Here is a 57075-nt window from a genome sequence, read left to right as displayed (position 1 = left end):
CGATGTTACCCATCTGGCCAGGGCTGACGAACTGAGGTTTCTTAACGTTAATCACCGCGCCGGTTTTCGCCATCGCTTCCACCAGATCGGTCTGACGGGCGAGGAACGCAGGCAGCTGGATCACATCCACCACGTCGGCCACGGTCTGCGCCTGACTGGCCTCGTGCACGTCGGTGATCACTTTGACGCCGAAAGTCTGCTTAAGCTCCTGGAAAATCTTCATCCCCTCTTCCAGGCCCGGGCCACGGTAAGAGCGGATTGAGGAGCGGTTGGCCTTGTCAAAAGAGGCTTTAAACACGTAAGGGATACCCAGCTTCTGGGTCACGGTGACGTAGTGCTCACAGATTCGCATCGCCAGATCGCGGGATTCCAGCACGTTCATGCCGCCAAACAGCACGAACGGCAGGTCGTTTGCTACCTTGATGTCACCAATGCTAACCACTTTTTGTTTCATGTCATCGCCTTATATTTAGTGCAGGGTGATCTGTTTCTGTTCAATCGAATGAATTTGCAGCTTAATCATTTCGCTGACCGGGTCTTCCGGACACTGCTCAACGAAATAGGTCAGGTCGCTCAGCGCAACGTGCTCGCAGTCCAGCTGGGCGAAGATCAGACCACGGTCGCGGATCTCGTACGGATCTTCCGGATCCATATTCACCAGCACCTGGCTGACCTGCAGCGCCAGCTCCATCTGCTTCTCTTCCATCAGTGCAGACTTCAGCGTATCGAGCATTTTGTTCAGAACCAGCTGCGGTTCCGCTTCCTGCAAATCGTCGTCATACAGTTCGGCAACCGGGCCGATGTTGCCTTTCAGCCACACTTCCAGCGTGTGTTCATCCAGCGTGTCGCCGTTGAAAGGATTGATCAGCCACATCTCCTCATCAACCCAGTCGGCTCTCAGTATCAGCTGCGTCGGAAATATCACCGGCATCAGCGGTAGCGACAGCTGCCCGGCAATGTGCAGGAAAATGATGCCGAGCGACACGGCGGTACCCTGCCGCGTTTTCAGTACGTTATCCAGCCACAGGGTATCAGAGAGGCGGTAAACGCCGCTTGCGCCGCCAAAGCCCCACTGCTTCCAGAACAGCTCTATCAGTTTTTCGAGCTGCAGATCCTGTGCCAGCTGCTGCGGAATTGTGGCGCGGGCTTCAGCCACCAGCGCCTCCAGCTGCTTCTTCACGTCTTCAGCAGGGAAATCGGGGCGGATGGTTTGTGTCGCTGCCATCACCGCCTCGCACAGTGGCGTCACTGTGAGATCTACATTTGCTATCGACGTCATACATTCCCCAACAATGGCATTTTGGTGGTAGCCAGATGATAAATCACCCCCAGCACGGCGACCGCCACAATAAAGGCAATCCACCGGATTTTTTGGGCCCGTGGCCTGCGCCCCAGTGCGATAAACCCAAGCGCAATATAGATAATAACGCCAAACAACTTCTCAGTCAGCCATGCTCCCTGCGGGGAGAACGGATAAAAATGGGTTATTGCCACCAACAGGATACCGGAAAGTAACAGCAACGTGTCATTGAGATGCGGCACAATGCGCACCCAGCGACGCTGAAGCATCACCGAACCAGTCTGCAACCAGTAGAAGCGCAGCACAAACATCAGCGCGGTTACGGTGACGGTCAGCAGATGAAGCATTTTAACGGGGCTGTACCAGTCAGCCATGGGTGTTCTCCCGGTTATGGTTTCTGAGCATAAGTTACGCGGTCATTGCCGCCATAATCCTGACAGGTTGCCACAGAGGAAAACCTGTTCTCGCGCAAAATAGTGCGCACTTGTTCCGCCTGCTGCCAGCCATGTTCCAGCAGCAGCCAGCCGCCGGGCAGCAGAAACTGTCCGGCCATTGCGGCGATAATTTTGATATCTGCCAGGCCGTGATCGGCCGCCACCAGCGCGCTTTCAGGTTCGAAACGGACGTCACCCTGGCTCAGGTGCTCATCGGCCTGGTCGATATAGGGCGGGTTGCTGACGATCAGCGCAAACTGCTCACCGGCCAGCGCGCTGAACCAGTTGCTCAGGCGAAACGAGGCATTGGTTATCGCCAGATTCTGTGCATTGCGCTGCGCCAGCTCAACCGCCGCCGGAATGCGATCCACGCCGGTCACCCGGCAGTCAGGACGCTCGCTGGCCAGTGCCAGCGCAATTGCCCCGGTACCGGTGCCCAGATCAAGCACGTGTGCAGCGGCAGGTAAACGCATCAGCGCCTGCGCCACCAGCAGCTCGGTATCAGGACGTGGGATCAGCGTGTCGGGGGAAACGGCGAGAGGCAAAGACCAGAATTCGCGCTCACCGGTAAGGTAAGCAACCGGCTCGCCACTGGCGCGGCGAGCCAACAGAGGATCCAGCTGTTGCAGTTGCTCCTCACTGAGGAGGGTATCGTCAAAGGCTATCAGCCAGCTGCGGGATTTTCCGGTGACAAACTCCAGCAAAATTTCCGCATCACGCTTCGGACTATCACTGCCTGCCAGCTGGAGGATAGCGGCCCGCAGCCACTGACGGATCTCCATTACTCCTGCTCGGACAGAGCAGCCAGCTGATCCGCCTGATATTCCTGTACCACTGGCTCAATCAGCATATCCAGCTTGCCCTGCATTGCCTCTTCCAGACGGTATACGGTCAGGTTAATACGGTGGTCAGTGATACGCCCCTGCGGATAGTTGTAGGTGCGGTTACGGTCGGAACGGTCACCGGAGCCGAGCAGATTGCGGCGCGTTGACGCTTCTTCCTGCTGACGACGGGCCATTTCGGCCGCACGGATGCGCGAACCCAGCACGGCCAGCGCTTTAGCTTTGTTTTTATGCTGTGAACGCTCGTCCTGGCACTCCACCACGATACCGGTTGGCAGGTGAGTAATACGGATTGCCGAATCGGTGGTGTTAACGTGCTGACCACCCGCCCCGGAGGAGCGGAAGGTATCAATTTTCAGATCGCCCGGATTGATGTCCGGCAGTTCGGCTTCCGGTACTTCAGGCATCACCGCCACGGTACAGGCGGAAGTATGGATACGGCCCTGCGATTCGGTTTCCGGCACGCGCTGCACGCGATGACCGCCGGATTCGAATTTCAGGCGGCCATAAGCGCCATCGCCGATCACCCTGGCGATCACTTCTTTATAGCCACCGTGCTCACCTTCGTTGGCGCTCATCACTTCCACTTTCCAGCGGCGTGATTCGGCGTAGCGGCTGTACATGCGGAACAGATCGCCGGCAAAAATAGCCGCTTCATCGCCACCGGTTCCGGCACGCACTTCCAGATAGCAGTTGCGCTCATCATCCGGATCTTTCGGCAGCAGCAGCACCTGTAACTCCTGCTCCAGCAGTTCACCGGCTTCACGGGCTTGTTTTAACTCCTCCTGCGCCATATCACGCATTTCAGGGTCGTCGAGCATCTCCAGCGCAGTGTCAATATCATCCTGAGTCTGCTGCCAACGGCGGAAGCACTGGCTGACGTCGGTCAGCTGAGCATATTCGCGTGACAGCGCACGAAAACGCTCCTGATCGGCAATCACGCCAGCGTCACCCAGCATCGCCTCAACTTCTTCGTGGCGTTCCTGCAAGGCTTCCAGTTTGGCAACAATAGAAGGCTTCATTGATGGTGTTTTACCTTAGTTGTTCAGAGAGGCGAATAAAACGCTAATCCAGCCCGAGGCTGTCGCGTAAAATCTGCAGGCGTTCAGTATCCCCATCGCGGGCAGCCTGCTGAAGAGATTTGGTTGGTGCATGGATCAAACGGTTGGTCAGTTTGTGGGCCATATCGCGGATCACATCCTGCGGATCGGCACCCTGTTGCAGGGCAGCCATGGCACGGGCTTCCAGTTCAGCGCGAACCCGATCGGCCTGAGAGCGGTAGTCGCGGATCGTTTCCACCGCGCTCTGCGCGCGCAGCCACGACATAAACTCTCCGCTTTCCTGGACGACGATGCTTTCGGCCTGCACGGCGGCGGCTTTGCGCTGCGCCATGTTGCTTTCGATAATCGCCTGCAGGTCATCAACGCTGTAGAGATAGGCGTTGGCCAGCTTGCCCACTTCCGGCTCCACATCACGGGGAACCGCGATATCCACCATCAGCATTGGCTGATTGCGGCGTTTTTTCAGCGCGCGCTCCACCATCCCCTTGCCAATGATCGGCAGCGGACTGGCGGTGGAACTGATAATTATGTCGGCTTCGGCCAGCCGCTCATCAATGTCGGCCAGGCCAATCACTTCCGCGCCAACCTCATCGGCCAGCAGCTGCGCGCGTTCACGGGTACGGTTAGCGATGATCAACTTCTGCACGCTGTGCTCACGCAGGTGACGGGCCGCCAGCTCGATCGTTTCACCAGCGCCGACCAGCAGCACGGTAACGGTCGATAAGGATTCGAAGATTTGCCGGGCAAGCGTACAAGCGGCAAAAGCGACCGACACCGCACTGGCACCGATATCGGTTTCCGTGCGTACCCGTTTGGCAACCGAGAAGGACTTCTGGAACATCCTTTCCAGTTCGCTGGTAATGGGCTGGCCACGATGCGAATCGGCAAAGGCTTTTTTCACCTGACCGAGGATCTGTGGCTCCCCTAACACCAGAGAATCCAGCCCGCTGGCCACGCGCATCAGATGGCTGACCGCCTGATCGCCGTGATGCCAGTAGAGGCTCTTACGCACCTCTTCAGGGCTGAGCTGGTGATAATCACACAGCCACTTCACCAACTGCTCCTGCAGGTTTTCCTGCTGCTCAACGCTGAGGTATAACTCGGTCCGGTTACAGGTAGACAGCACCACGCCGCCCTGCACCAGCGGTTGGGCCAGCAGGCTGTTCAGGGCCTGATCCAGCGTCTCCGGCCCGAACGTAACACGTTCGCGCAGAGCAACAGGAGCCGTTTTGTGATTAATTCCGAGAGCCAGCAACGTCATGGTGAGTAGTTTAGGGATATCCCACTGTTGATAGGGTTTTGTGAGGCGCATTCTACAAGATGCGCGAGATCAAGAAAAGCCATGCTTCAACGATCGCTGTAACAAGATATAGCCGTCAGCCATCAAATAAGACAAATTCAGCATTGACGCCGCCCCCACGGGCCGATAATTTGAACGGTTAATTTTGGGCATGTACGCCCGACCGGAGTCTGAGGAGCTGACCCCTATGTTATTGCAGAATCGCCGCCTGATGCGGCTTCTCCCGCTTACCAGCGTGTTACTGGCCGCCTGTGGCCTCCATCAGCAACCCCAGGGCCCGGGACAGAGCGTCACCTCTCCGCAATGGCAGCAGCATCAGCACGAAGTGCAACAAATTACTCAGTATCAGACCCGAGGAGCTTTTGCCTATCTTTCCGATAGCCAGAAGGTCTATGCGCGTTTTAACTGGCAGCAAACCTCACCAGACCGCTACCGTCTGCTGCTGACAAACCCGCTGGGCAGCACCGAACTGCAGCTGGATGCGCAGGGCAGCGTAGTGCAGATTGTCGATAACAAAGGCAAGCGCTACACCGGTAATGATGCGGAGAGCATGATCGCTCAACTGACCGGGATGGATATTCCGCTTGCTAACCTGCGCCAGTGGATGGTCGGCCTGCCGGGTGACGCAACGGATTATTCACTGGACGACCAGTACCGCCTGCGTGAAGTGAACTACAGCCGTAACGGTCAGCAGTGGAAAGTGGACTATTCCGGCTACGACAGCAGGCAGCAGCCCAACCTGCCGTCCAATATGGAACTGCACGAAGGTAGCCAGCGCATCAAACTGAAAATGGACAGCTGGACGGTTAAATGAGTGCAGGCACCGTTCAATCCGCCCTTCCGGCCATCGTGAAATGGCCAGCACCCGCTAAACTGAATCTGTTCCTCTACATCACCGGCCGTCGCACCGACGGCTATCATAATCTGCAGACACTCTTTCAGTTTCTGGATTTCGGTGACGAGCTGACCATCACGACCGACAACAGCGGCAGCATAAAGCTGCTGACGGCGGTAGAAGGCGTGCCGGAGGAGGAGAATCTGGTGGTACGCGCCGCGAAGCTGTTACGCCAGCAGGCTCAGCTGCGCGGAACGCTGCCGGAAAATGCGGGAGCCACCCTGGCGATTGAAAAAAATCTGCCGATGGGCGGTGGCCTTGGCGGCGGCTCTTCCGATGCCGCCACCGTGCTGGTGGCACTGAATCACTACTGGAAAACCGGCTTCAGCCTTACCGAGCTGGCCACCTTCGGCCTGCAGCTGGGCGCGGATGTGCCGGTGTTTGTGCAGGGATTTGCCGCGTTTGCTGAAGGGGTTGGCGAAGAGCTGACGCCGGTGGCTCCGGCAGAGAAGTGGTATCTGGTTATTCATCCTGGTGTACACATTTCCACCCCGGCGGTTTTCACCGATCCGGCGCTGATCCGTGACACACCGCGACGGGAAATCAGTGAGTTATTACTGGCCGATTACGGTAATGATTGTGAGCCAGTCGTAAGAAAACGTTTTCGCGAGGTTGAACAGCTTGTTTCCTGGCTGCTAGAATACGCGCCGTCGCGCCTGACTGGCACCGGCGCTTGTGTGTTTGCTGAATTCGACACCGAGTCTGCTGCCCGCCAGGTGTTTGAGCTTGTTCCGAAAAAGTGGCAGGGTTTTGTCGCGCGAGGCGTTAACGTTTCGCCGCTGCACCGTCACCTTTCGGCGCAATAAAGAGTCAGTGACAATCTCACCCTGTTCCTGAGGTTGCACTGCGCTCGATACTACACCCGTATGAACCCGTCAGCGGTATACCGCCCAGTGCTGCTGACAACGATGTTCATTCTCTGGACGCAAAGCCTGAGGTTCTTCTCGTGCCTGATATGAAGCTTTTTGCTGGTAACGCCACCCCGGAACTAGCACAACGTATTGCCAACCGCCTTTACACTAGCCTGGGCGACGCCGCCGTCGGTCGTTTCAGTGATGGTGAAGTGAGCGTACAAATCAATGAAAATGTACGCGGTGGTGATATTTTCATCATCCAGTCCACCTGTGCTCCTACTAACGACAACCTGATGGAACTGGTTGTGATGGTAGATGCCCTGCGCCGCGCTTCCGCTGGTCGTATTACCGCCGTCATCCCTTACTTTGGTTATGCCCGTCAGGACCGCCGCGTGCGTTCTGCGCGTGTGCCGATCACAGCCAAAGTGGTGGCGGACTTTCTTTCCAGCGTTGGTGTTGACCGCGTACTGACTGTGGATCTGCATGCTGAGCAGATTCAGGGCTTCTTTGACGTCCCGGTTGATAACGTTTTCGGCAGCCCGATCCTGCTGGAAGATATGCTGCAGATTGGTCTGGAGAACCCGATTGTGGTTTCTCCGGATATTGGTGGTGTGGTTCGCGCCCGTGCGATTGCCAAACTGCTTAACGATACTGATATGGCGATCATCGACAAACGCCGTCCGCGCGCCAACGTTTCACAGGTGATGCATATCATCGGTGACGTTGCCGGCCGTGACTGCGTGCTGGTTGATGATATGATCGACACAGGCGGCACCCTGTGCAAAGCCGCTGAGGCGTTGAAGGAGCGTGGAGCCAAGCGTGTTTTCGCTTACGCCACGCACCCGATTTTCTCCGGCAACGCCGTGGAAAACCTGCGTCATTCCGTGATTGACGAAGTGGTGGTTTGCGACACCATTCCGCTGCCGGAAGAGATCAAAGCCCTGCCAAACGTGCGTACCCTGACGCTGTCCGGCATGCTGGCTGAAGCAATCCGTCGTATCAGCAACGAAGAGTCTATCTCTGCGATGTTCGAGCACTGATAGCCAGGGGACGGGTTCGCCCGTCCCTTTTTTTCATAAACAAACCTGTTGGGTCTTTTGAGCACAATTAATTAGTGCTATTTTGCTCAGATCGATTTTCCAGGAATATTCTTAAAATGGCGCTCGACGTCTATACCCTGTTTGTCTGTGAACTCTATGTGCTGTTTTTCCTCAGCATCATCATGGTTTTTGCCTGGAAAGGGTCACAGTATAACCCGGTACTGGGCTTTCAGTGTCTGTCACTGGTTATCTCTATCGTTGCGGTATTTCTGAGCAGCCTGCGCAGCGAGGGACATCTGTTCTGGCCGGTAGCGGTCGGCAATATTCTGGTGATGCTGGCCTACAGTTTGCTGGTGCTGGCCTTCCGATCGTTTCGTGGCGCTTCTTACGGCTATTTATGGCTGTCTGGCCCGCTAATCTGGGCCGTGCTCTGCCTGTTCCCGCAGTTTTACTATTCAATGCCGAACCGCATTCTCGCCAGCTGTGTGTTATGCATCATTTACACCGCCTGGATGATCTTCGAATTACGCAAATCGCGAGCAACCCTTCCCGTCACCTACTGGCCTGCACAACTGCTGTTGTGGATCCACCTGCTGTTTCATGTGGCGCGCGCGTTGCTGGATGACGGTATTCCCAGCCCGCTGCATGGCGCAATTGGCGGCTCTACTTTCTCGGTCTATGTGATTCTGGAATCGATCATGATGGTGATTGGACTGACGTTCACCATGCTGGCGATGGTCAATGAACGCACACAGATTAAATACAAACAGGCCTCATTGCTCGATCCGCTGACCGGCGTCTGGAACCGCCGCGCACTGTTTGAAAAAGGCGAAGAGCTGGCCCGTTCATGCGATAAAAACGGCCAGCCGCTGGCGGTAATGCTGTTTGATCTGGACCATTTCAAAAGCATCAATGACCGCTTTGGCCATACGCAGGGCGACCGGATCCTGGTCGATTTCTGTCGCCAGGTGACGCAACTGATGCCGGTAAAAAGCTATTTCGCCCGGCTGGGTGGAGAGGAGTTTGCTGCAATCCTCAGCGCCAGTGAAAGCGATGCACTGCTGTGCGCCGAAAGGATCCGTTACGCGGTGGAAAATGCATTACCGGAGGGCGTGAACTACACGGTGAGTATTGGCGTGGTAACCGGCACGGGGCCTGACCATCAGATCGCTACGCTGATGGTGGCCGCCGATGAGGCACTGTATCAGGCGAAAGCATTGGGCAGAAACCGGGTTACGCTGTTTGTGCCTCAGAGGGAATCAGAGCCAGAAATCATTGAAGCGATACTGGTCTGAGAACACAAACGTTGCGCAACCGGCTGATGCCAGCAATCAATGCTGTATATGGCTGGAATTCCTGCGGCAGCGTTTATCACCGTAATGACGCACCCAATAGTAGCGATCGGTGACTTTTTCACGGCCGCTGATGCGCGCGCCTACCAGCCAGAGCAGTGCGCCAACAAAGATGCTGAAGATGGCACCATGAACCATAAATTGAGGTAACTGCAACTGCGGCAGCTGATTCAGCACGGAGTAACCCACTCCTACCACCATCACCACCAGGCCCAGCACCATCAGAGAATTACCGGTAATATTGGCATGTTTACGTCTCATCTCTCACCTCCAGAAGTCAGTGCAAAGCGCATTCCCGCGCTGTAGTGCCATAAGTTTATGCAATGGTTAACGGTTCGGTTGCGGGACAGATCACATTTGTTGCTAAAACTTTGACAAATCTTTACGTGCAATAAGCTGATTTATCTATAGAAACAGCATTATCACCACCCTCAACTATTGCGTGGTGGCTCACAATTTTGAGTTCTTCGACCGCTCTTAGTACACTACCCCTCTTCTCCAAGCACTCCTCAGGAATACAAACAAGTGAGCAGCATCAAACTGATTGTCGGTCTGGCCAATCCGGGCGCTGAATACGCCGCAACGCGCCATAACGCCGGTGCCTGGTATGTCGATTTACTGGCTCAACGTCACAATCAGTCGTTGAAAGAAGAGAGTAAGTTCTACGGCTACACCGCGCGGCTGAACATCGGCGGTGAAGATGTCCGCCTGCTGGTTCCCACCACATTTATGAACCTGAGCGGCAAGGCCGTGGCGGCAATGGCGACGTTTTACCGCATCACTCCGGAAGAGATTCTGGTAGCGCATGATGAGCTGGACCTGCCGCCGGGCGTGGCGAAGTTCAAGCAGGGTGGCGGTCACGGCGGCCATAACGGTCTGAAAGACATCATCAGCAAGCTTGGCAACAACCTGAACTTCCATCGCCTGCGGATTGGTATCGGCCATCCGGGCGACAGAAACAAGGTGGTTGGCTTTGTGCTGGGTAAACCTCAGGCAGCCGAGCAGAAGCTGATTGATGACGCGGTGGATGAAGCGGCACGTTGCACCGAAGTCTGGCTGAAGGACGACAGGCTGAAGGCGATGAACCGGCTGCACAGCTTTAAGGCTGGCTGAAGCTTTACCCTGGAACTTTCCTCCAACTCCTTACACTCACCCTTTTAGCAAATATAACGTGGCACGCCCGTCGTGCCTGTAGACCCGTTACCGTTAAGAGGGATTACTGTGCCATCACCCATCTCCGGGAGAATTCCCGTTGCCCCTGACAGCCGGGACATACGCAATCTGCGATCAAACGACAGAGTTAACATCCGGCTGGCGCTTGAGCCGGGCAACCGCGCGCACCGCGACTGCGAGATAAAAGTCAGCCGGCAGCAGTTCGATGCATTACAGGTCGCCAATCAGGCGATCGGTGATACCCACCGCATTCTCTTTATGGGCGTGGGCGATCAGCGTTTTCATTCACTCAGTACCAATGCTGAAACGTTAAAACGTCAGTTGGTAATGCGTAAACGAATCAAAGAAGAAGGCATGACGCCGCTCAGCAGCATGTGGGAAGCAAAACGTTATCGTGTGGGTAACTGCGGTGAAATGGCGATGGTCTGTGGGCAGTTGATCGCCAGTTCCGGCTTAAATCAGCCCGTCTCTGTCGTGGAGACGCGCGGGAGAACCGATCATACCTATGTGGTTATCGGCGATCCCGGCTCGGATGAAGAGAAGGTCATCGCCGACCCCTGGGCGCTTTTCAGTCGTGCGATGCTGGAGAAAAATTTTCACTATGCGAGCGCAAGATCGCGGGTGGTGCATGAATTTACACCGCAATACGACCCTGAAATGAAAGCAGCCTTCACCCGTGGCGGTATGGTAAGCCGTGCTGAAGTCGAGCGTGAATTTGCGGATTTCGATGATGCGCTGGGCAATCCTGGCAACCAGGAATTGATCCGCAAGGCAGTATCGAAAGGATGGGTTTACGATCAGTTTCACGCCTCAAATAATCTTGGTGAGTCTTACCGTTATGGTTCAGGACGTGATAAGCGCTATGTGGATCAGAATATGACCAAAGCGGAATACCAGGAAATTTACAGCGGCCCGCGCCCTTCGGCTCCGGAGCCACCCCCTCGCCGTCAGTCTTTTGCCGCAGAACGGCCAACTACTGCGCGCCGTCAGTCTTTTGCCGCAGAACGCCCAACTACTGCGCGCCGTCAGTCCTTTGCCGCAGAACGCCCAACTACTGCGCGCCGTCAGTCCTTTGCTACCGAGCGGGAACCACGTTATTCAACCTATCAATCCCGACCGCCTGTTGTGGAAGTGCGTGACGTTCAGCCCGGCTCGTCGCGTCGGTCACATCATCAACGCAATCGCGACCGGGAGAGCGATCTGAACAGTCGCAGTGCCCGTTTTGCATCGTTCTTTTTCCGCTAAAACTTTTTAAGAGGCTAGCATGACTGGTTCTGTCACCCTGAAAAATTTACTGATGCCACTGCTGCAGGCCCCGGGTCAGACCGCGCCTGAGCTGGACGTGTCAGACAGCTATACCCTGTCACTCAGTCAGGATTTAATTCTGGAACTCAGCGAAACCCCGCAGGAGTTTCTGACCCTCAGTTGCCTGATCGACATCCCCGAAGCACGCTATGACGAGTGGGAAACCCTGGCCATTCTGCTGCAAAGCAATCTGCTGGGCCTGGAGCATCCGCCCGTCATTACCGGATTACTGATTGAGCAAAAAAAAGTGATCCTCTGGACTCGTCAACCATTTGTGGTAATGGATACGCAATCAATGAAGGCGCTGGTGGAACGCTTTGCCCGGCAGGCTGAGTATGTACAGGCCTGGCTGCTGGAGCCAGAACCTGTTGTGGAGTGACCCTGAACGTATTGTGCGGAGTCAAAGTGCACATTGTCGGTGATGCGGTAAACGCACTACTCAGTGAAGTCCCGCATCCATATCGCCCAGCGCCATTATCGGCAGATAGTACCCCTGCACCGCCCAGATCTTGCTGGCCGCCAGCTTTTCCAGCTGTATCTCACACTGCACGCCTTCGACAATCACCCGGTTGGTGTACTGGCGGATATTGGCAATCAGAATGTTGAAGAAGGGCTTGCTGACGTTATCCAGATAAAACTGGCGATCCAGCTTCACCGCCTCAAACATCTTTGACTGCAACGCATTGAGGTTGGCATCACCGGCGCCCAGGTCGTCCAGCCACAGGATGTTGAGCTGATCGGTCAGCGCCCGCAGCATCGGGTTGTTCGGCCCGTCATGCAGGTTGGGGAAATCCTCGGACAGCTTCAGCCGCACAAACGGCAGATGCCCGAGAATGCGCTGGATAAAGGCAGACTCCACCACTGCCCGTGCCAGCTGAAAATTGATCGTCAGGCAGCACAACAGGCCATGCTGCCGGAAGTAGTCCGCATACTGTTCAATCGTCAGCAGCTGATTCAGCAACCGGGTTTCCGGTTCCTGATCTGCTGAAGCGTTGTTCCGGGCAGGCTGCTGTTCAATCTGAGTGAGATCCAGCGCAATGAGCTCACCGGTAAGGGTATGGATCGGGACGCAAATGTAATTATTTATCATGCTGTCGTGCCAGTGTTCGGGCGTCCTGCCAGTGGTAAAAATCGTCGTACAAATAAACTTTAGACGTTCACTCTGTAACATGAGAATCAATACGACGATTTTTATGTATATCGGCAGGACCGGCGACAGCTTTATGCATTAACCCCGGTCAGAGGCAACTTTATAATCCGGATCGTCCAGTTCATGGCTGCAGAACGGGCCAGCCTGCTTTAACAGACTGATGCAGTCTTCGCTAAGATGGCGTAAACGCACGCTTTTTCCGGCAGTAATATAACGGGCCGTCAATTTATCAATGGCCTCAACGCCGCTGGAGTCCATCACCCGGGTGCGGGCAAAATCGATCACCACCTCCTGCGGATCTTTTTCCGGATGGAACAGCTCATGGAAGCTGGCGACCGAACCGAAAAACAGCGGCCCTTCCAGCTGATAAGTTTTCTGCTCTGCGCTCTCCTCCTGCGAGAGGATAGTCATGCGCGCGTGCTGCCAGGCAAAAACCAGCGCCGAGATAATCACGCCGAAGATCACCGCCATCGCCAGGTCGGTGTAAATCGTGACCACCGTCACCGCGATCATGATCACCGCATCAGGTTTCGGCATGCGCTTCAGGCGGCTTAAGGAACTCCATTCGAAAGTGTTTATGCACACCACGAACATAATGCCCGCCAGCGCCGCCACCGGCAGCAGGGCAATGTATTTCGACAGGCTCACCACAAACAGGATCAGCAGGATTGCGCCCACCAGATTGGAGATGCGCCCGCGACCGCCGGAGGTGAAGTTAATAATCGACTGACCGATCATCGCGCACCCGGCAAAGCTGCCGAAGAAGCCACAGATAGTGTTGCCAATGCCCTGCGCCACGCACTCTTTGTTACCGTCGCCTTTTTTACTGCCCATTTCGTCGAGAACGGCCAGCGTTAACAGCGACTCTATCAGCCCGACCAGCGCGATAATCACTGCATAAGGCAGCACAACCTTCAACGTGGCCCAGCTTAGCGGTGCCTCAGGCAGGTGGAAGAACGGCAGCGTGCCGGAGATATCCGCCAGATCCCCTACCCGTTTGGTGTCCAGCCCAAAGCCGATGGCAATGGCACTGATGGCTATCAGCGCAGCCAGCGAGCCGGGGATCACTTTGGTGAATTTCGGGAACAACCAGACAATCAGCATCGCCAGCGCCACCAGCCCGTACATCACCGGCCCCTGATTCTTAATCATCGGGATCTGCGCCAGCGCGATAACAATCGCCAGGCCGTTAACGAAGCCGTAAATCGCCGGTTGCGGCACCAGGCGGATAAATTTCCCCAGACGGAACAGGCCAATCGCCAGCTGGATCAGCCCGGCAAAGATGGTCGCCAGCAGCACATACTGATAGCCGTGGGTCTGGATCAGGCTGACCAACACCACCACGATGGAGCCAGCGGCCCCGGAGATCATGCCGGGCTTGCCGCCGAACAGCGCGGTGACCAGCCCAAGGATAAAAGCGGTATGCAGACCGATGGTCGGCGACAGCCCGGCCAGCAGCGAGAAAGCGGTGGCTTCCGGAATTAAAGCCACAGAGACAACAGCGCCCGCCAGGACGTCATTCTTCACGTCGGCAGCTCTGAGGTTGCTCAGATTGAACATGCTAATTTTCCATAATAATAATGCAGGGACTGCGCCGCCGGTGGATGGGCACAGAAAGGCTCGCCAGAAGGACGAGAAATGCAACAGGCGTTGCCGGGAGAGGGAAACTCAGGGTGGCGTAGGCAGCGAGCGATGCATCTGCGGGGGTCTCCGTCAGTTGTCAAGTTGTGTCAGTATCAGGGAATGTGAGCAAGATCTCAACCCTCTCCCGCCAGTGCTGGCTGGAAAACAGCGCCATCCCGACGATAATTACGTGTATAATGCGCGGAAACTTGCAGTGATAACACTCTCAGACACATCAGCGGATTGCACAATCCACTGATTATCAAGCGATTAAGGTGATTCAAACATGGGATTCAAATGCGGTATTGTGGGCCTGCCAAACGTCGGGAAATCCACCCTGTTCAATGCGTTAACCAAAGCGGGCATCGAAGCAGCAAACTTCCCGTTCTGTACCATTGAGCCGAATACCGGCGTGGTGCCAATGCCTGATTCCCGTCTCGACAAGCTGGCGGAAATCGTGAAGCCACAGCGCATCCTCCCGACCACCATGGAGTTCGTGGATATTGCCGGTCTGGTGAAAGGCGCTTCCAAAGGTGAAGGTCTGGGCAACCAGTTCCTGACCAACATCCGTGAAACCGAAGCTATCGGCCACGTGGTGCGCTGCTTCGAGAATGACAACATCATCCACGTAAACAACAAAGTGGACCCGGCTGATGATATCGAAGTGATCAACACCGAGCTGGCGCTGTCCGACCTGGATACCTGCGAACGTGCATTGCAGCGCGTGCAGAAGCGCGCTAAAGGCGGCGATAAAGACGCGAAAGCCGAACAGGCCGCGCTGGAAAAATGCCTGCCGCACCTGGAAAATGCCGGGATGCTGCGCTCGCTGGGCCTGAGCGAAGAAGACAAAGCGGCAATCCGCTACCTGAGCTTCCTGACGCTGAAGCCAACCATGTATATCGCCAACGTTAACGAAGACGGTTTTGAAAATAACCCGTACCTGGATCAGGTTCGTGCGATTGCCGAAAAAGAAGGTTCTGTAGTGGTGCCGGTGTGTGCCGCAGTGGAATCCGATATCGCCGAGCTGGAAGACGCTGACCGCGAAGAGTTTATGGCCGAGCTGGGCATCGAAGAGCCAGGTCTGAACCGCGTGATCCGCGCCGGTTACTCCCTGCTGAACCTGCAGACCTACTTCACCGCTGGCGTAAAAGAAGTGCGTGCCTGGACCATCCCTGTTGGCGCCACCGCCCCACAGGCAGCCGGTAAAATCCATACCGACTTCGAGAAGGGCTTTATCCGCGCCCAGACCATCGGCTATGAAGACTACATCACCTACAAAGGTGAGCAAGGCGCGAAAGAAGCCGGCAAGATGCGTTCAGAAGGTAAGGACTATGTCGTTAAAGATGGCGATGTGATGAACTTTTTGTTTAACGTCTGATTAAAGTTTGTTGTCTCATGAGGATTCAGCAAGCCTAATGAAGGCTGAAAAACACTCAAAATCCACGCAGTTGCGTGGATTTTGGGTCAGGGTCAGAATTTTTGTTCCTTGCGCTGCTATTTTCAGAACCTTTTTACGACAACGAGAATTTAGCCTGAAAATCAGTATCACCCAACCGTAACTCAAGCCTCGTGATAAGTTGCGTTAATTCGTTCAGATCGGTGCTATCCAGCACCGGCCCGGGTTGACGCACACTCGCACTGCTTATTACCCCACGCCGCCGCAGCGTTTCTTTACGCAGTGCGAGTCCAATGCCGAACTGAAACTCGTGGCGCAATAACGGCAGATAAATATCAAACAAATCCTCTGCTGCTTCTGGCTTACCGGCCTGAAACAGCGCGCAAACCTGCACCAGCATTTCCGGATATGCGAAACCGGTCATCGCCCCATCTGCGCCACGGCGCATTTCCTGAGGTAAAAACAGCCCGCCGTTGCCGGCCAGAATACTTATGCGTCGCAGACCACGCTTGCTGCTTTGTTCGCGTACCTGAGTGAGTTTGCGCAATCCGGGTAAATCTTCATGTTTAAGCATCACCAGTTGCGGTAACGCCTCAATCAGACGCAAAATCACCGCGACCGACGTATGCACTCCGGTGGACTGAGGGAAATCCTGCAAACAGATCGGCACATCGCTGCCGAGCCATTGCGCCAGCGTAAGGTAATACTGGCTTATCTGATCGTCAGTTTTAAGATTAGGGGTTGGCGCCAGCATGACGCCTGCGGCACCTGCTTCCATCGCGCTGAGACTTAAGCGTTGCACATGCTGGTGGGATGCATGGCTCACGCCAACCACCACCGGTACGCGCCCATTGACCCTCGCCAGCACCCGACGCATAAAAAGCAGTGACTCCTCATCAGTCAGTTTGGATGCCTCGCCCATCATACCGAGGATGGTGATGCCGCTGACCCCTTGCTGCAGATAAAAGTCAGTCAGCGTGTCTGCACTGTTCAGATCCAGCTCACCACTGTCGGTGAAAGGCGTTGCGGAAATAATATAGACGCCACTCGCCTTTTCACTGAGTTTGTTATTCATCTTCACCTCGTTGCGTGCGCGATGCGCGGATTATTAAGGGAAAGCGATGGCATCCCGTGAATGAAACCCCCAGTCGATCACCTGTCCGGGCGTTCGCTCAACCGACGGAATATCAGGTGGTGCATAGGCGATAATGGTTTGCCCCAGTGAAGCGATAAACAGTTTCCAGTGCATACCACAGAATGTCGCCATCTGAATTTCACCGCGGTGTCGCTGAGACATTGGCTGGCCACTGCTGCCGAGCAGCAGATGTTCAGGACGAATGCCCAGCATCGCCGCCCCCTCCTGCCGGATAAAATTACATTCACCGAGGAACCCGGCGACAAATGGCGAACCCGGCTGGCGGTAAAGGTGTTCCGGCGCGCCGGATTCAACGATGTTGCCGTTCTCCATAATGACAATGGTGTCGGACAAATTCATCGCTTCTTCCTGATCGTGGGTCACGAACACCACCGTCAGCCCCAGATCCTGATGCAGCTGTTTAATCTGCAGCTGGATGGTCTGACGCAGATTTTTGTCCAGCGCCCCCAGCGGTTCATCCATCAGTAGGATATCCGGATTGAAGACCAGCGCCCTGGCCAGTGCAGTACGCTGTTGCTGCCCGCCGGATAATTCTCCCGGCAGACGCTTGCGGTACTCTTTCAGGCTGACCAGCTCAAGTGCTTCAGAAACTTTTCGTTCGATATCCACTTCAGCCAGGCGACGCATACGCAGCGAAAACGCGACATTTTCAAATACCGACATATGAGGGAACAGCGCATAGTTCTGGAAAACCATGCCGATATTGCGATCGGCAATGGGCATGCGGCTGACATCTTTGCCAGCGATACACACCCTGCCCTGATCCGGCGTTTCAAACCCGGCGATAATCTTTAGTAAGGTCGTTTTGCCTGAACCAGAGGCACCGAGCAAAGTGCAAAACTCACCGCGCTTCACCGACAGGTTGACGTCAGGCAGCGCGATAACGTCACCGTAGACTTTGCGGATACCCGTCAGGCTTACATCTTTACCTTGTTGCTGTTTCATGCTTTTCTCCATGACGACCAGACAGACTCCAGGCAAGCAGGATCAGCGCGGTTGCACCAATCAACACGCAGGATGCGGAAATGACCGTCGGATCAAAATCAAACGACAACCCTTCATACATCAGCTTTGGCAACGTGCGATTACGCAGTGTGGTCAGGAACAGCGCCATCACCACATCATCAAACGAGGTAATAAAAGCAAACACCGCTCCACCAATCATGCCAGGCAACAGCGCCGGTAACATCACGCGCCTGAACATCTGCGGCCAGCTTGCACCGAGGCTAAGCGCGGCCAGTTCCAGACTGGGATCAAAACGTTGCAGAGCAGCACGCATTGTGATGTAGGTAAAGGGTGTTGCCAGTACGGTATGGCCGATAATCAGCGCCACCGAATTATTGATCAGTGCAAGCGGACCGCAGAGGTAGTAGAGCGCCACGGCGGTAATAATCGCAGGGACGGACATCGGAATGATAAACAGGACTTCCAGCCACCCTTTGCGGTTTGAACGCATTTTATAGACGCCCAGCGCCGCGGAGGCTCCCAGAATCAACGACAACAGGGTAACAACAACGCCGACTTTCACGCTCTGCCCCAGCGCGGCCATCCATTTTGAATCGGTGAAGAAGTTGTCATACCAGCGCAGTCCATAGTGTGGTGGAGGGAAGGTCGGGAAGTTACCGGTGCCAAAACTGATTGGGATAACCACCAGTATTGGCAGTATCAAAAACAGCGCGCACACCACACCAGCCATTGCGCTAAGACGTCCGCCGCTGGTTCGCCGTGCACCCGCTCGCTGGTTACCCTTCCCGCTGTGGCTACCCATCAGTTTGTCCAGACCAAATAAACGGTTGAACACCCACAGCGCCAGCAGCGTAGTTATCAGCAGCACCCCGGCCAATGCTGCGGCAATGCCCCAGTTCAGCTCATCGCTGATATTGTGCGAGATCAGCTCGGCAATCATCCGCTGCGCCGGTCCCCCCATCAGTGAAGGCGTGATGTAATAGCCGATCGCGTTCATAAAAACGATGATCGCCCCCGCCGCCACACCCGGTCGGGTCAACGGCAGGATTATCCTGGTGAAAATGCCAATCGCGTCCGCCCCCAGACTCTGGGCGGCCTGGACCAGCGAGTTATCCAGTGCGCGAAAGGAAGCGTAAAGCGGCAACACCACAAACGGCATCAGCACATGGGTCATGCCGATTAATACGCCAGTAAAGTTATACAAAAAGGCGATCGGCTGATCGATAACCCGGGTGGTGACCAGCAGGGTATTCAGGGGACCATTTTGCTGTAACAGCGCAATCCACGCCGAGGTGCGCACCAGTGCGCTGGACCAGAAAGGCAGCAGCACAGCGAAAAACAGCACTTTTGACAGTGCAGGCCGGACGGAGGCCATTAAATAAGCCAGTGGATAGCTCATAATGATACAACAACCGGTCACCACCGCTGCGATGACAAACGTATTCTGCAACACGATGCGGTAGATCGGCACTTCCCACAGATGCAGATAATTATCTGCTGACAGCGCCCCCTTACTGTAAAAGCCCTGTTTAAGCAGCTCAATAATTGGCCAGATAAAAAACAGCGCCAGAAAAACCAGTAGTGGCACAGCCAGCAGCGTCAGACGGGAAAAGCGGCTTGTCCCCTTTTCACTCGCCGTGGCGCTTAACGAGATTGTTGACATAGCTCCTCCCTGCGCGCCTGAAATAGATTTCTCACATCGTCTCTCCGGCCTGGGATCATGCCTGGCTGATGAATAACTTGCGCGGATACTGGGTTAATCGCTCGTAGCCATCGCCAGTAATGGTGATGGTTTCGGACATGCCATAACCCCGCGCCAGCACATAGGTATGAAAAGTCATGCCAGGCGTAAAGTGCCACGTGCAACCCGGTGCCGCCTCCAGCGGTTCGCCGCCACTGGGTGCCAGCAGCAGCCCAACCGAATAGAAGGTTTTATTGGTATAGGTTTCACGTAACCCTGCCGCCAGCACCCCTTCGCGATAAATGGCATCCGGCACGCTACCCGCAACGCCCGGTCGCACCTCTGCCAGCGCGGCATCCTGAATGGCAATCAGCTGCTCCACCACTCGCTGGTCCTCATCACTCGCGTGCCCGACGCGAATCGGCCTCATAAAACGGGCATGGTAATGTCGTACGTTTGGCGTGGTTTCAATTTGCACGATGTCACCGTGTGCCAGCACGCGATCGCTGTAGCCGCCATGAAGATGGTAAGCCCGCTCTCCTGATGACATCACACCCGGGCCAGGCAGATCGCTGCCAGCGCGGATCATCGCGCTACAGATTTCAGCCGCCATTTCACGTTCGCTAACGCCGGTGCATGCTGAAGCTATCGCCGCAGACATGCCAGCCTCCGCCGCAACTGCTGCCCGGCGCTGATAAGCAATCTCTGCCGGAGATTTTATAAAGCGCATTTGCGTCACCAGCTGGCTTTCATCAAGCATCAGGGCTTCAGGCAATCCGGCCTTAATGCCGTTAAAGCGCGCCACTGATAGTGGCCACGCACCCATTTCTACTGCCAGTCGGGGAGAATTACCGAGTCGCGAGCGGATTGCCTGCACGGCGATAGTGGTTTTATCGTCACTGTCGCTCCACATCACGCGATCGTTATACAGACAGGTACTGTCGAGATAGTATTCCTCCACATCCCGGCAGATCACTGTCGGGTCGCCGTTTGCCGGGATAATGGCAAACTGAAAAGAGGAGTAAGCACGGGTGAAAAACCCCGTAAGCCACGTCACGCTTTCCGGCATAAACGCCAGCAAAGCGTCATACCCTTTTTCGACCAGTTGTTGCTGCACCTGCTCCAGGCGCTGCTCATACTCTGCTTTTTCAAACCAGTAGTTGGTTTCCACCCTCTTCAATCCCCCTTTAACAGATTGCTGCCACGCAGCGCGATCATTGCTGCATGGCGGTGTTATAGGCTTCACCGGCCGCCAGCGAGTGATCCGCCCACCAGTTGATATTCATAAACAGGGCATTGGATAAACGTTCAGGGGTGGAAGGCAGCCGCGACTGCCGCGTTTTATCGATCAGCGGGATTGATTTCGGGGTGACCGGACCGTAAGCCACATACTGACTGAACCGGGCCTGAACGTCGGGACGGATAATGTAGTTAAGGAACTTAACCGCCTGCGCTTTATTGGGTGCACCCTTAACAATCATGAAATACCCCACCTGCGCCACCGACTGGTCCCAGGACATCGCAATGGGCAGACCGCTGTCGATCCCTGACTGGAAGCGACCGTTCCAGCCCAGCGCCATCACAACTTCGCCACTGGCCAGGGCCTGAACGGGCTGGGCACCTGATGACCACCACATCGCCACATCAGGTTTAATCTGACGGATCTTGTCCAGCGCACGCTTCATGCCGGCGGGGGTATCAAGAGTTTTATAGACATCTGCGGGGGCAACGCCGTCGGCGAGCAGTGCAGCTTCCAGCACCGTATCGGGTTTGTCCGGTAATGTACGTTTACCCGGGAATTTTTTTACATCCCAGAAATCTGCGAACGTTTTCGGCCCGCCATTGGGAAAGGCTTTGGTTGAATACCCGATGACAGTGGAGAAGATTTCAGACGGAACACCGTAATCATTGCGCGCCTCGGGCAGGACATTCTCTTCATTAACCATATCAGGGGTGATTTTCTCAAAAAGACCGCTTTTCGCTCCCTGCATCAGGCTGGCCCCGCCTGCGGTCACCACGTCCCACTCCACTTTATGGATATCCACCATGGCCTTAATACGCGCAATAACCGGGTTGGTATCTTCGGTAATTTCGATACCGCTCTCTTTGGTAAAGGGTTTCATCCACGCCTCGCGGATACCGTCCTGATAAGCGCCTCCCCAGCTGGCAAAGGTCATTTCATCAGCAGCAGTGGCGCGCAACGGCTGCGCCAGCGAGAAAACCACCGAAAAGGCAACTAACAAACCTGGCACTGTTACAGGCAATTTTGTCATTACATCTTTCCCTTATTGGTTGATAAAAACCGGTACCGTCACCGGTGAGCGATCCGCTCCGGACGCTAAATGTTTATCTGGAAATAAATGTCACAAAGCGGGTAAGCATCGATTTGGCGGCAAGGGCTTCGTCGGCTGTGGCGATCAGCTCTTCAATATCAGCCCCATCGCGTTCCATGATGGCACGGTTTTGTTCAAACCAGAGCGGCGCCTGTTCAAGCGTAATCTCAGGATGCCCCTGGATACCCCAAATCGGCCGATCGTTATACCGCCAGATCTGGTTAGGACACTGGTCGCTGGCGGCCAGAATAGTCATATCAGGATGGGTGGCACGCACTTCATCGTTATGCCAGACAAACATATACACCTGAGGGAAAATGCCGGAGGCGATGCTGTCCTCAGCGGCTGCGGGCGTTGCCTGCAGCCATTTATTCCCGATCTCGCAAGTGTCGCGTCGAAAGACCTGGTCCCTGCCACATAATGCTGAGGCGAGGATCTGGCTGCCAAAACAGATACCTAACATCGGGATGCCCAGCGCAGCGGCCTGAACAATGAGCTGATGTTCGCGATGGATAAAAGGAATGTCTTCATAGGCACCGTGCGGGCTGCCGGAGAGAAAAATCCCATCATAGCTGTGCAGATCGTCAGGAAATTCGTTCTGCCATGCCCAGTAGTAATCTACCTCTAATCCCCACGTTTTGAATCGTTCGTCCAGCCGGGCAATCGTCTGTTTCGATTTGCCATTATGGAGATAAAGCAGGCGTTTCTGACCCATTGATTCCACTCCCCCTGACAGGTTTAACAGACCACTGTAAGCGGCCAGGATTTATCGAAAACTGCTGGCAGTGAACGACTGAAAAATGCCGTAACGTGCTCCCTCAATATGTCTAACCATCGCCTGCGCCGCCCGTTCGCCATCTCCCGCCTCGATGGCGTCAAGAATGGCCAGGTGTTCGTCACGTCCGCTCTCAAAGCGCATCGGCACCATTTCCTTGCCAAACATCCTTGTGCGGGTACGCAATTCACCAATCAGCCGCTGGGATAACTTATTGCCGCTGGTTTCAGCGATACTGAGATGCAAAAAGTCGTCGACTTCCCAATGGCTGCTGGCACTCACCTGGTCGGAAGTTGTCATTGCCATCAGCCGCTGGCGGATGTCTGCCAGCTTAGCCGCCGACATTTTGCCAGCGGCATTGCGGGCCGCGTCGGCTTCCAGCAAAATGCGCACGGCCATAATTTCAAGAATCTCACTCAACTCCACGCCATTCACCAACAGCGTCCTGCCCGAGCGCCGCAGATAACCACTGCCTTCCAGACGACCGAGCGCTTCGCGAACGGGAGTCCGAGACAGACCCAGTTGCTCAGCCAGGCGACGTTCATTGACGACTTCACCATTCCTGAAAGCACCGGTCTGGATCATATGGAGCACGGAGTCATACGCATTTTGCGAGAGTGGCTGATCGCCGGATGGGGCTAATTTCATCAATTTATACACCGCCCTGAGAATGCACACTTTTTAGCCTGTGCCTTTGTTGTATTCGATGTGTATACCAATTGTCTACCACACAACCTTGCAGCGAACTGCTTTAAAAATAAGTTATTTGCATCTTATGGTTTTGAAATAAGCGAAGCTTATTTTAGAGCGGCGTCAGAATGGAAACTTTTTTGCTGGTGGATTTTCGGCCTGCTTCAGGTGCTAAGGGATATAAAGGGGGAAACGGGAAAAAATCTGGAGTGCGCAGGTCTCAGACAGAAGCCAGACTTTATGATCTGATGGAGGCTTTTGAAATAAATAATTCGTATAGATAAAAAATCAAAAAAATATGAGTTGAGAAACGCAGAAAGCGTCAAAAGAACTCGTTGAAACCCGCAACTCTGCGGAACGCCAGTTTTTGTAACCGGGCCTGAACAAGTCTGAAGCGGAGATGTGGCTAATATCCGGACGGGTATGTGAAATAAAAAATCCACGCTTCGGCGTGGATTTTTTTGCAAATGATCTGACGTCTGGCGAAACTATTTAGCCAGCAGTTCTCTGCGAACGATTTCTGCACCTGCGCTTAAAGCGCTTAACTTACCGTTTGCCACACGACGTGCCAGAGGCGTCATGCCGCAGTTGGTAGAAGGATAAAGCTTATCCGCATCAACAAACTGAAGTGCTTTCCGCAGGGTATCGGCGACTTCCTCTGGGGTTTCAATGGTATTGGTTGCCACATCAATGGCCCCTACCATCACTTTCTTGCCCCGGATCAGTTCAATCAGATCCATTGGCACACGGGAGTTCTGACATTCCAGCGAGATGATATCGATACTGGATTTCTGCAGCTTGGGGAAGATTTCTTCATACTGCCGCCATTCTGACCCCAAAGTCTTTTTCCAGTCTGTGTTGGCTTTGATGCCATAGCCATAGCAAATATGCACAGCAGTTTCACATTTCAGCCCTTCAATGGCTCTTTCTAAAGCGGCAATTCCCCAGTCATTCACTTCATCAAAGAATACGTTGAACGCAGGTTCATCGAACTGGATGATATCAACGCCCGCAGCCTCTAATTCTTTGGCTTCTTCATTCAGAATTTTGGCAAATTCCCAGGCCAGTTTTTCACGGCTTTTATAGTGGCTGTCGTAGAGCGTATCGATCATTGTCATGGGACCAGGCAGCGCCCATTTAATGGGTTGATCGGTTTGCTGACGCAGGAATTTTGCGTCTTCAACAAAAACGGGCTTCTGGCGACTCACCGCACCCACAACTGTCGGCACACTCGCATCATAGCGGTTACGAATTCTGACGGTTTCACGCTTCTCAAAGTCCACTCCGCTCAGGTGCTCGATAAACGTGGTGACAAAATGTTGGCGCGTTTGCTCGCCATCACTGACGATATCAATACCTGCCTGGAGCTGATCCTGCAGGCACAAACGCAGCGCATCCTGTTTGCCATCGATCAGTTCCTGATCCTGCAATTTCCAGGGTGACCAGAGCGTCTCTGGCTGCGCAAGCCAGGAAGGTTTAGGCAGGCTGCCCGCCGTCGAAGTGGGTAATAAAATTTTCATTGCAGGTGACCTTTTTATATTGAGTTAATCAAAGAACGTAATTAGCAGACCATTGCTCAAGAATGGCTCTGTAAGGTTTGATGAAGTTCTCTTCCGTAAACCTGCCCTGCTCAACAGCTAAATGGCTGCGTTCTTCACGATCGTAAACAATTTCAGTTAATGAATAATCCTGCTGGTTCAGGCTTGGCTGATAGGTTTTGCCAGCCACAGAGTTAGCATTATAAATTTCAGGACGGTAAATTCTCTGGAAAGTCTCCATCGTGCTGATGGTGCTGATAAGCTCAAGATCGGTATAATCTTTGATTAAATCACCAGAGAAATAGAATGCTAAAGGCGCAACTGCACCGGCTGGCATAAAATAGCGTGCCTGTAAGCCCATTTTATTGAAATAGTGATCGGTCATGGACAATTCATCCTGCTGATATTCTATGCCCAGCACAGGATGTCGATAGCCAGTCTGATGATAGGTATTTTTACTTGAAACGCTCAGGCAGATAACAGGTTGTTTTTTAAAGTTATCTCTGTAAGCATCTGAATTAACGAAATATTTGAACAGATTACCGTGCAGTTCGCCAAAATTATCTGGCGTGCTGAATCCGGCTTTGTTTTTGTTATGCTCTAACAGCACTACGCTAAAGTCATAATCACGCACGTAGGATGAGAAATTATTCCCTACGATGCCTTCAATGCGTTCATTGGTTTTTTTATCAACAATATTCGTTTTCAGGATCTCAATCACCGGGAAAGTTTTACCCTTACCTTCAACATCCATCTCAACGGAAATGATTTCAAGCTCAACAGAATAACGATCCCCGTTGGGATTATCAGTATGAGCCAGAGAATTGAAACGATTGTCGATCATCGTCAAAGCGTTGCGCAAATTCTGCTGGCGTTTGTCGCCTCTGGCCAGATTAGCGAAGTTGGTGGTGATGCGGGTATTTTCGGAGGGGTTATAATTTTCATCAAAAGCAAGGTTTTTAATGGTGAATGCAAATTCTTTATTCATCGCGATGAGGTATCCTGATTTCTGAGATAAAACCTGAATTTATTTATGCTCTTTCAGCTTTAAATTTTATTGTCAGGTTTTAACTTTGGTATTCGTCATATTGTCTATGGTAGTCAGTACTTTATGCCTGAGTCATTGAGTGAAAAAAAGTGATTTAATTTCAATGAACATGAGAGAAATTCATGATCTGGAGCAGGTCAGAGCCGGTACTGTTGCATAAGCCCCTTTATCAGCAGCAGAAAACATTATGCGTAGATAACCCATCACTCCCCTGCCCGGATCGTCTGCACCCACTGCTGAAAAAGCGCCTGCCTGCCCCGCCAGAGATCCTCGGCCTTCTCCACCGACACGGTTTCAAAGCTGAGTTTATCACCGGGCTTAAACTGCCCCATGCGGGCATGATCGGCGCGGATGATGGTAGCGATTTTGGGGTAGCCGCCGGTGGTCTGACGGTCGTTCATCGCCACGATAGGCTGGCCATTACCCGGGATCTGTATGCTGCCACGCGCAATGGCGTCAGAAACGATATTAAACCCATTTATATGGGGTATCGGCGGCCCGCTAAGCCGGTAACCCATGCGGTCGCACTGATTGGACAATGTCCAGCTATTGGTGGTGAAAGCACGCTTTGCCTCACGGGAGAAGTAATCATCCTGCGGCCCCCAGACTACCCGGACCGGGCGTCTCTCCTGCTGTGGCAAAATGCGCTGTGTCAGCTGGTTAATGGCCGGTGGCTTGCGGCTGCTGAGCAGTGGCAGGCTATCACCTTTAATGAGCTGTCGTCCGGCAAATCCACCCAGCCCGGCACGCATCAGAGTGGAAACGCTGCCCATCACCGGCTCGGCGCGGAATCCCCCGGCAACCGCCAGATACCCACGCGCGCCGCTGAGCACCCGCGGTATCGATAAAATATCACCCGGCAGCAACGTGAAGCACTGATAGCCTGCCTGCGGCTCACCGTTCAGGTTGATTGCCAGATGGCCGGTCAGCGCCACCCAGACAGGAGCATCACCCACCAGGCGCAGCGATGGCCCGGTCAGGGTAAGCTCCAGCACGCCGGTATCGGCCGGATTATCCACCAGCGCATTTGCAATGGCGGCGCTGAACTCATCCATCGCTCCGGCAGGCGGTACGCCCTGATCTTCAAAACCAAACCGTCCCAGATCCTGCAATGTGGTGAACAGGCCGGGCGATAACACCTCAAATCTCTGCATCTTGCCAGCTCCATTCCGGAACGTAATCAACCTGCTGAGCCAGTGACTGATACTCGTCTGCGCTGACCGGATAAAAACTCACCGCGTCCCCACTCTGCAACAGCACCGCCGGGTTGCGATCGGGCGCAAAACTTCTGAAAGGTGTTTTGCCAATAAGATGCCAGCCGCTCGGTGCCTCGACGGAACCCACAGCGGTTTGCATCCCACCGATGCTGATGCTGCCAGCCGGCACTTTCAGCCGTGGCGAATCCCTTCTCGGCGTATGCAAAGATTCATCAAGGCCACCCAGATAGGTAAAGCCCGGCATAAAGCCGATCATATACACCCGGTAGAGGCTTTTCACATGCCGCTCAATCACTTCCAGCGATGACAGCTGATGCTGTCCGGCCAGCGTTTCCAGATCAATTCCATATGACCCGCCGTAACAAACGGGGATGTGCCAGGCGCGAAACGGCGGTGATTTACGGCGGGGCTGAGTGAGCAAATCCTGCAGATAGCCAGTGACTTCGTGCTGACGGATGCGTAAAGAATCATAATTAACCAGCAGCGAACGATAGGTCGGAATGGCTTTGGTGATCCCCACCAGCGGCTGCTGATTAATCAGGATTGCCAGGTCCGTCACGTGTTTATTGATTTGGGGATCGATATATTCCCCAAAATCGATCAGGACCGCCTGATCGGCAACCGGGACTATTTTCCAGGTAAGACTATTTGGAATGCCTTTCACCCATCAACCTGCCAGAAGTTAAAACGATTATCGGTAAAAATACATTTGGCATACCATTGGTATGGTGTCAACGGGCGGTCTCCGCCCCCGGAACCTCAGTCATAGCCTCTTTTTATGACCCCTTAATCAGGACTTTGTGGAGCGGGAATGAAATTAGATCTGAATTGCGATATGGGCGAAAGTTACGGTGCCTGGACCCTGGGCCGCGATGGTGAAATGCTGGAGATTATCACCTCTGCCAACATCGCCTGTGGCTTTCACGCTGGCGATCCTGAGGTGATGTCCTCCACGCTGGCTGATGCGGCGAAAAACAAAGTGCACGTAGGGGCTCACCCCAGTTTTTATGATATTTATGGCTTTGGCCGTCGCCCTATTCTGGGAGACAGCCCGGCACAAATTGAGCGCCAGGTTATTTACCAGATTGGTGCTCTGCAGGCGCTGGCCCATACCCAGGGGCAGAAATTATCGCACGTGAAAACCCATGGTTCGCTGGGTAATATGGCCGCCGAAAACAGTGAGCTGGCGATGGCTGTCGCGCAGGCCATTTATAAAGTGGATAAAGATTTAATTATGGTGGTCATGCCAGGCATGGAAACCGAGCGTGCGGCATTAAAACTGGGCCTGCCGCTGGCCCGTGAAATTTATGTTGATCGCGCCTATGCCGACAACGGCAACCTGCTCTCCCGCAAACTTCCCGGCGCGGTACTGCATGATGCTGAGCATGCCAGCGAGCGGATGCTGACCATGCTGGACGCGCAGGCCATTATCACCGCCAGCGGCAAAAAAATCCCCGTGACTATCGATACGGTTTGCGTCCACGGTGACACGCCCGGCGCGGTAGAAATGGCTCAGCAGTTACGGCAGAGGCTTGAATCTCAGGGCGTTATTTTTGCGCCGATGAGCGAAGTGCTGGCCCGGCGCTAATCCTGTTTAACGCCGACGCCGCTCCCATACTTCGGGGTTCACCAATGACGCAGGGAGTTGCCCGTCGGTCACGCGAATAATCCCGTCCACCGCCGCCGTTGCCATATTAATCAGCGCCTGCTCCGTAGAGGCAGCAGTGTGCGGCGTGACAATCAGATTAGGTGCGGAAAGTAATGGATCGTCAGCCGGTAAAGGTTCCTGCTGAAAAACGTCCAGCGCCGCACCGGCGATTTTATTATTTTTCAGCGCAGACAATAACGCCGCTTCATCAATTAAACCGCCCCTGCTGGTATTAATCAGAAAAGCATGTTCAGGCATCAGAGAAAGCGTCTCAGCATTTATCAGCTGCCGTGTCTCAGGCGTGGATGGAATATGCAGTGACACGGCATCGCATTTCGAGAGTAGCGCAGAAAAACTCTCCGCTTTAGTAAATCCGGCCTGCTCAATTTCATTCGCTGGCTGGCGGCTGTGGATCATCACATTCATTCCCAACGCCTTTGCCAGTGCTGCGGTAGTTTTTCCGATCGCGCCGAAACCCACAATCCCCAGAGTCGTGCCAAATATCTCGCACAGTCCCCCTTCATATTTAAACTTCTGATATCTGTTTTCCCTGACCGCGCTGTCGCTGGCAACAAGTTTTTTATTTAAGGCAAATAATAAGGCAATGGCATGCTCCGCAACAGAGCGCGTATTCATTTCCGGCGTATTCAGAATCACGATACCCTGTTGTGTGGCCGAACCAATATCAATGCCATCTGTGCCAACACCGTGCACGGCAATCACTTTAAGGTGCGGTAATTGCTCCATCATTGAGCAACTGAAATTACCACTACGAAAAATAACGGCTTCGACTTCAGGACTTAACTCCGCTGAAGGCAGAGCGGGCTGCAGTAATGGTACGAATCCACCCTCTTCTAACCTGTTGATTCCTTTTAAATGTATTGGCTGTGGTATCCAGCAAAATTTTTGCACCGTGAAACCCTCGAGTTTGGAATACTTTTGGCATTCTCTTTGCTTTTTACTCAAGTGCCAAGAGAAAACTTTTGGCGTTAACTACCTTGAGCGATGACCACAGATGATCAAAGAGCAAACCTCAGAGCACGAGTTATTACTCCTTAAAGCCAGCCGTGGCATTGCGCTGCCGTTATATCAGGGACAGGAAATCATTATTGAAAACAGCGCCGGAAGTCAGGTTGTGGATACATGGGCAGTCAACCGTGACAACCCGCTGGAATATTCCGCCATGGAGCATACCCGCTCGCTGAACAGCAACATTTTCTTTGAACAGGGAATGCAGGCTTTTAGCAGTTTACGTCGCCCGATGTTTACTCTGAGCCGTGATGAAACCCCAGGCCGCCACGATACTTTGCTGTGTCCCTGCTCTGAAGAACTTTATCAGCAGCTTGGCGTGAAGGAATATCATCGCAGCTGTAGCGATAATTTTCATGAAGCACTGAACGAGGTCGGTATTGAGCTCTCATTCACGCCTGCATCGCTGAATCTTTTTATGAACGTTCCTTTCAAAACCTCCGGAGAACTGGATCGCGCACCGCCGGTATCCAAAGCCTTCGATCGGATAACGCTGACCGCCGAAATGAATATCTGGCTGGTCCTCTCAGCCTGCCCGCAGGATATTACACCGATCAACGGAGCCAGCAGAACACCGCAGGATATCGCTCTGTATATTAAAAAAGGGAGCACTGATAATCATGAATGAAATAAAACCCCTGCTTAGCATCAGAGAACTGAATAAAAGCTACGGCGACCTGCACGTGCTGAAAAATATCGCGCTGGAGGTGATGCCTGGCGAAGTGGTGGCGATTATTGGTGCCAGCGGATCGGGCAAAAGCACCTTTTTACGCTGCCTGAACGTGATGGAAATGCCGCAAAGCTGCTTTATGGACTTTGGCGACTTCTGCTTTGATTTTCGCGAGGGTGCCAGAGCGCAACCCGACGCCGTACAGTTGCAACAGCTGCGCACGCAAATAGGCATGGTGTTTCAGAGCTATCACCTGTGGCCACACATGACCGTACTGGAGAACGTCATAGAGGCTCCGATGCGGGTCAAAAAAATGTCGCGCAAGGTGGCGATTGCCGAAGCGGACGAGCTGCTGACGCGGGTGGGCATGCTGGCTAAACGCGACAGCTACCCGGCGAAGCTTTCCGGTGGACAGCAGCAGCGCGTAGCCATCGCGCGGGCGCTGGCGATGAAGCCAAAACTAATGCTGTTTGACGAGGCAACGTCCGCGTTAGATCCCGAGCTGGTGGGTGAAGTGCTGTCTTTGATCGCCACCCTCGCCAACGACGGCATGACCATGCTGCTGGTGACGCATGAAATCGCCTTTGCCCGTGAAGTGTCCAACCGGGTGCTGTTCTTCGATCAGGGCGTGATTGCAGAAGATGGCCCGCCACAGGACGTGCTGGCGAAACCGAAAAGCCCGCGGCTGCAGCAGTTTTTACGCCGCATCCTGCATGAAGATATCACCGCCAGCCGGGAGAGTGCCCAATGAACCAGATTTTGCAGGATATTCAGGTTTACGGCATGGGCTTTCTTGAAGCCGCCTTTACCGTGCTGTGCATCACCGTATTGACCATTGTGCTGAGCTGGATTTTCGGGTTGCTGGCCGCGCTGGGCAAACAATCCAGTGTCAGATTTTTCCGCGCTGTTTCCCGCTTCTATATCTGGTTTATTCGCGGTACCCCGGCGCTGATCCAGGTGTTTATTGTCTATTTCGGCATCCCGCAGTTTGGCATCCACTTTTCGCCGTTTTTCGCCGGAGTGATTGCGCTGGCACTGAACAGCGGCGCTTACGTGGCCGAAATCATTCGTTCCGGTTTAAACGCCATCCCGCGCAGCCAGATGGAGTCTGCTTCCGCGCTGGGGATGTCCCGTGCTGAGGTGATGAGACGCATTATTTTACCGCAGGTGTTCCGGATTATTCTGCCGCCACTGACCAATGAAGCGATTTCAGCGCTGAAAAATACCTCGCTGCTGTCAACCATTACGGTGATTGATATCACGCTGTATGCGCAGACCATTATTTCGGCCACCTTCCGGCCCTTTGAGTTTTACATCGCGGCATCGGTGATTTATTTGCTGCTGACCACCATTCTGACCGAGCTGGCCGCCCGCCTTGAGCGCAGCCATCAAAAATACAGCTAATTCGGGAATCACTATGACTTCACCACTTTCAGATTCACTTGTCACCCCACGCTTCTGCGGCCTGCCAACCTTTATGCGCTTGCCGCTGGTGACCGATTTAACCGGGCTGGATGCGGCCATCGTCGGCATACCTTCGGACTCCGGCGCGCCCTATCGCAGCGGTGCCCGCTTTGCGCCGAATGCCGTGCGTTCAATGTCAGTAATGCTGCGGCCGATTAATCCCTCGCGCAATAACATCAACGTGTTTGAAACGCTGAAGATTGCCGACGTCGGCGACTCTCCGGTGGTTCCGGGGTATGAAATTGAATCGCTGCAGATGATTGAAGAGACTATTCATCATATTGCCGCTGCCGGTGTGGTGCCCTTTGCCATCGGCGGTGACCATTCCGTGACGCTAGCCGAGTTAAGAGCGCTGGCAAAGATCCACGGCCCGCTGGCGCTGGTGCAGTTTGACTCGCACAGCGACACCTGGGACAAATACTTCGCCGATCAGCGCTACAGCGCCGGAACGCCATTCCGCAGAGCGGTGGAGGAGAATATTGTCGATCCGCACCACTCGATTCAGATTGGCCTGCGCGGTTCGCTGTTCCGCACCACCGATATCACTCAGTCACCCGATCTGGGATACAAAGTTCTGACCACCGACGAGCTGTTCCAGCAGGGCATCAGTGAGGTTGCGAAGCAGATTGCTGAGCACACCAAAGGACGCCCGACTTTTATTACTTTCGATATGGACTTTGTCGATCCGGCATTTGCACCCGCCGTTGAAACACCGGAAGCAGGAGGCCCGAGTTCCCGTGAAGCACTGCAGTTATTACGTGAATTAAAAAATATCAATCTGGTTGGCTGCGATGTGACAGAAATCAGCCCGGCCTACGACGGTCCGGGACAGATTACGTCACTTCTTGGCGCAACCGTAATGCTCGAATTGCTGGCTTTACTTGCCAGCTATCGCACCAACACTGGGGTTTAACGACACACTACCTAGCAGGAGTTGCATTTTATGAAATTTAAGACGGCGATTTTCTTTGCAACCATGGTCAGCTCAGTCCTGCCTTCTCTGGCTGCCAGTGCGGCTGAGGATTCACTGGAATTAATCAAGCCAGGCGTTTTACAGGTTGCCACCGAAGGGACCGATCCGCCTTACAGCATGCGCATGCCGGACGGGAAACTGGACGGGCTGGAGATCCGCGTGATGAAAGAAGTGGCGAGCCGTCTGCACTTGCAGTATCAGCCGGTGATCACCAAATGGGACTCCATCCTGATTGGCGTGCAGGCAAACCAGTTCGACATGAGCAGCGCGGCAATGGATATTACCCCGGAGCGCCAGAAGGCAATTGTGTTTTCTGACGGCTGGATTGAGTCAGGCGGCCGCATCATTATTCCAAAAGATTCGGCGATCAAATCCGCGCAGGATTTAAAAGGTAAACGTATTGGTGCTCAGGTGTCATCCACCTATGCCAAACTGGCCGTTGACCATGGCGCGACCTTAAAAAACTATGTTGATGTCACTGCCGCTGTGCAGGATATGGTGAACGGCAATATTGATGGCGTAATCAATGACTCTATCGGCAATGCCTATCTGATTAAGGATATGCACCTGCCGTTTACCCAGACGCCAGATTATGTCAGCCAGATCCAGAAAGGATTTGCCTTCAAAAAAGGCAAGCCACACCTGGTCGCGGCGATCAATAAGGCGCTGGCCGACATGAAAGCGGACGGTACTTACGCCAAACTGGTGACGCCAATCGTTGGCTTCAACCCGGCACCTAAAGATCCGGTACGGACTTTGCCGCAATAAAGCAGCCTGCGCAGCGCGACCGCGCGGTTAGCTAATCGATCGAAACTTGCAGACAGCGGGGAGCACACTCCCGCTGTCTGTCACTAATTTGTGGGCGCAGAGGATGATATGAACGATAAATACAGCTCTGATGAAAACGATCGTAATTTAAGCCGGAAAGCGTATGACACTATCCTGCAGATGATTATTAATCGGGAATTGCCCATCAACTCGGTGTTACAGGAACGCAAACTGGCCGAACTGCTGGATATTTCGCGCACTCCGGTTCGCAATGCGCTGACCCGGCTGGAAAACGAAGGTTTTATTGTCCGCAATGGTGGCAGAACCCCGGTGGTGAAAGAGTTCTCCATTCAGGAGCTGGTCGAGACGCTGCACATCCGGCGCACGCTTGAAGGCGAAGCCGCCAGGCTGGCTGCCGGACGGGTGCCAGCCGCAATGCTGGATGAGATTGAAGCAGAGATTAACGCCCTGCTGGCTCATGAGATCCCGGACCCCAATGAGGACTGGGCGGTCGATGCCCGCCTGCACGATGCTATCGCTCACTACAGCGGTAACCAGCTGTTAAAAGAGTATATTCAGGCTTTGCGGCTGAAAACCCGCATGTTTAATTCACGCCAGGTGCCGGAACGCTTTGTCATCGGCCATAACGAGCATCTTGCGATCATTGCCGCTCTGCGGGAAAACCAGCCAGCAGAAGCTCAGCGTCTGCTGGTTGTGCATATTGATAATGTGCGCGAGAGCATCATCAAACGCTTCAGTTCGTTTTAACCGTCCCGTGCCACAAGGTAAAGTCAGTCGCTACATGCGTGTTTAACATCACACATCCTGAAGAGAGTACGCCAGCGTTCATATCAAATGAGCCGATAAAAGTGCACTCTTTTGAGAAAATGGGCCGGGGTATCGGTTTACGCTGCTGATGTTGTGCAGTTCTCAGAGGAATAAAAATGGGCGTTCAGGAAAATACGATAAGCATTATCAGGGAATTAGAGAAAAACGCGCTGCAGATCGATAATGCTCAGGCGCAGGAGTTGATCGCGCAGATACGTAATGCGCAGCGAATCTTTCTGCAGGGTGCCGGACGCAGCGGTATTGCCATCCGCGCTTTTGCTAACCGTTTATTGCATCTGGGATTCTCCGTCAGCGTGGTGGGGGAAATTTCGTCCCCCCATAGCAGACCGGGAGATTTGTTAATTATCGGTTCCGGCAGTGGCGAAACCTCCAGCCTGAAAAGTCTGGCACAAAAAGCAGTGGAAAGTGGGGTCGACGTGGCACTGATCACCCTGAAAAAAGAGTCCACGATTGGCAAACTGGCCAAAAGCGTGCTCGTTTTGCCGGGTACGGTAAAAACGGAAAACAACCACAACCAGGGTCAGTTCTCTCAGCCAATGGGGTCAGCCTTCGAGCAGCTCTGCTTTATCACTTATGATGCGATAGTGCTTGAGCTGATGGCACAGTTGGGGGAAACCAGCGAAAACATGTTTACACGCCATGCTGATTTTGAATAACAATGCAGAGCGCTACTCCGTAAGCGCTCTGCATGCTGGCTGAAGCAACTGCCCCTCGGCCATAAGTGTGCTTCAGAAAAACGCTTCAGTTCGTTTTAGTCAGCACGTTCCACACCGCAAGGTTCAGTAACTGCACGGATTTTGCCAGATCGGGCAGCTCCATCGCCTCATGGGGATTGTGGCTGCCGTTCTGATTCCGCACAAACAGCATGGCAGCCGGCACCCCGCTGGCAGCAAACATCGCGCTGTCATGCCCCGCGCCGCTGGGCATCGCGAGTACCGGAATTGCTAAGGTTTCTGCGGCCAGCTGCAACTCAGCCTTCAACCCGGCGTCCATCCCGGCGGCACTGCTGCTGCTCTGTTCACCTGGCGTGATGGTCACGCCATAGCGTTTTTCCAGCCTGACAATGCACTCCGCCAGACAGCGATCCATCTCAAGCAGGCTTTCGCGGCTTTCGGAACGAAAATCCAGGCAGAAGTCCACCTCTCCGCTGACTTTGCTCATATCCGCAGCGACGGCATCGGTAAAGAAGCGGCCACAGGTGAAGGTCAGCCGGTGCCCCTGACGCTCCAGCTGCTGCCATTTACGCTGTAGCAGCGCGATCAGCGTGGCCGTTGCCACCACTGCATCCTGCCGCCACAAACGTGGCGTGGCACCCGAATGTGCATAGCTGCCGCGTGTTTTGGCAAAACGGTAACGCAGGCTGCCACAGATGCCGCTGACAATCCCGACGGCGATCTCCTGCTCTTCCAGCTGCGGCCCCTGTTCAATATGAATTTCAAAAAAGGCCCGGATATTTTCAGGACGGTAAAGCGCCTGCTGCTGCGCCACGCTTCCCGGATCGCCCCCGCACTGGCTGATATGTTCCGCCAGGGTCAGGCCGGTATCGCGTCTCCTGGCATGAAGATCGTTTTCCGTCAGTAGCCCCAGAGCCGCCTTGCTGCCGACGTAAGAGACCGGGAACCAGGCACTCTCTTCCGCACGGATGGCGAGCACGATAATATCAACCGGCGGCTGCAGGTTGGCGGCCCGCCAGCCGGAGACAATCGACAACCCGGCCAGCACGCCGATAGCTCCGTCGAAGTTACCGCCGTTTGGCACCGAGTCGAGATGCGAACCAATCATCAGCGGTTTCTGCTGGCGATCTTTCCCCGGCAGAATCATGAACATATTCAGCGCAGCATCTTTTTTGATTCCCAGCCCGAGCTTCAGCGCCAGTTCCTCCACCAGCTGATGAGCTTTCTGCTCCCCGGCGCCGTAAGAGTCACGGGTGATACCGGTGCCATCAAAGCTGTGCTCTTTTAAGACGGTCAGCATCTGCTCACACAGGGCATAATCAGGTTCAGGACAGCCTGAAGGCGTATTCATTGCAGCGTCTCCAGCACAGAAACAATGTTTTCGCAGGCGGTGAAAACGTCCTGATCCGCCAGGCTGAAGGTCAGCCGCAAATGGCCCGGCAGGCCAAACGCGCTGCCGGGAACGGTGGCAACGCCAGCATGCTCCAGCAGGTAGCTTGCGAGCTGTAAATCGCTTTGTAACTGCTGGCCGTCAGCAGTCGCACGGTTTAAGGCTTTCTGGCAGTCGACAAACAGATAGAAAGCCCCGGCAGGCGCTGCAATATGCAGACAGGAAGAACGCTGCAGTCGTGCCACCGCACCCTCGCGGCGGTGACGCAAAATCTCGCACCACTGCGGCAGAAAATCGCGATCGCCGTTCAGTGCGGTCAGCGCCGCCATCTGGCTGACGGAACTGGGATTGGAGGTGCTCTGTCCCTGCAGCGTGGTCATCGCATCAATCAGGCTTTGCGGCCCTGCGGCATAGCCAATGCGCCAGCCGGTCATGGCATAGCTTTTGGAGACACCATTCAGCGTCAGCGTGCGCGCAAACAGCTCAGGCACGGCCTCAGCGAAAGAGATAAATTCCCGGTCCCAGCAGAGGTACTCATAGATTTCATCGGACAGGATCAGCACCTGCGGCCATTGCTGCAACGCCTTCGCGAGTGCCTGATACTCTTCCCTGCTGTACACCGCGCCGGAAGGATTGCCCGGCGAGTTAAGGATCAGCCAGCGCGTATTCCCGTTAATGTGCTGTTTCAGGCTCTCTGCGGTGAGTTTAAAATCTGTATTACTCGTCGCGGGAACGATCACCGGCGTGCCCCCGGCAATTTTCACCATATCCGGATAGGAAACCCAGTATGGTGCCGGGATCAGCACCTCATCGCCGGGATCGATCGTTGCCAGAAAGGCATTGAAAATAAGCTGCTTGGCTCCGGTGCCGACGATCACTTCACCGGGTTGATAAGTCAGTTTGTTATCGGTCAGCAGCTTGCGGCAGACGGCCTCTTTCAGCGCGGGCAGACCAGCCACGTTAGTATAGCGTGTTGCGCCTGCATGGATAGCCTCCACGGCGCCGGCACAGATGGCGGCAGGCGTGTCAAAATCCAGCTCGCCCGAAGCCATATTGATGATCTTTCTGCCCTGTTGCTGCAAGACCCTGGCGCGTTGTGCAATGGCCACGGTCATTGAGGTGCTGACCTGCTGCATTCGTGATGAGAGCTTTAGTGCTGATGCCTGAGACGTCATGCGGATTCCTTAACCTGCTGTGAGAAAATGACGGGAATCCTGACAACATACAAATGGCATACCAAAAGTATGCGGACGAAAAATTTCTTATTATCCAACTGATTTGAATAATTTTTTCTGTCCTGACTTCCTTCAGCGGTTAGAAAAGAAAAGTGATGCTGCCGCACAGTGCACGGTATGGGTGCTGGCTGTGCGAACTTTGTGCGCGTCGGCAGGTTAGATAAATCCCGCGCTGGCAAGGCGGGCTTAAGGACATTCCCGCGCGACGCTATTCCATTCTCGCATCGCGCAATCGCCAGGCGCTCAGCGCCGAGAACAGCGCCATAAATATCATGTAGCCCGTCACCCAACCATAGCCTTTACCGCTCACCAGCAGTGCGGTCGCAATCATCGGCGATAACCCACCACCGAGAATCGGACCAATCTGCTGCACCAGCGATAAGCCGCTGTAGCGCACGCGCGCCGGAAACAGTGAGGAGAAAAACGCGCCCTGTGCACCAAAGGTGCTGCCATGCCCGATAGCCAGGCCCAGCGCGATAGCCAGATAAATCAGTGGTAGCTGCCCACTCGCCAGCATCAGCATAAATGGCCAGGCAAGCAGCGCCTGGGCGATCATGCCGCCGACATAGACACGTTTTTTACCGAAACGGTCCGCCATGCGGCCAAACAGCGGCAAAGTGAAGCACTCCAGCAGACAGGCCAGCAGAATACCGTACAGGATGATCTGACTTTTCATCCCCAGCACATTCACGCAGTAGCTGATGGCAAATACCGCGTAAATATTGAACAGTCCGCTTTCGGCAATCTTCGCACCGATACCAAACAGGACGTCATGTGTGTGGTGACGCAGCGCCTCCAGCACCGGCACTTTAGCCTGTCTGCCTTCGCGCTTCATTCGCCTGAAGGCCGGAGTTTCCTCGATCTGGCTGCGAATAAACATTCCGATGCCTAACAGCACCACGCTGAGCAGGAACGGCACGCGCCAGCCCCAGCTGAGGAAATCGGCTTCATCAAGTGACATATTCAGCAGCGTGATAAATATGATCGGTAGCAGAAATCCTGCCGGAACACCGATGTGTACCAGCGAACTGTAGAAGCCTCGCCGTTCCGGTGGCGCGTGCTCCACTACCATGGTCATCCCGCCACCATATTCACCGCCGATGCCAATACCCTGCAGGCAGCGCAGCACCACCAGCGAAACGGGTGCCCAGACGCCAATCTGCGCGTAAGGCGGGATCAGGCCAATCAGGAAAGTGCCCAATCCCATAATGATTAGCGTCATCATCAGCGCGAACTTGCGACCAATGCGATCGCCAAAATGGCCGAACAGCACGCCGCCAAGCGGACGTGCGCAGTAACCGACAAAATAAGTAGCAAACGCGGCCAGCGATCCCACCAGCGGGGACTCGTCAGGGAAGAAGATTTTGTTAAACACCAGCGCTGTAGCAGTGGTGTAGAGCGTGAAGTCATAATATTCAATGATGGTGCCCATCACGCTGGCGGTAACGATTTTGCGCATTTCACCGCGTGAAGCGGTATGGGTGACCGCCGTGCTGGCGGTAAATTCCTGTGAGTGCATGGTGAACTCCCGACGTCAGGTTAAAGGGTAGTCGAGGCGGCAAGCTGAGACGATCGCTTCAAGGTGTCACTCCTGAATGATCAGACCGGCAGACGATGGCGAAGTGCCAGGCCATACATGCCAGCCGATATCAATGCCATAAATCCTGCCAGCATTAACGCCGGTACAAATCCGCCAAAATGATCCACAACTATCCCGGTGACCACGGGCGCAAAAGCCCCGCCAAGAAAGCCGCCAAAGTTCTGAATACTGCCCACCGACGCCACCCACTTTTTGGTGGTTACCGCTTCAGCGGCCAGCGTCCAGTAGTTGCCCGAAGAGAGACTGTAGGTAAACATGCCCAGGGTCAGCATCGTGACTGCCAGTGGAGCACTGTCAGCCAGCGCGGTAACAAACATAGCGCCCGCCGTGAGCAGCGCCGCACCGGCAATGGTGTAGCGACGTGCGTTAAAAGGATCGAAACCTTTCATCACCAGCCGGTCGGAAAAACGCCCACCAACCAGTACCGCCACGCCGCCCGCGATATAGGGCAGCGCCGACAGCCAGCCTGCGCGGCTCAGCGTAATACCCTGAGCCTGTTGCAGATACGTTGGCAGCCAGCCGATGTAAAACCAGAACACATATTGCAGGCAGAAGCCGCCGGTCACCATGTACCAGATGGAGGCATGCTTAAACAGCCCTCCCCACTCGCGCACGGTCACGCGAGGATCATTTCCGTCCTGCTGCGCGGTAGCCTGGCCTTCACGGATGTAGCGCAGTTCATCCTTATCCAGCCACGGATGGTGTTCCGGCTCGCGGTAGATCACCAGCCAGCCCGTGAGCGCCACAAAGCCAGTCACGCCCATAATGATAAACATCGCAGGCCAGCCAAACGCCGCCATCAACAGCGTGGAGAGCGGAGGAGCCAGTGCCAGCCCCACCTGCGTGGCGGCAATATAGGCGCTGGTGGCTGCCGCTTTTTCGCGATCCGGAAACCAGGTATCAGTGGCTTTCAGCGCCCCGGGAAACAGCGGCGCTTCGCTGACGCCAAGGGCAATGCGCAGACCAATAAAGGTGCCGACGTTACGCGCAAAGCCGGTCAACACTGCCACCAGTGACCACAACCCCGCCGCCAGCGCCAGCAGCACTTTGACGCCAAAGCGGTCAACCGCCCAGCCGGTCGGCAGGTTCATGATGGCGTAGGGCCAGACAAATGCTGACAGGATCACCCCCATCATCGAATGACTGATGCCGAGTTCCTGCATAATCTGTGGTGCAGCCACGGACAGATTGCCGCGATCGAGGTAGTTAGTAATGGTTAACAGAATAATGATGCCAATGATCGCCCAGCGGAGGTGGTGTTTTGGCCGCACCACTTCGCGAGGTAGTTCCCTTGATGCTGACGCAGCCTCGCGCTGCGTGGTTTCGAGTCCTGGAGAGTGGTCAAATTTCATCTTTCTGCACCTCCGCCATGCCCGTTTCAGGCGGGTCATGGCGTGATTTTTTATCATGTCCCACAGCGACGCAGTGAGAAAATCAGCGCATTAAACGGTCGAACGCCACTTTAATATTGGCCTTGAGCGCCTCACTCACCGGCTGCATTGGGGGGCGCGGCTGATAAAGTGGTACGCCCTGCAGGCTCTGAATATATTTGACGCAAGCTGGCAAATTGTCGTGTGGCAGCTGGCTCCACAACTCGCTCAGGCGGAAGTGGATATCACGCGCCGTGGCGCGGTCATTCTCCTCAACCGCTTTGAACAGTCTGCTCACCACAGAGGGAACCGCACTGGTCAGCGCCGAGATAGCCCCCTGGCAACCGATAGCAAACCCCGGATAGAGCAGCGCATCAACGCCGCTGACAATGATTTTCTCCGGGCAACGCAGCAGCAAATCGGAGACCGACTTCAGATCGCCACCGCTCTGTTTCATCCCCACCACGCCCGGCACCTCTTCCATAATCCGTGTCATCAGATCCAGGCTGAGATAATTCCAGGGGATCACGTTATAAATCAGAATCGGTATCTGCGTGGCATCATAGATTTCGCGGAAGTGGCGAACCGTGGCGTCGTCATCCGGCTTGAAAAGGTAATGCACCGGCGTGACCTGCAGCGCATCCGGCTTCATTCCTTCCAGCATTTTCACGCGGGCAATGGCCTGGCGCGTGCTGTTGACAATCAGCCCTGCGACAAACGGCACCCGCCCATTATTAGCTTCCCAGGCTTCATGCATCGCCTGGCGAAACTCTTCATCCGACAGCGTATGGCCTTCCCCGGTGCTACCGCCCACCACAATCGCGCTGGCACCGGAATGAATGATGAAGTCGATCTGCTCTTTAAGGCCGCCGCGAACCAGCTCGCCCGCGGCATTAAATGGCATGGTAATGGGTGGCAAAACACCGCGCAGTTTGGTTTTTAACTCTCTGGCCTGGCTTGCAATGTGCTGACTCATTTTCTGCTCCTGTCTGTGAAGATGATGATGAAAGCGATAACCTCTCGCACCCATCAATTAATGTGAGATTAATATGAAATATTCAACATTCAATCTCTTAATGTGGAATTAAGATCACATAGCATTACCAATAACTTCACAAAAAAACACATCAAACAAGCCGGAATAGGCACCTAATTTACTGATAATACATGCGTTATCGTGTTGCTTCGTTTTTATCACTTTCAGGACAATGAGAAACCAGCAGGTTTATCATGCTTTACAAAACGGATTATGGTTAATACATTAATATGTATATCCCACAATATGAGATTTGATTGCATGACAGCAGAGGATTGAGTGGCATACCGATAAAAAAACGCTATTCTGACGCAGGCGTCTCAGTATAAGAGAAGACATGATCAACTACTGCGCGCTGAGCGTGTGCCTGGTGCACGCTTCTCTGTAGCTGATTTTGAGGTGGGTATGAGTACAAACGGCGGAACCGACGCTGACAAACTGAATCAGGCATCGATCAAGAGTCTGACCAAAGTAATGCAAATTCTGGAGTGCTTTTCGCAGCGTGAGGCCAATCTGACCCCGGCGGAAATCGCTGCCCGCACCGGATTACCCCGCGCCACCACGCATCGTCTGGTGTCATCATTGCGCGATATTGGCCTGCTGGAGCAGAACGGCAAGCGCGAGACTTACAAGCTGGGGATGAAACTGTTCCAGCTCGGCAACCTGGTGATCCAGAATCTGGATCTGGACAGCCATGCGCGCCCCTATGCCGCACAGTTGCAGCTGATCACTGGCGAAAGCACACACATGTGCATATTCGATGGCGCGCAGATGGCATTTGTTGAGCGGCAGGAGATCAGCAGCACTGGTAACACCACCATCACCCGTATTGAGGCGGCGCTGGTGCACTGTACCAGCGTGGGCAAAGCGTTTCTTGCCTGGCAATCACCGCAGCTGATCCACAAAATTATTGCCGATTCACTGCCGCAACGCACTGCCTACACCATTACCGAGGGTGAAGCGCTGGAAGCTGAGCTGGCACGCATCCGCGAAAAAGGCTATGCGCTGGATCTGCAGGAAAACGAACTGAACGTACACTGCATCGGCGCGCCGGTGCGGGCAGCTAACGGCCAGGTGTTTGCCGCTATCAGCGTATCGGGCGCGGCTGAGCGTCTTCCTCTGGTCCGACTTGAAGGCCTTTCCAGCCTGGTGATGGAGATGGCAAATAAAATCTCGCTGGAACTGGGTTGGAATCACTGAAGGAGAGAAAACCATGAGACTGAGCGGAAAACTGATCATTGGCGCACAGCGGGAATGCGGCGGTGCGCAGGCTTTTCAGGCCATCGATCCGCAGCAGGATTGCACGCTTGAACCGGTGTTTTATGAGGCAAATGCTTCACAGATCGATGCTGCCTGTCAGCTGGCCGCGGAGGCATTTATCGCTTACAGCCAGTGTGAGCTGGCGCAGCGTGCACGCTTCCTGCGTCAGATCGGTGAAAACATCCTGGCGCTCGGCGATACCCTGATTGAGCGCGCGATGCAGGAAACGGCTCTGCCGCGTGGGCGGATCGAAGGTGAGCGCGGACGCACTATCGGACAGCTCAATATGTTTGCCGATGTGGTGGAGAACGGCGCGTTTCAGGGAGTGATTATCGAAAGCGCACTGCCCGACCGTAAACCACTTCCACGGCCAGATCTGCGTCAACGGCTGGTTGCGCTTGGCCCGGTGGCGGTCTTTGGCGCGAGCAACTTCCCGCTGGCTTTTTCAGTGGCAGGCGGTGATACGGCCTCGGCGCTGGCCGCGGGGTGCCCGGTGGTGGTGAAAGCGCATCCGGCACACCCCGGCACCAGTGAACTCGTGGCCTGTGCGATAGCGGAAGCCGTGGCACAGTGCGGGCTGCCGGAAGGGGTCTTCTCGCTGCTGCATGGCTCATCAACCCAGAGCGGCAGTGCGCTGGTAAACCATCCGGCGATCTGCGCCGCAGGCTTTACCGGCTCACGCGCGGGTGGTCTGGCACTGTTGCAACTCGTGCAGCAACGTCCGGTACCGATCCCGTTCTATGCCGAGATGAGCAGCATCAATCCCCTGCTGTTGCTGCCCGGCGCGTTGCAGCAGCGAGCCGCTGCCCTGGCGCAGGGTTTTGTTGATTCGCTGACGCTCGGCTGTGGTCAGTTCTGTACCAATCCCGGCCTCGTCTTCGCCCTCGACGGCCCGGACTTCGACCAGTTTATACAGCACGCCTGCGAAGCTCTCCGCCTGAAATCGAGTGCCACCATGCTGACGCCGGCAATCGCTCAGGCCTGTGAGCAACATTCTGCGGCGCTGGCAACGCTGCATGGCGTGGACAGCCTGGCGTGTGGCCTGCAAAAAACCGGGAAAAACCAGGGACAGCCACAATTGTTCATCGCCAGCGCGGGGGATTTTATCAATGAACCCCGCATGCAAAACGAGGTATTTGGTCCGGTGTCGCTGCTGGTTCGCTGTGCCAGCCAGCAAGAGCTGCTGACTGTGCTGCAGGTGTTGCAGGGACAACTGACGATTACGCTTCAGCTGGAAGCGTCGGATTATCCGCTGGCGGCAGAACTGTTACCTCTGCTGGAGCAGCGCGCCGGACGCCTGCTCGCCAACGGCTTCCCGACCGGTGTGGACGTCGGCTACGCCATGGTGCATGGCGGCCCCTATCCTGCCACCAGCGATGCCCGTACCACCTCAGTGGGTGCAACGGCAATTCAGCGTTTCCTGCGCCCGGTCTGCTATCAGGATTTGCCTGCCGCGTTATTACCGCAATCTTTGCAAAATTAAACCGTTGACTGCTGGCATCCCTGATTGGCGCGTTTTAATGTAAGGGTTTTACATTCAACGGGAAACTTAACCATGCGCATTCTGGTAGTCGGGGCCGGTGCAACCGGCGGGTATTTCGGCGCGCGCCTGGCGCAGGCCGGACGTGATGTGACGTTTCTGGTTCGCGAGCGTCGTTATCTACAGCTTCAGCAACATGGTCTGGTTCTGAAAACGCCGGACGGACGTGAAGTGATTCAGCCGCAGCTGGCACAGGCGGGAACACTTTGCGGCCATTTCGATCTGATTATCCTGACGGTGAAAAGCTTCGGCCTGCAGCAGGCCATGGAAGATATTGCACCGGCCGTCGGTCCTGACACGCTAATCATGCCAATCCTCAATGGGATGCGTCACACCGATACATTGCGCGCGCGTTTCGGCGAGAAAGTGATTGGCGGGCTTTGCAAAATCAACGCCACGCTGGGTGAAAATGGCGAAGTGGAACAGATGACGCCGCTGCATATTCTTTATTACGGCGCGCTGGATGGCAACAATGATGCGCGGCTGCAACGCCTTGACGAAACGCTGAAGGTGGCTCAGTTCGATACGGTATTTACCGACAATATCATCAGCGAACTGTGGGAAAAGTGGCTGCTGCTGAGCACCCTTGGCGCAGTCTGCTGCATCGCGCGCGGCAATACCCAGCAGGTTCTGAATTCACAGGGAGGCGAAGCACTGCTGCAAGGCATCTTTGCTGAGGTGCTGGCGGTGATTAGCGCAGACGGTTATCAGGTACGTCCGGCGGTGACGGCGAAGATCTATCAGACGCTGAATAATCCACAGATGGCGATGACCTCCTCAATGTTCCGGGATTTAACCCAGGGTTATGAGATTGAGGCGGATCAGGTGATTGGCGATTTGTTGGTGCGTGGCGCGCGTAATGGTGTGATCACTCCGTTGCTGAATGCGGTCTGCGTCAATTTGCAGGTGTATTTAGTGAATCGTACAGCCTGTTGACTTATTCTGTTAAAAGAATACATTTCAGGACATGAAGAAAATACTTATCATCGTGCCGGATGGCGGAATGCTGTTCGAATCTGCCGGTATTGCCGACATTCTGATGCAGGCTAACCGGCTGCTTGCGGAAGAGTCAGAACTGCCTTGTTACAGTGTCACTCTCGCCACCACGCAGCAGCACCAGGTGATCCACGGCCAGTCCGGCTTAAATCTGCTTGCCGATCATCGGCTTAACGAGTTGGATCCCCGTCAGCCTCTGGACACAATTATTATCACGGGCCGGGGCCAGAATGAGCAGGAAGGCACGGCCGTTGTCGACTGGTTACGCCTCGCCGCTCCCCATGCCCGGCGCATCGCTTCTGTATGCGGCGGCGCGATGCTGCTGGCACAAAGCGGGCTTCTGGATGGAAGGCGAGCGACCACGCACTGGAGACTGCTGGAGACCCTGCAGGCGGCGTATCCTGAAGTGAATGTCGAAGGCGGCCCCCTGTATATTCAGGATGGACAGGTCTGGACCTCCGGTGGCGTCAGCGCCGGGTTCGACCTGACGCTGGCCCTGGTTGAAGAGGATTATGGCTTCAGGCTCGCACGCGATATCGCGCAGGATATGGTGATGTACCTTCGTCGACCTGGCGGTCAGCTGCAGTTCAGCCGCTATAACCCCAGCCAGGCTGGTGGCTCCGGTCGGTTCAGCTCTTTGCTGACGTGGATTGCCGAAAATCTGACTGCCGATCTCTGCGTTGAAAATCTGGCCGAAAAAGTCACCATGAGTCCCCGCAATTTTACCCGCGTCTTTACCCGTGAAACCGGAGCTTCTCCGGCCCGCTATGTTAACGAAACCCGTCTTGCCGCAGCCAGACAGCGTCTGGAGCAAACCAACGAGACGCTGGACAGAATCGCCGAACTGACAGGGTTTGGCAGCAGTATTAACCTGCGTCGCCTCTTTGAAAAACAGCTCCACCTGACGCCAGGGGAATATCGTCAGCGCTTTCACTGTCGCAAAATGGCGTAAAGTGATCCTTTTTTGTCGTTTACGCCATGCAGCCAGAGATTTATGGTAACCCCCAGACACGACAAATCAGGAGTTCATCATGGTCAGGATCGGTATTAATGGTTTCGGCAGGATAGGACGTAATGTCCTTCGCGCCGCGCTAGGCAACCCGGATATCCGGATTGTGGCAATCAACGATTTGACGGACAGCAAAACGCTGGCTCATCTGCTTAAGTATGACTCTCTGTCAGGCACGCTTCCGGTCTCCGTGGATGCAGCGGACGGACAGCTGCGGGTCGATGGTCAGGTGATTAAAGTGTTCAGCGAACGCGATCCGGCGCGCATTACATGGCGTGATGTCGAGGCAGATATCGTTATTGAGGCTACAGGTTTCTTTACCGAACGCCAACAAGCGGCGGTGCATATTGAGAGCGGGGGGGCAAAACGAGTCATCATCTCTGCACCGGGCAAAAATGACGATTTGACGGTGGTGATAGGCGTTAACCATGAGTTGTACGACCCGCAAAAACACACTGTCGTCAGTAATGGCAGCTGCACCACCAACGGCCTTGCTCCTGCCGCGCAAGTATTGCACCAGCATTTCGGCATCAGACACGGTCTGATGAATACTACCCACGCTTACACCAACAGCCAGGCACTGCACGACCAGCCAGAAAAAGATTTACGCGGGGCAAGAGCCGCTGCGCTGTCAATTGTTCCCTACTCCAGCGGAGCGGCCAAAGCACTCGGCAAGGTGATCCCCGAACTTGATGGCCGGCTGACAGGGTATTCACTGCGCGTGCCGGTACCGGTGGTATCGGTAGTCGATCTCACCGTGACGCTTGAGCGGGATGTTACGCCAGAAGAAGTCAATGATGCGTTCCGTCAGGCTGCAGCTTCAGGTCCGTTAAAAGGGATCCTCGGCTACAGCGACGAACCGCTGGTCTCCAGCGATTACCAGGGTGATCCGCGTTCTTCCATCATTGATGGGCTGTCGACGTTGGTTATCGGCGGCAATATGGTCAAAATCCTTGCCTGGTACGACAACGAATGGGGCTTCTCAAACCGTCTGGTCGATCTGGCCCTGCTGATGGCTCAGCGCGAACGGTAATCACGCCCCTGAACAAACACCCGGCGGGACCGGGTGTTCTGAGCGACTTCGCGATATGGATGCATTGCTTAATATCTCTGAGAAGCAGCGTGATGGTGAATTAAAAACTGATCTGTACGATTCAGCACGCGCTTACCTCCGCATTTCCGATAAATTTAATGAACGCCCTTAAGCCCCACGCCTTCCCTTAACCCACTCCTGTACTTCAACGACAAAACTGTCAGGGGCCTTGCGGTACATCTTCCGGGCCAGATCGAGGATGGTGTGCCTGGCCAGTTCCTCTTCCATTCGCTGCTGTGCGCTGTCCATCACTGAACGGACGCCGCAGGGACCGTCGCAGGCCCAGGCGGGTGGCGTTTCATCGAAGACCGCCAGCCGCTGGCGTATTTCACGGCATTCGAACATCGCTTTCGGGCCATCAATAGCCTGCACAATATCCAGCACGCTGATCTGTTCGCTGCCGCGCGCCAGACGGAAGCCGCCGCCCTTCCCTTCACTGCTGATCACCAGTCCGGCACGGGATAGCCGCGTGAAAATTTTGGCCAGATAGTCATAGGGGACGCCCTGCAACTCCGCCATTTCGCGCACGCTCATCTCATGGGCATCCCCTTTCGCATCAACCATGCACATCAGGCTGTGGATGCCGTACTCCACCCCGGAACTGTAAAAAGACATCTGTAACTCCGCATTATTTATTCGTAGCCAGTATACATGGATCGCTTGCGACAGTTAACTACGACAAGTATAGTGGCAGTTATTAAAGACACAACAGAAAGAAGGGATTAAAGTTGAGCAAAAATATTCTGATCGTTGGCAGCGGCTTTGCCGGAATGTGGGCAGCCATCAGCGCCGCTCGCCTGGCCGATCTTCACCAGGATAAAGAGGTCACGGTCACCGTACTGGCTCCGCAACCGGAATTGCGGGTCCGTCCGCGCTTTTATGAAAATAACGCCGCCTCTTTTGTTTCTCCACTGAGCCTGCTGTTTGCTGAACTGGGGATTAAATTCATCAAAGGTAGCGCGGAACGAATTGACGCTAATGAAAAAATCGTCTGGTACCGTGATGACAGGAACACCAGTACCGTTGCCGCATACGATAAGTTAATCCTGGCTACCGGCAGTCACACTCAGCATGCCCCTGTTGCAGGGCTGAAAGAACATGCATTCGATATCGATCAGCTGGAATCGGCGCAGATCTTCGACCAGCATCTCGCTTCCCTGCCCCTGAAACCTTCCAGCGAGGCACGTAATACGGTGGTGATCTGTGGCGGTGGCTTCACCGGCATTGAGCTGGCAACCGAGCTACCCTCCCGTTTGCAACCGCTGCTGGGCAAGCATACAAAGACTAAAATTATCGTAGTTGATCGGGGGCCGGTGATTGGCGGTCGCTACAGTGAGGAGTTGCGTAAAGTCATCGCGCAGGCTTCGGAAGAACTGGGGGTGGAATGGCGGCTGAACACGGAAATCGAAGCTGTTGATAACACGGGCGTGACGTTGAAAGACGGCAGCCATATTCCGGCATTGACGGTGGTCTGGACGGCTGGTGTGCAGGCAAACAAGCTGGGCGCACAGCTGACCGCAGAGCGGGATGGTCAGGGACGTCTGATGGTGAATGATGATCTACAGGTGCCGGGCTGCCCTGATATTTATGCTACCGGCGATATGGCTCACGCCAGAACCGATGAGGCTGGCAACAAGGCGCTGATGACCTGCCAGCATGCGATCCAGCTGGGCAAATTTGCCGGAAATAATGCCGCCGCCAGCGTAATGAACGTCGCACCGCTGCCCTATCGCCAGTTGAATTATGTGACCTGTCTGGATCTGGGAGCCTGGGGCGCAGTCTATACTGAAGGCTGGGCTCAGCAGGTAAAATCCGTTCGCGAAGAAGCCAAAAAAATTAAAATTGCCATCACCAATGAGCTGATCTATCCGCCCGCAGCCGACCGTCAGGTCGCTTTTGCGGCTGCCGATCCGCTGGCGAAGTTCGTCTGATTCACAGGCTGGCTGACGCTTAAATCGACCTCATCAGTGATTTAAATTTGGTGCGGATTGAAAACAGGTGACTTCAGAGGTCATCTGGACGGTCTGTCTCAGCAGTCAGACCCTTTTTAGCTGAAATTACTAAGTACATCGTAATTCAGCTCCATCTCCTCATATAGACCATCAAAAGTGAAGCAACTGATGGTTTTCAGATCTACCTGAGTTCTGTTTACCCGATCTTCAAAGCGTTCCCGGCAGTCAGCTTTATTCAGAAAATCATCACGCCCAATAATCAAACCGCCAGAATAAATAATCTTTCTGGAACCAAACTCAGCCTGCATATTTTGTGAGTCAGTATTATTTTTCAGATGCAGTAACCAATCAATCACCTGACCATGGCCGCATTCAAAGCGGGATGACCACGGATAAACAGATGTTTTTTTATTCAGTTTGGTTTTGAAGACAGAGTCCGCTTCAGCGTTTTCAAACTCAATAAAACCAAAATATTTTTGGCTGGCATCAGAAACAACAAAGTCAGCGCGATATTTATTCAGAACCGGCAACTCACTGTTATACCTGGCAGGCGATTTTACACCAACCATATAGCCCATTAACAAAATAAGCTGCGGTCTGTGCCTGAAAAAATCCAGCAATGTGGTTTCGTCTATCGCTTTGTTAATTCTTAATAAATCTCTGAATTCATCCAGTTGTAGGCGGCAGGCAACATTATTCAACTTACCGGAATGTAATATAATCATTTTTCAGTTCTCATCACTCCAGGTAAGTCTCTGACATTTACAATATCAACAACGGTAATGACCTTCTCATTAATCCGATAAATCAAACGGTAACTTTCATCCACTCTGAGCATAAAAAGTTCAAAGTTGCTTTTCATTTTTATCGACTGAAAGGATAACCCCCCCCTTCCTGAATCGATTCTAATTTCTGCTCGACTTTTTTTACTAAGTTTTTGGGGAGTGTTCTTAACGTTGTCGCTGCTTTTTGACTCAGTTTTATCTCGGCTGTCATGTTTTACGCTTTTATAATTAAATAAAAACAATATTTGATTAAAAACTTGAATGGATCAAGCGATATTAACCTGATTTTTCAGCAAAACAATCCACGCCAGGGCGTGGATTGTTTGCTCTTCCGGCAGCGTCTCATACTACCTTTACCGACCGCGAGAGAAAGCAGCGGCATTCCGTCCGGCGAGGATACCGAAGATAATAATGTCCGCCACGGCATTCCCGCCGATACGGTTAGCGCCATGGATCCCACCGACCACTTCGCCAGCCGCCCAGGCTCCCGGGATCACCTGTTTCTGCGCATCCAGCACGTGGGTTTCCGGGTTAATGGTCACACCGCCCATGGTGTGGTGAACACCCGGTGCTACGCGAATCGCGTAGAACGGCGCTGCTTTCAGCGGATGGCGCAGCGCTGTTTTACGGCCGAAGTCTTCATCATCCTGCTTCTCAACAAAGAGATTATAACGCTCCAGCGTCGCCAGCAGCGCATGGGAATCCATGTTCAGCTTAACGGCCAGCTCCAGAGGTGATGGTGCGCTTATCACAAAGCCTTTAGCGATATATTCGTCAGCCGCTTTATTATTGCGCCGTACCTCTTCGTCGAAAATGATCCAGGCGCTTTTTTCTGGCAGCGCGATAATCTCGGCGGAGACTTTGTCACGGGTCTCCATCTCGTTATAGAACCGCTTACCCGCCTGGCTGACCAGTATCGCCCCGCCGCCGCGAATGGCTTCAGAGATCAGGTAGGACGTGGTCTGCTCGACGGTCGGGTGGATCTGGATTTCGCCCATATCCACCGTATCCGCGCCAATTTTCTGCAACATGGCGATCCCGCTACCGGTAGCGCCCTTGTGGTTGGTGGTGACAAAGCCATCCAGCTCAGGGCGGTATTTCACCACCATCTCACGGTTGGCGCTGAAGCCACCGGTGGCGACAATCACGCTTTTCGCATTCAGAATGCGGCTGTCGTTATATTCATCGACCACTTTCACCCCGGCCACCGCACCATTTTCAAACAGGATCTCGGCGACCGAGGTTTCCAGCAGCACTTCGATCTCACGCTTGTTGATGTTTTTCACCAGGCCGCTGATCAGGAAGCCACCTACCGCAGAGCGATCGGCCGGACGGTGGGTACGATCGATGCTCATGCCGCCGGTGATGGTGATGTCGTTCAGTTCAATGCCTTTAGCATCCAGCCATTCAACCGCTTCCGGGGCCAGCTCTACAAACTCCCTGAGCAGCACCGGATTGTTTTTATTTTTGCCACCCTTCAGCGTCTCGTTGTAGAACAGCTCTTTGTTGTCCTCGATGCCTTTCAGCTTCTGGAAACGGGTTTCGGCCGCATTCATTCCCACTGAAGCCTTGATGGTATTGCCGCCAATGGTTGGCATTTTCTCGATGATCGCTACATGGGCGCCTTCATCATGCGCCTGAATAGCGGCTGCCAGACCGGCACCACCACTGCCGATCACCACAACATCGTAATTTTGCGGTGCCTGAGGGTTCCCCCCCTCCTCGATAACGTGCTCTTTGCTGGAGGTAGCCAGCGCGCGGGAAACCGCTTTTTTCAGCGCCTCGCTCTGCGTTGTGGCACCGGTAATGGCATCCACATGCGGGCTGTTCGCCACCAGTATGCGCGTACGCAGGCTCTCAAAGGTGGTGGTGAAATCTACGTCCAGCGTATCGTCCGGCACCAGCATGATGTCGGTTATACGGTCGGTGTCCAGCGTGACGTTGATCTTCAGCTTCAGCGCCTCGGCTTCCACTTTCTCCTGATAAACCCCGGCTTTGTATTTACGGCCGCTGGCGCTCATATCACGGATCATCGCATCCACCAGCGAGAAGCGCCACAGAGGTTCAGGGATGGAAAGCTCTTCACGCTTGTTGCTGTCGATAAACAGCTCAAGATGGTCGTTGTTGATAATGCGGTCGGCCCAGTCAGGGTAAGCGATGCAGGCTTTACCAATGGCGACCAAATCAAAGCCGTGCTCCAGTGCGCTTTCCGCATCAGCTTTATTTAGCACGCCACCTACGCCAATCACCGGGACTTTTGCCAGCACAGGCGAACGCATCTCAATAAATTTGGTGATCAGCGGCGTCGGATCGCGGATATCGACGATGGAAGGACGAAGCAGCTGGCCAACGGAGAAATGCACGTAGTCCAGACCGCGGGCGGCAAGTTTCTCCAGCAGATACATCGTGTCGTCAAAACGGATGCCGGGAATTTCCAGCTCTTCCGGTGAAAAACGGTAACCGATGATGAAGGAGTCATGAGCAAAGCGATCCTTCATTTTATGGGTGATGTCCAGCACGGCGAGCGGGAAGCTGGCGCGCTTGTCGCGGCTGCCGCCCCACTGGTCATCACGCTGGTTAGAGTTGGGCGAATAGAATTGCTGGATCAGATAGGTGTTAGCGCCGTGGATTTCCACACCGTCGAACCCGGCTTTGATGGCGCGGTTAACCGCATCACCAAATTTGGTTATCATCACCTCAACGTCTTCTCCGCTCAGCGCCTGAGGCGTGGTGGCCCCTTCACGCGGAGCGGCAATGGCGCTCGGCGCGACGGGAGTTCTGCCGCCAATCAGCTCAGGCTCCACCATTCTGCCACCGTGATAAATCTGCAGGATCGCTTTGGAGCCCTGAGACTTGATGGCATCGGCAATTCTGGTCAGACCGGCGATTTTATTGTCGCTGTCAATGGCGATAGCACCGGGAAAAGCCGGGCCTTTGGGATCGATAAAACAGCATTCAACGATCACTGTGCCTATGCTGCCAGCACGGACGCGATAGTACTCGACAAGTTCACTGGTTACCGTACCGTCGTAGAACCCCGTGCAGGTGGTCATGGGTGCCATCAACAGGCGGTTTTTTAATACCGCTCCATTTGGCAGAGTGAGAGGATTAAGAACCGGGGTGAGCGTATTCATTATGATCTACTCCAGTATTGAATAGTTTTGAACTCTCTTATGGACGCATTATTTCCCGCTGTTTAAACCGCCCGATTTCCTGTGATTATTCCCAATAATACTTTTTAGCCGTCGGTACTGTTTTGGGAGATAAACTTGCGATGAACAGGATTGGTAATTAACTGATAATCAGAAGATTCCATCCTGAATTGTTAACCAAAGGTTTCCAAAAATCAACTTTCGGTTAACGCCAAAATTAACCAGATGTAAATCATAGAGTTACAGACAAGATTTGGCTTTTGGATCAAGATGTTCTACAGTCAAGGGATTGGGACGGCTTCAGGGTTGAAATTGCTCAGGTTTTACCGCCAGAATGGCGAAAGTTCAGTCGATCGGAGCCAGTAAAAACTTTCCCCTTAAAAGCATAATTACGGTGCCATCACATTATTCTCAGCAGAATGTCATTATATTTCCGTTGCGACTCATTAATTTCTTTAATGAATAAAAGGCCACTCTTAAACAGAAATAAAATCAACGTATATAAGCAGTCTGAGTTATAAGGGCTTCAGCGCACTCTCATCAACTTGTCATAAAACTATGGAACCTACTTCAGTTATGAGCGAACCCAATAAAGCTGCTCCTGCGCCAGCGGGACAAAAGAAACGTCTGATCATGCTGTTCATGCCGATTGTGGTGGCGGTGCTGCTGCTGTTGGTTCCGGTGCCTGCTGGCCTGGAACCTTATGCCTGGCACTTCTTTGCTATTTTCGTCGGGGTGATTGTCGGGTTGATCTTCGAACCGCTGCCCGGCGCGGTAATCGGGCTGACCGGCGTGGTGGTGATTGCCCTGTTCAGCCAGTGGCTGCTGTTCAGCCCGGCGGAAATCGCCAACCCGAAATTTAAAATGCCCACTGAGGCTTTTAAATGGGCTGTAAGTGGTTTTGGCAACTCCACGGTCTGGCTCATCTTCGGGGCCTTTATGTTTGCCGCCGGGTATGACAAAACTCAGTTTGGCCGCCGACTGGCGCTGATCCTGGTGAAATATCTCGGTCGGCGCAGCCTCACGCTGGGCTATGCCATCACCTTTGCCGACCTGCTGCTGGCTCCGTTCACTCCCTCCAACACCGCGCGCAGCGGAGGCACTATCTACCCGATAATCGCTAACCTGCCGCCGCTGTATGGCTCCAAACCCAACGATCCGAGCGCGCGCAAAATCGGCTCTTATCTGATGTGGGTAGCCATCACCGCAGCCTGTATCACCAGCTCAATGTTTTTATCGGCGCTGGCACCTAACCTGCTGGCTCTGGCGTTGGTGAAAAGCATTATCGGTTTTGAAATCTCCTGGGGAACCTGGTTCCTGGCCTTCCTGCCGCTCGGCGTGCTGCTGATCCTGACCATGCCGCTGCTGGCTTACTGGTTCTACCCGCCAGAAGTCAAGGTTAACGATGAGGTGCCCCGCTGGGCGACCAGCGAGCTGGAGAAGCTCGGCAAGCTGTCGCGCAATGAGATCCTGCTGCTGGTGTTTGTCTGCTCGGCGCTGCTGATGTGGATTTTTGCCGCCGCATGGATTGAACCGGCGATGGCAGCAATGCTGGTGGTGGTGCTGATGTTGTGGACCGGCGTGCTGAACTGGAACGATATCACCAGCAATAAACCCGCGTGGAATACCTTCGCCTGGTTCGCCACTCTGGTGGCACTCGCCGATGGTCTGGCCCGCGTTGGCTTTATCGCCTGGCTGGGCAAAGAAGGCAGCCAGCTGCTACAGGGATATGATCCGCAGGTCTCGGCAGTGGTGCTGCTGATCGCCTTCTTCCTGCTGCACTATCTGTTTGCCAGTACCACCGCACATACCACCGCGCTGCTGCCCGCCACGCTGACTATCGCCGCCTCAATCCCGGGGATCAATATGCCGGTGTTCTGTCTGATGATGGTCACCTCACTGGGCGTGATGGGCATTATCACCCCTTACGGTACCGGCCCCAGCCCAATCTATTACGGCAGTGGTTATCTGCCGACGAAAGATTACTGGCGGCTGGGCACAATCTTCGGGGCAATCTTCCTCGGCGGTATGATGTTGATTGCTTATCCATGGATGGTGATGATGTTCTGATCCTCCCTGCATCCCGGTGGTGTCTGCCGGGATGCGCACCTGTTACTCTTCCTCATCATCAAGCTGCAGGATTAGCGAATAACGTGCCAGATCCTGCTTAATCCGGTGCTCAATTTTTCCCCGCAGCACCAGCGAATACGGATTTTTCTCCAACTGACGCAGCAACTCCTCCAGCGGGACCAGATCGTTCAGCGGCTGCTGAATGGTGATCAGCCTTGCCTTGAGTTCAGGCACCGACATCACCTGAGTACGCTGAAACTCGGGAGAATCCAGCTCGGCATTCAGACGCTGCAGTCTGAACTGCGCCGTTTGCCACAGCTGCATCTGTTCCGGCGGCAAGGCTGTGGCAACCATCGCCTCCTTCCAGTTCTCGTCATGCTTACCCTGCTCCGGCGTTATCTGCTGTGCCAGCATCGCAATTTGCTGCGCCTTTCCGGGTTCCGGCTGCATCAGTTCATAGCCCCAGAGTGTCATTGATCCGAACAACGCCATCACCAACATTCCGGCAAAGAAGGCGCGGCTGCGCTCCCAGAAACTGAAGCTGACGCTGAGGGCGGAGCTGGTTAAATCACGCGGGACATAAATCAGCGGGGTAAAATCCTGCCCATAGCGGTTCGATGGGATCTGCCCACCATTGGCCTCACCTGATTCAGATTGCGAAATGGCAAGCGTGGCTGACTGCTGCGGGATCTGGACGCGGTTGACCACACTGCTGACCTGAACTTTCAACCGGTCAAGCTGCGACAAATGTTTCTGCGCCAGTTTCTCCAGCGTCTCAATATTCTGATCGAGTTGGGTTTCAAGACGCTGCAACAGCGGTAGATCGTCGGAAGTCAGCTTCAGCGAGAGCAAAACATGCTGCAGTCCGGTGCTCAGCCAGGTAATGATTGCCAGACGGGCCGGAAGCGGATTGGGCCACAGCGTGGCCCACTGATACTTCATCATCGCGGTGGCAATTTCTAATCCTTCGCACAACCCTGCCAGTCCGGCCCGCCAGGCACGGGCCAGCGTGTACCAGGCCACGCTTTGCAGATCCATCCCGTTGAGCCGAAACAGCGAAATGCACAATTGCTCCACGCGAAGCCAGTCAATATCGCCGCGCCCTGTCTGGCTCAGTTTTCCCGTCTCAACGCGCAGCGCGATAAACTCCGGCAATGCACGTGGGTCGCCACCAGTGTGCAGGATATTCTGTGTGGGTTTATTCATGAGTCAGCTTCCCTGTTGCCTGAAAAGTCCGTGTCCTTTGATGCTGCAATTATCGACTGCCACCAGCAAACAGATACATTGTTAATCTGTTTGATTAGTAAATGTCTTATTTAAGTGTGCGCTTAACAGAAAATAGGATTATTTCTATTTGCCGATATAAGAATGAAAAGAGCAATC

53 protein-coding genes (1 of these 53 cut by a window edge) are annotated in these 57075 nt (G+C 54.3%); 23 read left to right on the top strand and 30 right to left on the bottom strand.

Annotated features, from left to right (window positions below):
• The 6 genes in view from kdsA to hemA are tightly spaced (at most 43 nt apart) and all read right to left on the bottom strand, a layout consistent with a single transcriptional unit that may run on beyond the window.
• Nucleotides 1-454, bottom strand: partial view of a 3-deoxy-8-phosphooctulonate synthase gene (gene kdsA / locus GSQ70_RS12615; protein ID WP_158782865.1) — the 5' portion only. It extends 401 nt beyond the left edge of the window; only the first 454 of its 855 coding nucleotides appear in the window; the start codon lies at nt 452-454; the stop codon falls past the left edge of the window.
• A 15-nt stretch (nt 455-469) separates the two neighbouring features.
• On the bottom strand, nt 470-1279 hold the full coding sequence (gene sirB1 / locus GSQ70_RS12610) for an invasion regulator SirB1 (RefSeq protein ID WP_158782864.1): 810 nt from the start codon (nt 1277-1279) through the stop codon (nt 470-472).
• A complete protein-coding gene (locus GSQ70_RS12605) occupies nt 1276-1674 on the bottom strand; it encodes a SirB2 family protein (protein ID WP_158782863.1) in 399 nt (132 codons plus the stop codon). Before GSQ70_RS12605 ends, sirB1 begins: the two co-directional genes overlap by 4 nt.
• A 14-nt stretch (nt 1675-1688) precedes the next feature.
• The gene (gene prmC / locus GSQ70_RS12600; RefSeq protein WP_158782862.1) at nt 1689-2516 is read right to left on the bottom strand and encodes a peptide chain release factor N(5)-glutamine methyltransferase; all 828 of its coding nucleotides are present in this window, start codon (nt 2514-2516) and stop codon (nt 1689-1691) included.
• A complete protein-coding gene (prfA, locus tag GSQ70_RS12595; protein ID WP_158782861.1) occupies nt 2516-3598 on the bottom strand; it encodes a peptide chain release factor 1 in 1083 nt (360 codons plus the stop codon). Before prfA ends, prmC begins: the two co-directional genes overlap by 1 nt.
• Before the next feature lie 43 nt (nt 3599-3641).
• Nucleotides 3642-4898: a glutamyl-tRNA reductase gene (gene hemA, locus GSQ70_RS12590; protein ID WP_158785298.1), complete on the bottom strand. Its 1257-nt coding sequence runs from the start codon at nt 4896-4898 to the stop codon at nt 3642-3644.
• Nucleotides 4899-5124: 226 nt separating this feature from the next.
• Here hemA and lolB point away from each other — a divergent pair, with 226 nt between their 5' ends.
• The 4 genes from lolB to GSQ70_RS12570 all read left to right on the top strand — a co-directional run bounded on the left by lolB (nt 5125) and on the right by GSQ70_RS12570 (nt 9021).
• Nucleotides 5125-5751, top strand: a complete 627-nt coding sequence (gene lolB, locus GSQ70_RS12585) for a lipoprotein insertase outer membrane protein LolB (protein ID WP_158782860.1) — start codon at nt 5125-5127, stop codon at nt 5749-5751.
• Nucleotides 5748-6638 (top strand): 4-(cytidine 5'-diphospho)-2-C-methyl-D-erythritol kinase, encoded by an 891-nt coding sequence (ispE, locus tag GSQ70_RS12580; RefSeq protein ID WP_158782859.1) that lies wholly within the window; start codon nt 5748-5750, stop codon nt 6636-6638. Before lolB ends, ispE begins: the two co-directional genes overlap by 4 nt.
• Before the next feature lie 140 nt (nt 6639-6778).
• Nucleotides 6779-7726 (top strand): ribose-phosphate diphosphokinase, encoded by a 948-nt coding sequence (gene prs / locus GSQ70_RS12575; protein ID WP_124232585.1) that lies wholly within the window; start codon nt 6779-6781, stop codon nt 7724-7726.
• A 116-nt stretch (nt 7727-7842) separates the two neighbouring features.
• Entirely contained in the window at nt 7843-9021 is a 1179-nt protein-coding gene (locus tag GSQ70_RS12570) for a GGDEF domain-containing protein (protein WP_158782858.1), read from the top strand.
• 36 nt (nt 9022-9057) lie between these two features.
• Here the strand turns inward: GSQ70_RS12570 and ychH are convergent, their stop codons facing one another.
• Nucleotides 9058-9339: a stress-induced protein YchH gene (gene ychH, locus GSQ70_RS12565; protein ID WP_158782857.1), complete on the bottom strand. Its 282-nt coding sequence runs from the start codon at nt 9337-9339 to the stop codon at nt 9058-9060.
• A gap of 264 nt (nt 9340-9603) precedes the next feature.
• Here ychH and pth point away from each other — a divergent pair, with 264 nt between their 5' ends.
• The 3 genes from pth (at nt 9604) to GSQ70_RS12550 (ending at nt 11935) form a co-directional block, all read left to right on the top strand.
• Entirely contained in the window at nt 9604-10191 is a 588-nt protein-coding gene (pth, locus tag GSQ70_RS12560; protein WP_158782856.1) for an aminoacyl-tRNA hydrolase, read from the top strand.
• Nucleotides 10192-10299: 108 nt separating this feature from the next.
• Nucleotides 10300-11496: a hypothetical protein gene (locus GSQ70_RS12555; RefSeq protein ID WP_158782855.1), complete on the top strand. Its 1197-nt coding sequence runs from the start codon at nt 10300-10302 to the stop codon at nt 11494-11496.
• A gap of 19 nt (nt 11497-11515) precedes the next feature.
• Nucleotides 11516-11935, top strand: a complete 420-nt coding sequence (locus GSQ70_RS12550; protein WP_158782854.1) for a CesT family type III secretion system chaperone — start codon at nt 11516-11518, stop codon at nt 11933-11935.
• 60 nt (nt 11936-11995) lie between these two features.
• On the opposite strand, the gene GSQ70_RS12545 is transcribed toward GSQ70_RS12550, so the two are convergent.
• Both GSQ70_RS12545 and GSQ70_RS12540 read right to left on the bottom strand, forming a co-directional pair.
• Nucleotides 11996-12646 (bottom strand): EAL domain-containing protein, encoded by a 651-nt coding sequence (locus tag GSQ70_RS12545; RefSeq protein WP_158782853.1) that lies wholly within the window; start codon nt 12644-12646, stop codon nt 11996-11998.
• A 138-nt stretch (nt 12647-12784) separates the two neighbouring features.
• Nucleotides 12785-14266, bottom strand: a complete 1482-nt coding sequence (locus GSQ70_RS12540) for a SulP family inorganic anion transporter (protein ID WP_158782852.1) — start codon at nt 14264-14266, stop codon at nt 12785-12787.
• 349 nt (nt 14267-14615) lie between these two features.
• Between GSQ70_RS12540 and ychF the strand changes: the two genes are divergently transcribed.
• Nucleotides 14616-15707, top strand: a complete 1092-nt coding sequence (ychF, locus tag GSQ70_RS12535; protein ID WP_158782851.1) for a redox-regulated ATPase YchF — start codon at nt 14616-14618, stop codon at nt 15705-15707.
• Between the two features lie 133 nt (nt 15708-15840).
• On the opposite strand, the gene GSQ70_RS12530 is transcribed toward ychF, so the two are convergent.
• The 11 genes from GSQ70_RS12530 to pxpB form a co-directional block, all read right to left on the bottom strand.
• A complete protein-coding gene (locus GSQ70_RS12530; RefSeq protein WP_158782850.1) occupies nt 15841-16800 on the bottom strand; it encodes a dihydrodipicolinate synthase family protein in 960 nt (319 codons plus the stop codon).
• 33 nt (nt 16801-16833) lie between these two features.
• Entirely contained in the window at nt 16834-17826 is a 993-nt protein-coding gene (locus tag GSQ70_RS12525) for an ABC transporter ATP-binding protein (protein ID WP_158782849.1), read from the bottom strand.
• Nucleotides 17807-19510 (bottom strand): ABC transporter permease subunit, encoded by a 1704-nt coding sequence (locus GSQ70_RS12520; protein ID WP_158782848.1) that lies wholly within the window; start codon nt 19508-19510, stop codon nt 17807-17809. The genes GSQ70_RS12525 and GSQ70_RS12520 overlap by 20 nt, the downstream gene beginning before the upstream one ends.
• Nucleotides 19511-19565: 55 nt before the next feature.
• Entirely contained in the window at nt 19566-20699 is a 1134-nt protein-coding gene (locus GSQ70_RS12515) for a Xaa-Pro peptidase family protein (protein WP_158782847.1), read from the bottom strand.
• Nucleotides 20700-20742: 43 nt separating this feature from the next.
• Nucleotides 20743-21801, bottom strand: coding sequence for an ABC transporter substrate-binding protein (locus GSQ70_RS12510; RefSeq protein ID WP_233268300.1), 1059 nt, complete (start codon nt 21799-21801; stop codon nt 20743-20745).
• Between the two features lie 73 nt (nt 21802-21874).
• The gene (locus GSQ70_RS12505) at nt 21875-22576 is read right to left on the bottom strand and encodes a type 1 glutamine amidotransferase (RefSeq protein WP_158782846.1); all 702 of its coding nucleotides are present in this window, start codon (nt 22574-22576) and stop codon (nt 21875-21877) included.
• A gap of 51 nt (nt 22577-22627) precedes the next feature.
• Nucleotides 22628-23284, bottom strand: coding sequence for a GntR family transcriptional regulator (locus GSQ70_RS12500; protein WP_233268298.1), 657 nt, complete (start codon nt 23282-23284; stop codon nt 22628-22630).
• 530 nt (nt 23285-23814) lie between these two features.
• The gene (locus tag GSQ70_RS12495; RefSeq protein WP_158782844.1) at nt 23815-24846 is read right to left on the bottom strand and encodes a methionine synthase; all 1032 of its coding nucleotides are present in this window, start codon (nt 24844-24846) and stop codon (nt 23815-23817) included.
• Between the two features lie 28 nt (nt 24847-24874).
• Nucleotides 24875-25852: a DUF1852 domain-containing protein gene (locus GSQ70_RS12490; RefSeq protein WP_158782843.1), complete on the bottom strand. Its 978-nt coding sequence runs from the start codon at nt 25850-25852 to the stop codon at nt 24875-24877.
• Nucleotides 25853-26115: 263 nt separating this feature from the next.
• Entirely contained in the window at nt 26116-27066 is a 951-nt protein-coding gene (locus GSQ70_RS12485; protein WP_158782842.1) for a biotin-dependent carboxyltransferase family protein, read from the bottom strand.
• A complete protein-coding gene (gene pxpB / locus GSQ70_RS12480) occupies nt 27053-27793 on the bottom strand; it encodes a 5-oxoprolinase subunit PxpB (protein WP_233268296.1) in 741 nt (246 codons plus the stop codon). The genes GSQ70_RS12485 and pxpB overlap by 14 nt, the downstream gene beginning before the upstream one ends.
• 147 nt (nt 27794-27940) lie before the next feature.
• On the opposite strand from pxpB, the gene GSQ70_RS12475 reads away from it, so the two are divergent.
• On the top strand, nt 27941-28717 hold the full coding sequence (locus tag GSQ70_RS12475; protein WP_158782841.1) for a LamB/YcsF family protein: 777 nt from the start codon (nt 27941-27943) through the stop codon (nt 28715-28717).
• 6 nt (nt 28718-28723) lie between these two features.
• Here GSQ70_RS12475 and GSQ70_RS12470 read toward each other — a convergent pair whose 3' ends face one another.
• Complete coding sequence (locus GSQ70_RS12470; RefSeq protein ID WP_233268294.1) at nt 28724-29743, bottom strand: hydroxyacid dehydrogenase; 1020 nt, start codon at nt 29741-29743, stop codon at nt 28724-28726.
• A gap of 49 nt (nt 29744-29792) precedes the next feature.
• Here GSQ70_RS12470 and GSQ70_RS12465 point away from each other — a divergent pair, with 49 nt between their 5' ends.
• The 7 genes from GSQ70_RS12465 (at nt 29793) to hxlB (ending at nt 35186) form a co-directional block, all read left to right on the top strand.
• A complete protein-coding gene (locus GSQ70_RS12465; protein ID WP_158782840.1) occupies nt 29793-30434 on the top strand; it encodes a DUF1989 domain-containing protein in 642 nt (213 codons plus the stop codon).
• Entirely contained in the window at nt 30427-31227 is an 801-nt protein-coding gene (locus GSQ70_RS12460; protein ID WP_158782839.1) for an amino acid ABC transporter ATP-binding protein, read from the top strand. The genes GSQ70_RS12465 and GSQ70_RS12460 overlap by 8 nt, the downstream gene beginning before the upstream one ends.
• Nucleotides 31224-31880: an amino acid ABC transporter permease gene (locus GSQ70_RS12455; protein WP_158782838.1), complete on the top strand. Its 657-nt coding sequence runs from the start codon at nt 31224-31226 to the stop codon at nt 31878-31880. The genes GSQ70_RS12460 and GSQ70_RS12455 overlap by 4 nt, the downstream gene beginning before the upstream one ends.
• Nucleotides 31881-31893: 13 nt before the next feature.
• Nucleotides 31894-32853, top strand: coding sequence for an agmatinase (gene speB, locus GSQ70_RS12450; RefSeq protein WP_158782837.1), 960 nt, complete (start codon nt 31894-31896; stop codon nt 32851-32853).
• Between the two features lie 30 nt (nt 32854-32883).
• Nucleotides 32884-33681 carry a transporter substrate-binding domain-containing protein gene (locus GSQ70_RS12445; RefSeq protein WP_158782836.1) on the top strand — a complete coding sequence of 266 codons (798 nt, stop codon included), beginning with the start codon at nt 32884-32886 and terminating at the stop codon, nt 33679-33681.
• Nucleotides 33682-33789: 108 nt separating this feature from the next.
• On the top strand, nt 33790-34449 hold the full coding sequence (locus tag GSQ70_RS12440; protein WP_158782835.1) for a GntR family transcriptional regulator: 660 nt from the start codon (nt 33790-33792) through the stop codon (nt 34447-34449).
• Between the two features lie 176 nt (nt 34450-34625).
• The gene (gene hxlB, locus GSQ70_RS12435) at nt 34626-35186 is read left to right on the top strand and encodes a 6-phospho-3-hexuloisomerase (RefSeq protein ID WP_158782834.1); all 561 of its coding nucleotides are present in this window, start codon (nt 34626-34628) and stop codon (nt 35184-35186) included.
• A gap of 85 nt (nt 35187-35271) precedes the next feature.
• On the opposite strand, the gene GSQ70_RS12430 is transcribed toward hxlB, so the two are convergent.
• From GSQ70_RS12430 to GSQ70_RS12410, 5 genes are all read right to left on the bottom strand, one after another.
• The gene (locus GSQ70_RS12430; protein ID WP_158782833.1) at nt 35272-36555 is read right to left on the bottom strand and encodes a Zn-dependent hydrolase; all 1284 of its coding nucleotides are present in this window, start codon (nt 36553-36555) and stop codon (nt 35272-35274) included.
• A complete protein-coding gene (locus GSQ70_RS12425) occupies nt 36552-37769 on the bottom strand; it encodes a pyridoxal phosphate-dependent aminotransferase (protein ID WP_158782832.1) in 1218 nt (405 codons plus the stop codon). The genes GSQ70_RS12430 and GSQ70_RS12425 overlap by 4 nt, the downstream gene beginning before the upstream one ends.
• Before the next feature lie 268 nt (nt 37770-38037).
• Nucleotides 38038-39348, bottom strand: a complete 1311-nt coding sequence (locus GSQ70_RS12420; protein ID WP_158782831.1) for an MFS transporter — start codon at nt 39346-39348, stop codon at nt 38038-38040.
• Between the two features lie 80 nt (nt 39349-39428).
• Nucleotides 39429-40781 carry an MFS transporter gene (locus GSQ70_RS12415; RefSeq protein WP_158782830.1) on the bottom strand — a complete coding sequence of 451 codons (1353 nt, stop codon included), beginning with the start codon at nt 40779-40781 and terminating at the stop codon, nt 39429-39431.
• 82 nt (nt 40782-40863) lie between these two features.
• A complete protein-coding gene (locus GSQ70_RS12410; RefSeq protein WP_158782829.1) occupies nt 40864-41775 on the bottom strand; it encodes a dihydrodipicolinate synthase family protein in 912 nt (303 codons plus the stop codon).
• A gap of 465 nt (nt 41776-42240) precedes the next feature.
• Between GSQ70_RS12410 and GSQ70_RS12405 the strand changes: the two genes are divergently transcribed.
• The 5 genes from GSQ70_RS12405 to gap all read left to right on the top strand — a co-directional run bounded on the left by GSQ70_RS12405 (nt 42241) and on the right by gap (nt 47673).
• On the top strand, nt 42241-43035 hold the full coding sequence (locus tag GSQ70_RS12405) for an IclR family transcriptional regulator (RefSeq protein ID WP_158782828.1): 795 nt from the start codon (nt 42241-42243) through the stop codon (nt 43033-43035).
• A 13-nt stretch (nt 43036-43048) separates the two neighbouring features.
• Nucleotides 43049-44578: an aldehyde dehydrogenase (NADP(+)) gene (locus GSQ70_RS12400; protein WP_158782827.1), complete on the top strand. Its 1530-nt coding sequence runs from the start codon at nt 43049-43051 to the stop codon at nt 44576-44578.
• Nucleotides 44579-44650: 72 nt separating this feature from the next.
• Entirely contained in the window at nt 44651-45571 is a 921-nt protein-coding gene (locus GSQ70_RS12395) for a ketopantoate reductase family protein (protein WP_158782826.1), read from the top strand.
• A gap of 31 nt (nt 45572-45602) precedes the next feature.
• Nucleotides 45603-46583, top strand: coding sequence for a GlxA family transcriptional regulator (locus GSQ70_RS12390; RefSeq protein WP_158782825.1), 981 nt, complete (start codon nt 45603-45605; stop codon nt 46581-46583).
• A 79-nt stretch (nt 46584-46662) separates the two neighbouring features.
• Nucleotides 46663-47673, top strand: a complete 1011-nt coding sequence (gene gap, locus GSQ70_RS12385; RefSeq protein ID WP_158782824.1) for a type I glyceraldehyde-3-phosphate dehydrogenase — start codon at nt 46663-46665, stop codon at nt 47671-47673.
• A gap of 168 nt (nt 47674-47841) precedes the next feature.
• On the opposite strand, the gene GSQ70_RS12380 is transcribed toward gap, so the two are convergent.
• Nucleotides 47842-48348: an Rrf2 family transcriptional regulator gene (locus tag GSQ70_RS12380; protein WP_158782823.1), complete on the bottom strand. Its 507-nt coding sequence runs from the start codon at nt 48346-48348 to the stop codon at nt 47842-47844.
• A 113-nt stretch (nt 48349-48461) separates the two neighbouring features.
• Between GSQ70_RS12380 and GSQ70_RS12375 the strand changes: the two genes are divergently transcribed.
• Complete coding sequence (locus tag GSQ70_RS12375) at nt 48462-49664, top strand: NAD(P)/FAD-dependent oxidoreductase (RefSeq protein ID WP_158782822.1); 1203 nt, start codon at nt 48462-48464, stop codon at nt 49662-49664.
• Nucleotides 49665-49780: 116 nt separating this feature from the next.
• Here GSQ70_RS12375 and GSQ70_RS12370 read toward each other — a convergent pair whose 3' ends face one another.
• A complete protein-coding gene (locus GSQ70_RS12370) occupies nt 49781-50410 on the bottom strand; it encodes a Shedu anti-phage system protein SduA domain-containing protein (RefSeq protein ID WP_158782821.1) in 630 nt (209 codons plus the stop codon).
• A gap of 413 nt (nt 50411-50823) precedes the next feature.
• Entirely contained in the window at nt 50824-53604 is a 2781-nt protein-coding gene (locus tag GSQ70_RS12365; RefSeq protein WP_158782820.1) for a flavocytochrome c, read from the bottom strand.
• Between the two features lie 576 nt (nt 53605-54180).
• On the opposite strand from GSQ70_RS12365, the gene GSQ70_RS12360 reads away from it, so the two are divergent.
• Entirely contained in the window at nt 54181-55692 is a 1512-nt protein-coding gene (locus GSQ70_RS12360; RefSeq protein WP_158782819.1) for an anion permease, read from the top strand.
• Between the two features lie 42 nt (nt 55693-55734).
• Here GSQ70_RS12360 and GSQ70_RS12355 read toward each other — a convergent pair whose 3' ends face one another.
• Nucleotides 55735-56898 (bottom strand): type VI secretion system ImpA family N-terminal domain-containing protein, encoded by a 1164-nt coding sequence (locus GSQ70_RS12355; RefSeq protein ID WP_158782818.1) that lies wholly within the window; start codon nt 56896-56898, stop codon nt 55735-55737.
• Nucleotides 56899-57075 lie beyond the last annotated feature (177 nt).

Origin of the sequence: Pantoea sp. BAV 3049 (assembly GCF_009765445.1) — a bacterium.
Classification (GTDB): domain Bacteria; phylum Pseudomonadota; class Gammaproteobacteria; order Enterobacterales; family Enterobacteriaceae; genus Erwinia.
Note: the sequence above shows the minus strand (reverse complement) of the source record. Positions and strands in the feature narration are given on the sequence as shown.

What these genes read in the sequence shown, in the direction of transcription:
- sirB1 (WP_158782864.1), bottom strand. Translation starts at nt 1,279, where the DNA reads ATGACGTCGATAGCAAATGTAGATCTCACAGTGACGCCACTGTGCGAG.
- GSQ70_RS12605 (WP_158782863.1), bottom strand. Translation starts at nt 1,674, where the DNA reads ATGGCTGACTGGTACAGCCCCGTTAAAATGCTTCATCTGCTGACCGTC.
- prmC (WP_158782862.1), bottom strand. Translation starts at nt 2,516, where the DNA reads ATGGAGATCCGTCAGTGGCTGCGGGCCGCTATCCTCCAGCTGGCAGGC.
- prfA (WP_158782861.1), bottom strand. Translation starts at nt 3,598, where the DNA reads ATGAAGCCTTCTATTGTTGCCAAACTGGAAGCCTTGCAGGAACGCCAC.
- hemA (WP_158785298.1), bottom strand. Translation starts at nt 4,898, where the DNA reads ATGACGTTGCTGGCTCTCGGAATTAATCACAAAACGGCTCCTGTTGCT.
- lolB (WP_158782860.1), top strand. Translation starts at nt 5,125, where the DNA reads ATGTTATTGCAGAATCGCCGCCTGATGCGGCTTCTCCCGCTTACCAGC.
- ispE (WP_158782859.1), top strand. Translation starts at nt 5,748, where the DNA reads ATGAGTGCAGGCACCGTTCAATCCGCCCTTCCGGCCATCGTGAAATGG.
- GSQ70_RS12570 (WP_158782858.1), top strand. Translation starts at nt 7,843, where the DNA reads ATGGCGCTCGACGTCTATACCCTGTTTGTCTGTGAACTCTATGTGCTG.
- ychH (WP_158782857.1), bottom strand. Translation starts at nt 9,339, where the DNA reads ATGAGACGTAAACATGCCAATATTACCGGTAATTCTCTGATGGTGCTG.
- GSQ70_RS12550 (WP_158782854.1), top strand. Translation starts at nt 11,516, where the DNA reads ATGACTGGTTCTGTCACCCTGAAAAATTTACTGATGCCACTGCTGCAG.
- GSQ70_RS12545 (WP_158782853.1), bottom strand. Translation starts at nt 12,646, where the DNA reads ATGATAAATAATTACATTTGCGTCCCGATCCATACCCTTACCGGTGAG.
- GSQ70_RS12540 (WP_158782852.1), bottom strand. Translation starts at nt 14,266, where the DNA reads ATGTTCAATCTGAGCAACCTCAGAGCTGCCGACGTGAAGAATGACGTC.
- ychF (WP_158782851.1), top strand. Translation starts at nt 14,616, where the DNA reads ATGGGATTCAAATGCGGTATTGTGGGCCTGCCAAACGTCGGGAAATCC.
- GSQ70_RS12530 (WP_158782850.1), bottom strand. Translation starts at nt 16,800, where the DNA reads ATGAATAACAAACTCAGTGAAAAGGCGAGTGGCGTCTATATTATTTCC.
- GSQ70_RS12525 (WP_158782849.1), bottom strand. Translation starts at nt 17,826, where the DNA reads ATGAAACAGCAACAAGGTAAAGATGTAAGCCTGACGGGTATCCGCAAA.
- GSQ70_RS12520 (WP_158782848.1), bottom strand. Translation starts at nt 19,510, where the DNA reads ATGTCAACAATCTCGTTAAGCGCCACGGCGAGTGAAAAGGGGACAAGC.
- GSQ70_RS12510 (WP_233268300.1), bottom strand. Translation starts at nt 21,801, where the DNA reads ATGACAAAATTGCCTGTAACAGTGCCAGGTTTGTTAGTTGCCTTTTCG.
- GSQ70_RS12505 (WP_158782846.1), bottom strand. Translation starts at nt 22,576, where the DNA reads ATGGGTCAGAAACGCCTGCTTTATCTCCATAATGGCAAATCGAAACAG.
- GSQ70_RS12500 (WP_233268298.1), bottom strand. Translation starts at nt 23,284, where the DNA reads ATGAAATTAGCCCCATCCGGCGATCAGCCACTCTCGCAAAATGCGTAT.
- GSQ70_RS12495 (WP_158782844.1), bottom strand. Translation starts at nt 24,846, where the DNA reads ATGAAAATTTTATTACCCACTTCGACGGCGGGCAGCCTGCCTAAACCT.
- GSQ70_RS12490 (WP_158782843.1), bottom strand. Translation starts at nt 25,852, where the DNA reads ATGAATAAAGAATTTGCATTCACCATTAAAAACCTTGCTTTTGATGAA.
- GSQ70_RS12485 (WP_158782842.1), bottom strand. Translation starts at nt 27,066, where the DNA reads ATGCAGAGATTTGAGGTGTTATCGCCCGGCCTGTTCACCACATTGCAG.
- GSQ70_RS12475 (WP_158782841.1), top strand. Translation starts at nt 27,941, where the DNA reads ATGAAATTAGATCTGAATTGCGATATGGGCGAAAGTTACGGTGCCTGG.
- GSQ70_RS12465 (WP_158782840.1), top strand. Translation starts at nt 29,793, where the DNA reads ATGATCAAAGAGCAAACCTCAGAGCACGAGTTATTACTCCTTAAAGCC.
- GSQ70_RS12460 (WP_158782839.1), top strand. Translation starts at nt 30,427, where the DNA reads ATGAATGAAATAAAACCCCTGCTTAGCATCAGAGAACTGAATAAAAGC.
- GSQ70_RS12455 (WP_158782838.1), top strand. Translation starts at nt 31,224, where the DNA reads ATGAACCAGATTTTGCAGGATATTCAGGTTTACGGCATGGGCTTTCTT.
- speB (WP_158782837.1), top strand. Translation starts at nt 31,894, where the DNA reads ATGACTTCACCACTTTCAGATTCACTTGTCACCCCACGCTTCTGCGGC.
- GSQ70_RS12445 (WP_158782836.1), top strand. Translation starts at nt 32,884, where the DNA reads ATGAAATTTAAGACGGCGATTTTCTTTGCAACCATGGTCAGCTCAGTC.
- GSQ70_RS12440 (WP_158782835.1), top strand. Translation starts at nt 33,790, where the DNA reads ATGAACGATAAATACAGCTCTGATGAAAACGATCGTAATTTAAGCCGG.
- hxlB (WP_158782834.1), top strand. Translation starts at nt 34,626, where the DNA reads ATGGGCGTTCAGGAAAATACGATAAGCATTATCAGGGAATTAGAGAAA.
- GSQ70_RS12430 (WP_158782833.1), bottom strand. Translation starts at nt 36,555, where the DNA reads ATGAATACGCCTTCAGGCTGTCCTGAACCTGATTATGCCCTGTGTGAG.
- GSQ70_RS12425 (WP_158782832.1), bottom strand. Translation starts at nt 37,769, where the DNA reads ATGACGTCTCAGGCATCAGCACTAAAGCTCTCATCACGAATGCAGCAG.
- GSQ70_RS12420 (WP_158782831.1), bottom strand. Translation starts at nt 39,348, where the DNA reads ATGCACTCACAGGAATTTACCGCCAGCACGGCGGTCACCCATACCGCT.
- GSQ70_RS12415 (WP_158782830.1), bottom strand. Translation starts at nt 40,781, where the DNA reads ATGAAATTTGACCACTCTCCAGGACTCGAAACCACGCAGCGCGAGGCT.
- GSQ70_RS12410 (WP_158782829.1), bottom strand. Translation starts at nt 41,775, where the DNA reads ATGAGTCAGCACATTGCAAGCCAGGCCAGAGAGTTAAAAACCAAACTG.
- GSQ70_RS12405 (WP_158782828.1), top strand. Translation starts at nt 42,241, where the DNA reads ATGAGTACAAACGGCGGAACCGACGCTGACAAACTGAATCAGGCATCG.
- GSQ70_RS12400 (WP_158782827.1), top strand. Translation starts at nt 43,049, where the DNA reads ATGAGACTGAGCGGAAAACTGATCATTGGCGCACAGCGGGAATGCGGC.
- GSQ70_RS12395 (WP_158782826.1), top strand. Translation starts at nt 44,651, where the DNA reads ATGCGCATTCTGGTAGTCGGGGCCGGTGCAACCGGCGGGTATTTCGGC.
- GSQ70_RS12390 (WP_158782825.1), top strand. Translation starts at nt 45,603, where the DNA reads ATGAAGAAAATACTTATCATCGTGCCGGATGGCGGAATGCTGTTCGAA.
- gap (WP_158782824.1), top strand. Translation starts at nt 46,663, where the DNA reads ATGGTCAGGATCGGTATTAATGGTTTCGGCAGGATAGGACGTAATGTC.
- GSQ70_RS12380 (WP_158782823.1), bottom strand. Translation starts at nt 48,348, where the DNA reads ATGTCTTTTTACAGTTCCGGGGTGGAGTACGGCATCCACAGCCTGATG.
- GSQ70_RS12370 (WP_158782821.1), bottom strand. Translation starts at nt 50,410, where the DNA reads ATGATTATATTACATTCCGGTAAGTTGAATAATGTTGCCTGCCGCCTA.
- GSQ70_RS12365 (WP_158782820.1), bottom strand. Translation starts at nt 53,604, where the DNA reads ATGAATACGCTCACCCCGGTTCTTAATCCTCTCACTCTGCCAAATGGA.
- GSQ70_RS12360 (WP_158782819.1), top strand. Translation starts at nt 54,181, where the DNA reads ATGGAACCTACTTCAGTTATGAGCGAACCCAATAAAGCTGCTCCTGCG.
- GSQ70_RS12355 (WP_158782818.1), bottom strand. Translation starts at nt 56,898, where the DNA reads ATGAATAAACCCACACAGAATATCCTGCACACTGGTGGCGACCCACGT.